This is a genomic window from Methylobacterium sp. BTF04 (assembly GCF_010692745.1).
GTDB lineage: Bacteria > Pseudomonadota > Alphaproteobacteria > Rhizobiales > Beijerinckiaceae > Methylobacterium.
In genome coordinates, this window is the sequence record NZ_JAAHTB010000019.1 from 1 (window position 1) to 55,675 (window position 55,675).

The window sequence follows — 55,675 nt, forward strand, 5'->3', positions numbered from 1 at the left end:
GTCATGGCTCCAGTCTCTCAAGAGTTGGAGCCTCCGGGAAACCCGGGGCGGTTCAGCATCGACCACGCGGACCGGGTTGTCCTCGGCGATCCAGTCTTCAAGACAAGGCGGAAACAGCGTCGTCTGATCGCGCTCAGCGCCGACAACAAACCGTCCCATGCCCGCCTCCGGTCAACCCGGAGAAGAGTACCATCTTCGGGGTTTTGACACAGCCAGGACCCTTCTCGGACGCTCGGAGGGTCCGCTTCGCGGTAGGTTGGGGGAGCATGACTTACGTCTGGGTCGGGTGGATTTTGGCTGTTCTGCTTCCGTGCCGGAGGGGCAGAATGCCAAAGTTATAGAACAGCCTAGGCTACCGCCATGATCGAAATTGGTGTCGGCACTTCTGGAGCGAGGCTTCTCACAACGCAGTCCCGGCCTTGAGCCTTGGCCTGGTAGAGGGCGGCATCCGCACGATCGAGCGTCGGCTTCAACTCGGTGGCTCCCAGTTCGAACTGAGACACGCCGATGCTCACGGTGAAGCGAATGGATCCGCCATTTGACCCGACGACGAGTGACGCCAGTTCCGCGCGGATCCGCTCGGCAACGTGAGCCGCATCGTCGAGCCCCGTTTCAGGCAGGATGACCCCAAATTCCTCTCCGCCCAAGCGGCCGAAGACATCGCTTGGTCGCAACGTCTGGCCGAGAGACGAAGTGAGAGCCTGAAGCACCGCGTCGCCGCCAGCGTGCCCGTAGGTGTCGTTGACCGACTTGAAGCGATCCGCGTCGATCATCAGCATGGAGGTAGGGCGATCATAGCGACGTCCCCGCGCCAGCTCCGCGAGTGCTCGCTCAGTAAAACTGCGACGATTGAGGGCGCCCGTCAGGGGATCCGTGGTCGCGATGGTGATCAGCTTCTTGGTGTAGTTCGAGATACGGCCGACCATCGGGCGGAAGATACCGACAGCTTCCGCGAGAAGTGTCAAAAGGACAACCACAAGCGAGGCGTTCTGCAGCCACTGCAGCATTTTAAGGCGGCTTCGGCTTGTACGTTCGTGCTCGCTGACGACCCTGTCTAAACCGCTCAAGAGGGGTTCTCGGGCTGCCGCAAACAAGGGCGCGAGAGCGGCGTGGATGTGCGGATCGTCCGAGGCCATGTCGCGAACCGCACGCGCCTTGGCGATGTAGCTTTTGACCTGCTCGTTGAGAGGATCGGCCCCGCCGAAGTACAGCGCCTTCAACTCCGGCGTCGAGGGTTCTGGAAGACCGAGCGTCTCATCACCGGTCATGAGGCGGGCATGCGCGGCGGAGAACCTGTCGATAGTCTCGCCCAAATCGCGGCGTGCATCCGCATCGCCCATCGCCCATTGAGCCGACAGGCTCGCGATGCGCTGGGACAGCATGCGCTGTCGTCCGCTGATATTCACCACCGAGGCGGCGCCTTCATGCTGTTCGAGCACCTGACGCAATGTCAGATGAGAGACGAGTGACATCAGAGCGACGAGTGCAAGGGCGAAGACATATGCAATCGTGAGAGATCGTGTCGAAAACGCACCCATTTTGCTTCCACCTCCGCACGCGCAGCGGATCATCTCAGCGGAAGCTGTGGAAGCGATTAACAGGCTTTCGCCTTACCCGAATAGGCTTGGGATGCGATCTCTGAACGAGAGCAGCTTGGTAGATCGGATGCGGAATGTCTGCTTCCGGCGGGACAGATAACTTCTGCTCCCCACCCTGAGCCGAAATTGCCCGAGGGCTGACGAATGGCCGCTCATAAGAAGCACGCATGGCGAACCAGGCGGCCGGGTTGGGTCGCAAGCCGAACGGTCGCTTTAAGCCGAACGGCCGTTTTAAGGCGGACGGTCTACGACCGAATCGATCGCTAAGCGGCGGTTTGATCGTCGCCGCGAATGTTTTTAAGGGCGGTGCCGGAAATTCTCCCCGGAAACCTCTGTGTAACCCCAAGGTAACCACGGCCATCAAATGGCAGTTCGAACCGCCCAGCGCAGTCTGTTAAGCCTCTGCTCTCGAAGGGAAAAGGCTGGCGACCCCGGTTGGGCTCGAACCAACGACCTGCCGCTTAGAAGGCGGCTGCTCTATCCAGCTGAGCTACGGAGTCGGGGGTGCCAAGCGCCGTAGAAGCCACGGTGCCGGCCCTTGGTCAAGCCGTCGAGGCGGCACACGCTGAGGCGGTCGGTCGACGGGGCCAGGGCGGATGGCCGGCCTTTCGCGTGTCACACCATTGCCCCGGCATTCATCAGGTCGTCCGGATCAAGGGCGTGCTTCAGGGTGGCGATGAGGTCGAGGCGTGCCGGCTCGGCGTAGCGGGCGAGGAGATCGCGCTTGAAGCGGCCGATGCCGTATTCGGCGCTGAAGCTCCCGCCGAGCGCGATGGCGATGGCGTAGAGGTCGTGGGCGATGCCGGCCTCGACCTCGCGGGTGAAGTCGACGCGATCGCGCCCCTTCGGGACCACCAGATTGTAGTGGATGTTGCCGTCGCCGACATGGCCGTAGAACGACAGGCAGACGTCCGGCATGTGCTGCGCCAGGAGGGCGGCCCCTTGAGCGAGGAACGTCGTGAGGCAAGAGACCGGCACGGCGATGTCGTGTTTCACCGATCCGCCGGCATGCTTCTCACCCTCCGGAATCGTCTCGCGCACCGCCCACATGGCGCGTCGCTGACCCTCCGATTGCGCCAGCACCGCATCGGTGACCCAGCCGCGCTCCATCAGGGATTCGAGGCAGCCCAGGAGCAGGTCGTCGAGGGGAATGCGGGCGCTGGACGCGGAGAGTTCGAGCAGCACCGCGCCGCCCTCCCCGGTCTTCAAGCCGATCCCAGACTCGCGCATCTCCGCCACGAGGCCGAGGGACGCGGTCGAGATCAATTCGAAGGTGGAGACCAGATCAGACGTCTCCCGGCGCACGATGGCGGCGATCTCCGGGAGCGGCGCGTCCGCCGCCAGCTCCAGCCACGCGGTGGCGCGCTGGCCCTGGGCCGGCCACAGCTTGAGGACCACGCCCGTGACGATGCCGAGGGTGCCCTCGGCGCCGATGAACACTTGCTTGAGATCGTAGCCGATGTTGTTCTTGCGCAAGGTCCCCATGTCGGAGAACAGCGTGCCGTCGGGGAGCACCACTTCGAGCCCGAGCACGAGATCGCGGGTCATGCCGTAGCGCAGGACCTGAAGCCCGCCCGCATTGGTGCCGAGGTTGCCGCCGAGCCGGCAGCTCCCCTCCGAGCCGAGGCTGAGCGGCAGCAGAAGATCGTTCGCGGCCGCCGCTTTCTGCGCGTCCGCCAGGATCACGCCGGCATCGCAGACCAGACTGAAATTCAGCGGATCGACGGCGCGGATGCGTGTCATCCGCTCCAGGCTGACCACCAGCTGGCGCCGTCCGGGCTCCGGGGTCGCCCCGCCGACATAGCCGGTATTGCCGCCCTGGGGCACGAGGCCGAAGCCGTGATCCTTCGCCAGCCCGACCAGGGCCTGCACCTCCGCCACCGAACGCGGGCGCAGCACCGCCGGTGTCTCGCCCTGCATCAATCCACGGTGGTCGAGGGTGTAGCGTCCGGTCATGTCGGTGCCGGTGAGAACGCCGCCCTCCCCCAGCAAGGCGTGGAACGGCGCGAGGGCGTCGGGAATCGACATCGATCGAAAGTCTCGCGGGGATGGATCGGGCTGAGCCGACCATGTCGCGCCTCGGCGGCGAAGGGAAGCGCTGGCGCCGGTCCGGAGCTTGGATCACCCCCCGAACGTCCGTATCGCACCGTCAAGCCCCGAATCAGCCCGACCGGGGTTCAGGTTCGTGCGTCGAACCGGGCGACCAGGACATTCCACCGCTCGGGCAATGTCTCGCGCATCAGAGGCTCGTACAAGTCCGTCAAGGCGCGGGCGATGCCGGTCAGGATCGGATTGCAGCCGAACCCCAAAAAACCGGGATGGGTCCATAAAGAATTGCGCATGACATCTCCTTTCCGAGACGATGCCACGACCATCATTTCCCGGTTGCCGACCAACATCGGTTGATCTCGAAATAACAATGAATCTGCGTGCCGTTCGTTTCATCGGGTTTCGTCGAATTCGGACGATGCCAGCCGGCGACGGCCGCAAGATCGCCGGCGCCGTGCATTTCGACACACGCATATCCGGCCAGGCTAACACTCAGCGGGTACGGTCTTGTCCGGTCCCCGGTCGGCGAGCGATCTGTCCGATACTTCGGTGAGTCCGCCCTGTCGTGGGTCTCTGGACGCTCCCGTCCCTCCCGCACGCTGTCACGATGGCCAGCGGACGTGACCGATACGGGTTCCGACCGTTGGCTCGCATCCGGCCGAACTGCTAGAGCCGTCTCCGTGGAGACGAAGACGGCTCCGTCGTTGGCGAGGGGCCGCGGCGTCAGGCGTACCGGCTCCGTTTGGCGCGAAAACGCTTCAAGTCTCTGCTGCCGTTCGAGAAGGGGATACGACGATTTCCGACACCATCTGGGCAACCGGCCTCGGCCTCCTTGCCGTTCTCGTCCTCGTGTTCGCCAACGGGTTCTTCGTGGCGGCCGAGTTCGCCCTCGTGTCGGTCCGGCGGAGTCGGGTCGCGGAACTCGTGACGGGTCGTCGTCCCAATGCCCGCGCGCTCCAGCGGGCCACCGACCAGCTCGACGCCTATCTGGCGGCGACGCAGCTCGGCATCACGATTTCGTCCCTGGCGCTGGGCTGGGTCGGCGAACCGGCTTTGGCCCATCTGATCGAGCCGGCGCTGGCCTGGCTGCCGGTCTCCATCAGCGCGGTGGCGGCGCACACCATTGCGGTGGCGATCTCCTTCGTCATCATTACCGCGTTGCACATCGTGCTGGGCGAACTCGCGCCCAAGAGCCTCGCGCTGCAGCGGAGCGAGCGCACCGCGCTTGCGGTGGTTCGCCCGCTCGGCATTTTCCTGTTCGTGTTTCGTCCGGCGATCCTCGTCCTGAACGGTCTCGGCAACGGCATCGTCCGCCTGTTCGGCCTGCAGGCGGGCCACGGCGAGGGCGCCCTGCATTCCACGGCGGAACTCAACCTGCTGGTCCAGGCGAGCCAGGAAGCCGGGCTGATCCAGGAGGTGCAGCAGGAAGCGGTCGAGCGCATCTTCGCCATCAGCGAGCGCAGGGTGCGGGACATCATGACCCCGCGCCACGAGGTCGAATGGGTCGATGCCGGAGACGCGCGTGAAAAGATGCTCGAGGCCGTGCGCGGATGCGACCACGCTCAGGTGGTGGTGAGCCGCGGTCAGGTCGACGAGATCGTCGGCGTGGTGCGCAAGCGCGATCTCCTCGACCAGTTCCTCGACGGCAAGCCGGTCGACGTGCTCGCCGCCACCCAGCCGCCCATCGTCGTGCACGAAAGCATGTCGATCCTGGCCGTGCTCGAAACCTTCCAGAGCCAGCCGGTCCGCATGGCCGTCGTCGTCGACGAGTACGGAAGCCTCGAAGGCATCGTCACCCAGACCGACCTGATGGAGGCGATCGCCGGCAACATCCCGGATGTCGGCGACGAGCCCTCGGTGGTGGAGCGCCAGGACGGGTCGCTGCTGATCGACGGCATGATGCCGGCGGGCTTGGCTTTCGAGCGGCTCGCCTTCGCCGAGCGGCCGGCCACCGACGAATTCACCACGCTCGCCGGGTTCGTGATCTATCGCCTCGGCCGCATCCCCGCCACGGGCGACGCCTTCGAAGCCCACGGCTGGCGCTTCGAGGTGATCGACATGGATGGCCGACGGATCGACAAGGTCATGGCGATCCCGGTGACCTGATACGGCTTCCTGCCAACGACCTCAGTGGGGAATGGCGGAACGGACTCCCTCTCCTTTCAGGAATGGGCACCCGCGCTTGCACTAGACCGAAGAGATCAGCCGGGGACGGCTTGAGGCGAGGCATCGCCGTTCCACCGTAGAGGCTGTTTTAGGCCGGCGTATCGCCCAGGATCGCCGGCGGCCGGACCTTCGGCCCTCTGGTCTTCTTCAGGTCCGATGCCGCATGCGCGGGTCGATGGAAGACCAGACAATCCGGAGTGCGGCGAACCCTGTGCAAATGCAGAAGGCCACCCGAGTGGGGGTGGCCTTCGATCATCGATAGCGTGACGCGATACCGGTCTCGCGCGGTCTCAGGCTTCGGCCTTCTTGCGGGGGCCGCGCTTCTTCTTCTCGGGCGCAGCGGGGGCGGCTTCCACCGGCTCCGGCGCCGGGGCGCTGACGGTCTCCTCGGGGGCCGCCTTCGCGACGCCCTTGCGGCGCTGCTGGCCGAGCCCGAGTGCCCGGGCCAGTTCGGAGCGCTGCTCGGAATAGCTTGCCGAGGTCATCGGATAGTCGGGCGCCAGGCCCCACTTGGCGCGATACTGCTCCGGGGTCAGGCCGCGCAAGGTCAGGTGCCGGCGCAGGGTCTTGTACTGCTTGCCGTCCTCGAAGCTGATCAGATAGTCGGGCGAGATCGAGCGACGAATTTCCGGTGCGGTCGCCTTGGGCGGACCGGCATCGACGGCGGGAGCCCCGATCGCCGACACGCCACGGATCGCCTCGTGCACATCGCTGAGAAGTTTGGGCAGCTCTGCGCTCTGAACGTGGTTGTTGCTCACATAGGCAGAGACGATGTCCGCTGCGAGTGTGATCAAGCGGGCTGCGTCGGTGTCGGTTTCGGTCATGAGGTTCGCGCCGTTATTTGCATGCGGTGGAGATCTGTATGAACGTAAGCTGAGATGTTTTGTCAAGCAAGATGTTGGCGCACGTATCTCGGCTTTTTTCTCGACTAGTTGTGGATTGCTCGATGGTTTTTCACGCAGCGTCAGCTGAAAACGCTCGGATTCGCGCCAGTTGATCAAACATGCGCTGCCGCTACGGCCTTGGCCTTGTCCGGGTTAGACCTGACAGGGACGATCCTTTGCGACATCGACGCGATTTAGGAGAATCACCCTGCGGTGGCCTTCGGTGATCACCGTCCACGCAGGCGAAGCTGTCGGTGTCTCGTCCCGGCTCGAGGGCTTCTCCCTCGCACCCGCAATGCCGGGCCTGCCGAACGGGGCGTCGGACCTGTCGAGATCACCGGGTGCCGGACCTCGACTGCGCTGGACATGTCTCGCAAGCAAAGGTCGATCAAACTTGCTTTAAGTGCCCGGCAATATCTTGAGGATGCAATAAAATTTTTTGTGATGATACCGGCATCGCGCGTGCGCTCTACTGCCTCACCTGTCTTGCCGATGGACAGGGACCGTCGACGGTGGCGTCTCGCGCAGATCCGTAGCACCGTCGACTTGTCTGAGCAGGGTGGCCATCGGCCAAGTGGCTATGGCCGACCACTTGATGGCGACTTGGCTTCGCCCTGGCGCGTCGCGATCAGTCGAGGCCGAGCATCAGCCCGATATTCTGCACCGCTGCGCCCGAGGCGCCCTTGCCGAGATTGTCGAGGCGGGCGACCAGGACGGCCTGACGGTAGGCGTCGCTGCCGAACACGCGCAGTTCGAGGCGGTCGGTGTCGTTGAGGTCTTCCGGTTCGATGCGCTCGAGATGGGCGCCCGTGGTCGCGCCCGGAACGACCTGCACCAGGTCCTCGCCCGCATAATAAGCCACCAGAGCCGCCTCGAGGGCGCCGGCACTCGGCTGGCCGGGAAGCGTGTCGAGATGCAACGGGATACTGACCAGCATGCCCTGGCGGAAGTTGCCGACGGAGGGGATGAAGATCGGCCGCCGGGTCAGCAGGCTGTATGTCTGGGTCTCCGGCAGATGCTTGTGCGCGAAGCCGAGGCCGTAGAGCTGGAACGCGGCGCCCTTCCCGGCCTCATAGGCCTCGATCATGCTCTTGCCGCCGCCGCTATAGCCGCTGACGGCATTGATGCTCACCGGACAATCCGGCGCGATCAGGCCGGCCTCGACCAGGGGGCGCAGCAGGGCAATGGCGCCGGTGGGATAGCAGCCCGGGTTGGCCACCCGCCGCGCGTCGCGGATCGCCTGGGCCTGACCCGGATGCAACTCGGCAAAGCCGTAGACCCAGGCCGGATCGACCCGGTGCGCGGTGCTGGCGTCGAGGATGCGCGGGCCGCCGCCATCGAGGGAATCGGCGAGCGCCACGGTCTCCCGCGCCGCATCGTCGGGCAGGCACAGGACGACGAGGTCGACTTCGGCGAGGAGGGCACGCTTGACCGCCGCATCCTTGCGGCTCTCGTGCGGGATGCTCTTCAGGGTGACGCGGCCCTCGCGGGTGAGCCGCTCGCGGATGCCGAGACCCGTGGTGCCGGCTTCGCCGTCGATGAAGACCGTGGGCTTCTGCCCCGCATCGTGCTCGCTCATGCTTCTCACCTTGATTGTCCTGCGCGGGATCAGGATCCACGACGCGGGATCAGCGCGACGTGGCGGGTGCGCTCCGTCAAGTCAACGCTGTCACCGCGGCATGATACCGCTTGATGACAGTCGTGTTTGTCCAAGGGTGCCAGCAGGTGACGCGGAACACCTGTCCTCACGGTCCTGTTGTGGTCGACACAGACGACGATTCAGCAAGACGACCATTCAGTGAGGCTGTGGGCATGTCGGGAAGCGCGGAAAAAACCGATCCCAAGTTGTGGGACCGCATCAAGACGAAGGTCACCGAATCGGACAAGGGCGGCAAGCCGGGGCAATGGTCGGCACGCAAGGCCCAGGCCGCGACCAAGGCCTACAAGGAGGCCGGCGGCGGCTATGCGGGTGCGAAGTCGAAGGACAACCACCTCAAGCAATGGACCGACGAAGACTGGGATACGAAGTCGGGTGCCAAGAGCGGCGACACCGGCGAGCGCTACCTGCCGAAGAAAGCTCGCGCGGCGGTCTCGGACGACGAGTATGCGCGCACCACCCGGAAAAAGCGCGCCGATACGGCCAAGGGCCGGCAATTCTCGAAGCAGCCTGACGATGTCGCCAAGAAGACTGCCGCGGCGCGCGAAGGAACTAAGAAGACGACGAAGGCGGCGTTGCTCGCCGAGGCCCGAAAGCGAAAGATTCCCGGCCGTTCGACCATGTCGAAGGACGACCTCGAAAAGGCCTTGAGCGCCTGATCAGGCGGCGGTCAATTCGCCCCAGGACGACTTCCAGAGGTTGTGGGAATCGACCACCACGATCTCCATGCCGCCCTCGTTGGCCACATGCACGGCGATGCCGAAGGCCTGGGCCACGGGCAAAGCCCCGGTGGTGCTGAACAGGCGCCCATCGGCGAGCTTGACCTCTCCGACGACGCCTTCTCCCGGCTGGGACAGGACGAGGGTGACGGCACCCGCGATGGGGGCCTGAACGCGCCGGAAGGGTTTTGCCATCGTTGCTGGGTCTCTCGGTATGGATTGTCCGCGCCGCCGTACATGGACGACTGCCGGACTCTGCGCAAAAGAAAAGGGCGGCTGTGACGCCGCCCTTTCCCAAATTTGGATGATCGGAGCGATCAGCGCTTCGAGAACTGGAAGCTGCGGCGAGCCTTCTTGCGGCCGTACTTCTTGCGCTCGACCACGCGGCTGTCGCGGGTGAGGAAACCTTCGCGCTTGAGCGGCGAGCGCAGCTCGGGCTCGTAGTAGGTCAGCGCCTTGGACAGGCCGTGGCGCACGGCGCCGGCCTGACCCGAGAGACCGCCGCCATGCACCGTGACGGTGATGTCGTACTGGTCGACGCGGTTGGCGATGGTGAGCGGCTGGCGCAGGATCATGCGCAGCACCGGACGGGCGAAATACGTCTCGACGGCGCGGCCGTTGACGATGACAGTGCCGTTGCCGGGCTTGATCCAGACGCGGGCGACCGCGTCCTTGCGCTTGCCGGTGGCGTAGGCGCGGCCCTGGGCATCGAGCTTCTGCACGTGGACCGGAGCGGCGTCCTCGGGCGACTCGACGTTGCCGCGGGTGAGGTCGGAGAGGGACTGGAGGGTCGCCATGATCAAGCGCTCACGTTCTTGCGGTTGAGGCTGCCGACGTCGAGCGCCTGCGGCTGCTGGGCGGTGTGGGGATGCTCGGAGCCCTTGTAGACCCGGAGGTTGCCCATGATCTGGCGGAAGAGCGGGCCGCGCGGAAGCATGCGCTCCACGGCCTTCTCGACGACGCGCTCGGGGAACCGGCCGTCGAGGATGAACTTCGCAGTCCGCTCCTTGATGCCGCCCGGATAACCGGTGTGGTGGTAGTACACCTTCTGCTCGCGCTTGCGGCCGGTGAACTTCACCTTCTCGGCGTTGATGACGATGACATTGTCGCCGCAATCGACGTGGGGCGTGTAAGCGGGCTTGTGCTTTCCACGCAGGCGCATCGCGATGATGGTGGCGAGCCGGCCGACGACCAGGCCCTCCGCATCGACGATGATCCACTTCTTGTCGACGTCGGCGGGCTTCAGCGAAAAGGTCTTCATCGCGCTGCTCATCCCGTGGCGTTCCGTGTGATCTGAAAAACGATGCGCCGCCACGTTCGAGGCGCGGCGGCGTTGTCGGGGTCATTAGGGGGTGGCCGGCCCGCCGTCAAGCCCGGATGCGGTTTTGGGCGCCGAAACGGCGAAAACCGCAACAGTTCGAACGGGTTCGATATAGTGGTATCAGGATACCGTGCTTCGTGTCCCTTCTCCCCTCTGCGGGAGAAGGTGGCCCGCGTTGCGGGTCGGATGAGGGGAGCGCCATTTCCGGAAAGGTCGCCCCCTCTCCCGGTCGCTCCGCGACCACCCTCCCCCGCGGAGGGGGAGGGTTTGCGCGCCGCACTTACCGCTCCGGCGGGATCGAATACGTCCCCGTCGCGTGGCAGACGCGGTCGTCCGAATCGGGGGCGGTGATCGCCACCTCGCCCACGGCGAGCCGGCGTCCGAGTTTCATCAGCCGCGCCTCGGCGACGAGTGCGGTCGGCCCGGGCTTGCGCAGGAAATTGAAAGTGAGGCTCGTGGTGACGGCGAGCCCCACCGGGCCGATGTTGGAGAGGATCGCCGCGTAGAGCGCGTAATCGGCGAGCGCCATCATCGCCGGGCCGGAAATCGTGCCGCCGGGGCGCAGGTGGCCCTCGTGAAACTCCATCCGCATGGTGGCGGTGAGCGGGCCGACCGCGACGAGTTCGTAGAGCCCGCCTGCCCGCATCTGCGGAAACTCCCGGTCGAGGAAGGCGATGGTGTCGGCGAGGGTCATGACGGGCATGGACGCCTTGCAGCACGGCGCCCGATGCCCGACAAGTTGCACACCATGCCAGAGCCGACACGCCACGATGCCTATCCGGATGCGCTGATCCGCGCGATCCTCACCCAGACTCGCACGATCGCGCTGGTGGGCGCGTCGGCCAGTCCGGTCCGCCCGAGCCATCTGGTGTGCAAGTACATGCTCTCGCGCGGCTACGGCGTGATCCCGGTCAATCCGGGCCTCGCCGGCCACACCCTGCTCGGCCAGCCGGTCTTCGGCCGGCTCGCCGATCTTCCCGGCCCCGTCGACATGGTCGAGATCTTCCGCAATTCCGACGCGGCCGGCGGCATCGTCGACGCGGCGCTCGCCCTCCCGGTGCTGCCGAAGGTGATCTGGATGCAGCTCGGCGTGCGGGACGATGCGGCGGCCGAACGGGCCGAAGCGGCCGGCGTGACGGTGGTGATGAACCGCTGCCCGAAGATCGAGTTCGGGCGCATCTCCGGCGAGATCGGCTGGATGGGGGTGAACTCCCGGATGCTGAGTTCGAAAAAGCCGATTTTGGCCAAGACTGGTAGCCAGCGGTTTAGCATCGACCCGCGTTGAGGCGCCGACGCGTATTCCTTCTTGTGAAGCTGAGCCGTAAATTTCCGCGGGTACATTTGGGCGGAGGCACGGATCGCCGAACCGCTCCGCTAGGTCGATATGAGCGACATCTCTTGTAATCTCGCTGTAGTTGAGTGGATGGGGTTCTTGCGCTCTCCCTCGATGCGCCGCAAATTAAATGAATGAAGTTATGGTGCAGGATGAGGCCGCCGCCCCGCGGGTTGAGGCGGCGGATTAGGTGGTTGTCATCGAACGATTTCCGAAGATCAAGTTTTCCCGTTAATTCTAGTAAACTATTAATATATTAGTACTGAAACACCTAATATTATCTGTTGGTTTCAAAAGTATATTATAAATATCGAATAAAATAATTATTTGTAAATTATAAAATTAGCGTATATTTAAAATCTTTGTAGATTTAAATCTCATAGCGATTTCTTTTAATGACCAAGCAAAGCCATTGCATTTAAGCCGAGGTTTTTCTAGTCTTTCCAATGGTAGAGCCATGCGAATATCCTTAATTATAGCTATTATCTCTTCGGATAAACTAGATAAATGTATTGGATTGAGTAATTCCATTTGAGAGATTGGGTTCGCTTGTACGTCACATTTTCCGCTAGGGCCAACAATATACAGGACAGATAGATTTACTTCTGGTTTTTCAGAAGAAACCCAAGATATATGATCGTGACACTGACTTATATCCTTCTTAAAATATGTAGCAGGATCGTTTTTATCGGTTTTTAACTCGAGCGCGACGGCGACAGAATTGGTTCTGTCGATCCACAAAACGTCGGGTCCAGTATTGAAGTCATTATCTGGTCTTGATGAGTCAAATCCGAGAAATTCACCCAACGCGCGAACCGCTTCTTCCATTTGAGAAGGGGTACCGCCTTTGAGAGCGTCGAACCGGTTCGTCAGCTTTAATAGCTCCCGGTTAAATGCTTCGCCAGATGATAACCCTACTATACCAAACACAGAGGAGGAGAATGGATCGACTTGATTAGCGCTAACCACCTGATCTTTGTCATGTTTTGGGAGGAATATATTCGTTCCTAGGCGAGCCCGCGCTCGCTGATAAGCGACGTCTGCACTGCCAAAATCACCAGCTTGCTCGTATAGGCCTCCGAGCCAAATATTGTGCCAACCCGCAAGTAAAGGGTCTAATCGACTAACTTTCTCGATGTTCTTTTCGAGGAATATTCGTGCACCATTTTTATCGTTCTCCCATAGCAATGATCCAATCACTGCTTCTGCCTCCGCGATTTATTGAAAATCGATTTTTTCGCGCTCTACTTTTTTAGAGTGGTCAGAGTCGATTTCACTTTTATCGATATTTTTTCCATAATAATCTAACCAACTCTCTTTTCTTTCAATTACTTTGCTTGCAAACTCAATAGCGCTTTCGTGTGTCGTTATATCTAGACCGTGTTGTACATGGCGCCCAAGTATAATTTGTTGCTGTAATAAATCTGGCATAAGAGCAAGATTTCGATCATTATTTAACCACGCATTGAGTGCAGCGCCGTTAATGAAAAACGTTCCGTAGTCTTTTCTGCCACGATTTATTCTGCCGAAAAGCTGAACTAGTCTATTGGTGATCCGCAAAGCGTGGGCGTTCCTCATATTCAGGAACTCCCACTGAAATTTCTCTAGCAACGTAGAGCCTGCAGGTAATCCATCGATAATCATTGCCCTACAAGTTGCATCTGGAAGGTCAATTCCGTCGACTCGCGATACTAGCAAAAACTTTCCAGTCCGCGCCTCTCGGAAATTATTTAAGGCCTCAGTAAAATCTTCAGCTTTTGGCGGCGAAGTAAATTTTTTCCAAGCATCCGCAATAAAGTAGCTCGGAACCGCAACTAAAGTTTTATTCTTTGCTGATAACTTATTGGCGAATTCTACCGAAAATCCATCGACAACTTTTCCTCCGAATAAAATAGCCCGCTCTCCGTTACCTGCATCATTTTTCGGTTCTATTGATATTGTCGGAGCTCGACCAAAAGCTCTAATAAAATCAGATTTTTGCTTTAGAGTGGCAGATAGATAAACTCGCCGAATTGACCTCTGAAATATATCTATCGACAGCGATGGAAGGAAAGGAGGAGTTATTTCGCAAGTGCCACGTGAAAACAGTACACTGCAAACATCTAGGTGATCCGAGATATTTGGGTAAGAGTATTTCAGGCTCGGATCTAGATTTATTCTATATTTATCAAATAAAGCTATTAACTGCTCTTTTCTCTCAAATGTTCCACTAGGCGCCGCCATCATTGTGATTTGACGCTCGCCAGTGATGCATGCTTTGAATTGTTGTCCCCGATTTAGTTCAGCAAAGTGGGGATGGAATAGATCAACCACTTCCTTGAGAAGATCCTTGTGCGAGTCATATGTAAATCTAATTAGATATGAGTCGCGAATCATTGACTCGGCCACGTGAGCGTCATCAAAAATGATCGCAGAAGGAGGAAATTTATTAATGAAACCCTTTAGCCCGTTTAATATTACTTGATATGTTGTGATGCAAAATGCTTTCCCGCTCTCAAACAGATCATTACTTTGTGTACCGCTCAGACGAGTGGTGTGCTGAATGCCAACTTTACGAGCCTCACGAGACGTTTGTTCTACGAGATCTTTAGTAGAGCAAACGTATATGATGTTATCGAGTCCTTCGTTCACTAAAATTTGCGCAATCAAAAGCCCTGCTAGTGTTTTCCCAGCACCAGTATTGAGCGCTATAAGTATGTCGCCGCATTTTCGAGATTTGTGCCACTCTTGTAGAGCCTCGGTTTGGCCTCGCCAGATGTCGTTTGGGGTTGTAGGAAGATTTGGAAGTCTTTCAAATATCTCAATTGGGTCTAAAGGACGTGGTTGCTTCGAAATTCCGCCTAGGGTTGAAAAATCCATTGCTTTTCTCCGATCAATCTCTGGGCGGTTATGAACTTCACCCATCTCGATTGACCACACATCATTGCGGCTTCGTGAACGATATGCAACCTGGAAGTGAATTGCTCGGTGCTACGTCGACACTTTCCTGTGCTCTCACGGGTCCAGCCAGCTCAGTTAGGTGAGCCGCGAATCTCCAGTCTCCGCCATCAACCACACAGCCACAAAACTAACCGCAGCCGCCACAGCCAAATAAAGCCCCACCCAACCAATCCCGCCCCACTCCACCAACCGCTGCGCCAGATACGGCGCGGCGGACGCTCCCAGAATCCCGGCGAGGTTGTACGTCACCGACGCGCCGGTATAGCGCACGCGGGTCGGGAACAGCTCCGGCAGCAGTGCCCCCATCGGCCCGAACAGCCAGCCCATGGCGAACAGGCCGAGGCACAGGAAGCCGAGCACAAGACCGCCCTGCCCGCTTCCCAGCATCGGGCCGAGCAGCGCGCCGAGGGTGGCGGTGAAGGCGAGGCCGGTGAGGAGGACCGGGCGGCGGCCATAGGCGTCGGCGGCCCAGCCCGAGAGCGGGATGCCGATCGCCATGAAGACCACGGCGACGCATTCGAACAGCAGGAAGGTCGGCCGCGGGAAGCCGAGGGTCGCGGTGCCGTAGCTGAGCGCGAACACCGTCGAGAGGTAGAACACCGCGTAGCACGACACCATCGCGAGGGTGCCCAGGATGGTGGCGCGCAGGTGGCGGGTGAAGATCGTGGCGAGCGGTACCCGCTCGGGCGCGGCCCGGGCCAGGGCCGCCCGGAACACCGGCGTCTCGGTGAGGCTGACCCGGACGTAGAGGCCGACGCCGACAAGGATCGCCGAGGCGAGGAACGGCAGGCGCCAGCCCCAGGCCTGGAAGTCGGCCGGGCTCAGAGCGAGGCTGAGGCCGAGAAATCCGAGATTGGCGGTGATGAAGCCCACCGGCGCGCCGAGCTGCGGGAAGATGCCGTAGAGCGCGCGCCGTCCCGGCGGGGCGTTCTCCACCGCCAGCAGGGCCGCGCCGCCCCATTCGCCGCCAAAGCCGAGGCCCTGGCCGAAGCGCAGCACGCACAGGGCGGCGGGCGCCCACCAGCCGGCGGTTGCATAGGTCGGCAGGCAGCCGATGAGCACCGTCGACAGGCCCATGATCAGGAGCGAGGCCACCAGCGTCGCCTTGCGCCCGACCCGGTCGCCGAAATGGCCGAAGAACGCCGCCCCGAGGGGGCGCGCCACGAAGGCGATGGAGAAGGTGGCGAACGCCGCCAGCGTCTGAACCGCCGGATCGCCGGGGGGAAAGAAGATCGGCCCGATCACCAGAGCCGCAGCGGTGGCGTAGACGTAGAAGTCGTAGAACTCGATCGCGGTGCCGACGAAGCTGGCGACGAGAATGCGGGCGGTGGGGATGGTGGCGGCGCTGGGGATGGTCATGGACGCGGCCCTTAGCCCAGCTTCGTCATCCGGAACAGCGCGTCGCCGCAGCGCATTCTCCGGCAAAGGCACGGGTTGACCGTCCGCTTTGTCCGCCATAAAGAACCTTCGTTCGTTTAAGCGGATGAGGCGCACGCCGCCTCTTTCGCGCAGGGCCTTCCCGGCATTAGAAGGGAAGGCTGGCCCGCCGGCCCCTGGAGGATTGCATGACCGACCGCCTGCCCGGCTTCAACACCCTGGCGATCCATGCCGGCGCCGCCCCCGATGCGACCACGGGCGCCCGCGCCACGCCGATCTACCAGACGGCCTCGTTCGTGTTCGACGACGTCGACCACGCCGCCTCGCTTTTCGGGCTCCAGGCCTTCGGCAACATCTATTCGCGCATCACCAACCCTACCAACGCGGTGCTTGAAGAGCGCATCGCCGCGCTCGAGGGCGGCACCGCGGCGGTGGCCGTCGCCTCCGGTCACGCGGCCGAATTTCTCACCATGCACGCGCTGATGCAGCCGGGGGACGAGTTCGTCGCCTCGAACAAGCTCTACGGCGGCTCGATCAACCAGTTCAACCATTCCTACAAGAACTTCGGCTGGAACGTGGTCTGGGCGGATGCCGACGACCTGTCGTCGTTCGAGCGCGCGATCACGCCGCGCACCAAGGCGATCTTCTGCGAGTCGATCGCCAATCCGGGTGGGGTGATCACCGACATCGCGGCGCTCTCGGCCATCGCCAAGCGCCACAACATCCCGCTCATCGTCGACAACACCATGGCGACGCCGTACCTGATCCGCCCGTTCGAGCACGGGGCCGACATCGTCGTGCATTCGGCGACGAAGTTCCTCGGCGGCCACGGCAATTCCATCGGCGGGCTCATCGTCGACGGCGGCACCTTCCCGTGGGCGGGGGACGACCGCTATCCGATGATGTCGCAGCCGCGGCCCGAATATGCCGGCATGGTGCTCTCGGAGACCTTCGGTAATTTCGGCTTCGCCATCGCGATCCGGGTGCTCGGCCTGCGCGACCTCGGGCCGGCGCTGTCGCCGTTCAATGCCTTCCTCATCCTCAACGGCATCGAGACCCTGCCCCTGCGGATGCAGCGCCATTGCGACAACGCGCTGGTGGTGGCGACCCATCTCCAGAACCATCCGGCGGTGGAGTGGGTGAGCTATCCGGGCCTCGAGACCGACCGGTACCACCAGCTCGCCCGGCGCTATTCGCCGCTCGGTTCGGGGGCGGTGTTCACCTTCGGCCTGAAGGGCGGCTACGAGGCCGGCGTGAAGCTGGTTTCCAACCTCACCCTGTTCTCGCATCTCGCCAATATCGGCGACACGCGGTCGCTGGTGATCCACCCGGCCTCGACCACCCACCGCCAGCTCACCGACCCGCAGAAGATCGCGGCCGGGGCCGGACCGGAGGTGGTGCGGCTGTCCATCGGCATCGAGGATCCGGGCGACCTGATCGACGATCTCGATTCGGCCCTAAGCGCCTGACGATGAAGGCGTTAACCCTTCATTTACCATGCGCCGCGCAGACTTTGCTCCAGACCAGGGGAGACGCCGATGTCGTCATTCGATTGGGTGGAGCGGTTCAGCGACGGGCTCGTGTTCTGCGCGGTGATGATGGCCTTCGTCGGGGTCGCGGTGGCCTGCGCGCCGCCTCTCTCCGGCCGGCGGGTTCCGGTGCTGGTGAAACGGAGTCGCGGCACCGCTCGTTATTGACGGTACCCGTGGCGGGGAATAGGCCCGCCCCTTACCGTTTCGCGAGAGCGCCCGGCCGCCGATGACGCAGACCATGTCAGACCTCCCCGTCGTTCTCCTCGTCGAAGACGACGGCCTGCTCCTGATGGAGGCCGCCGACACCCTGTCGGATGCCGGATTCCGGGTGGTGGAGGCGAGCCACGCCGACAAGGCGCTGAGCGTCCTCGAGGCTCGCAACGATGTCGGCTTGCTGATGACCGATGTCGACATGCCGCGCGGCTCCATGGACGGGTTCGCCCTGGCCCGCCTGGTGGCGCATCGCTGGCCGGCGATTCCGGTGCTGGTGGTGTCCGGAATGGGCATTCCGGGGCCGGACGACATGCCGGACGGCGCCCGCTTCATTCCGAAGCCCTACGAGCCCTCGACCCTGGTGCGGACCCTGCGGGCCTTCGTCCGCCGCGCCGCCTGATCCCCCGCGACCCGAGAACGGAAGGCCCCATGGCCACCGAGACCAAGCCCCTCAACTTCGCGACCCAGGCCGTCCATGCCGGTGCCGCGCCCGATCCGGCCACCGGAGCACGGATCCAGCCGATCTACTTCACGAACGGCTTCGTGTTCGATTCGACGGAGCAGGCGGCGGACATCTTCGCCATGCGCCGCACTGGATTCTCGTATTCGCGCGGCTCGAACCCCACCGTGGCCGCGCTGGAGCGCCGGGTCGCCGCACTGGAGGGGGCCAAGTCCGCCGTCGCCGTCGCGTCCGGACAATCCGCCCTGCTCCTGGTGCTCATGACGCTCATGCAGAGCGGCGACGCCTATGTCGCCTCCTCGCGGCTGTTCGGCGGTTCTCTCGGCCTGATGAACCGCCTCAGCGGGCGCTACGATCTCAAGCCGCAATTCACCAAGGGGCAGAGCCCGGCGGATTTCGAGGCGCAGATCACGCCCGAGACCAAGGCGATCGTCTGCGAATCCATCGTCAATCCGTGCGCCATGGTGATGGACCTGGAGGGCATCGCCGCAGTCGCGCGGCGTCACAACCTGCCCCTCGTGGTCGACAACACCCTGGCGTCGCCGGCGCTGATCCGGCCGATCGAGTACGGCGCCGATATCGTCATCCACTCGACCTCGAAGTTCCTGGGCGGCTCCGGCCAGACCATCGGTGGCATCATCTGCGATGCCGGCCGCTTCGACTGGAAGGCCTCGGGCGACCGCTACAACCTCATCACCGGCGAATGGCCCGATTACCCGGGCCTGAACATCGCCGAGCGTTTCCCGGATTTCAGCTTCGCGGTGGCGTGCCGCCTGTTCGGTCTGCGCGATCTCGGCCCCGGCCTGTCGCCGATGAACGCCTTCCTGACTCTCACCGGTATCGAGACGTTGCCGCTCCGGATGGCGCGCCATTGCTCCAATGCGAAGGCCGTGGCCGCCTTCCTCAAGGATCACCCCGCCGTGGCCTGGGTGAGCTACCCGGCCTTGCCCGGCCAGGAGGGTGAGGCCCTGGCCGCGCGCTACGCACCCGACGGGCCGGGCTCGATCTTCACCTTCGCGTTCAAGGGCGGCGAGCAGGCGGCGCTCAAGTTCATCACCAGCCTCGAACTCGTGTCGCATCTGGTGAATATCGGCGAGATCAAGTCGCTGGTGATCCACCCCGCCACCACCACCCATCGGCAATTGCCGGATGCGGACAAGGCGGCGGCCCTCGTCGGCCCCGAAACGGTGCGCCTCTCCATCGGCCTGGAGAACGTCGAGGACCTGATCGCCGATATCGACCAGGCGCTGGCCAAGGTCGCCTGAGACGGGGCTGCGATCAGGCCTGGCGCCTGACGGCGTCGGCCTCCGCCCGGCTGGCGAGGTCGGGGCGGTTCTGCAGGAACCACGGCACCCGGCTCTTCGGCATCGGCTTGCTGTAGAGGTATCCCTGCACGAAGGTGCAGCCCTCCCGTTCGAGGAACAGGGCCTGTGCCTCGGTCTCCACGCCTTCGGCGGTGACGTCGATGCGCAGACTGTGTCCAAGCTGGAGCACGGCGGCGACGATGGCCGCGTCGTTGGCATCGCGCTCGAGATCCCGCACGAAGCTGCGGTCGATCTTGATCTCGTCCACCGGGTATTGCTTCAGGTGGGTGAGCGAGGCGTAGCCCGTCCCGAAATCATCGAGCGCCACGCGTATACCGGCCGCATGCAAGGTGTCGAGGACGGGGCTGACGCGGTCGCCGTGTCCCCCGAGCAGAACGGTCTCGGTCACTTCGATGCCGATCCGATCCCGTGGCAGGCCGGCGCTGTCGAGGTCGGCGAGGAGGCGCTCGGCCAGGTCGCCTTGCGCGAACTGCGCCGACGAGAGGTTGAGGAAGACCCGGCCCGGATCGAGCCCGAGCGCGATCCAGCCGGCGACGTCGGCGAAGATCTTGCGCATCAGGCACTGGCCCACCGCCATACCGATCTCGGAATCGTCGAAGACCGTGGCGAAGGCCGCCGGGGCGAGGAGGCCACGGGTCGGGTGCTCCCAGCGCGCGAGCGCCTCGAACCCGACGACGGCGCCGGTCGCGAGGTTCACCTTGGGCTGGTAGAACGGGATCAGGCCGCCTTCGACCAGCGCCGAACGCATTTCGCGGGCGACGGTGACCCGATCCTCGATGCTCGCCCGCAATGCCGGAACGAACAGGGTCGCGCGGTTGCGGCCCGACGCCTTGGCGGCATAGAGCGCGAGGTCGGCGTTGGTGAAGAGGTCGGTGGGATTGGCGGCATGCTCTGGATAGAGCGCGAGGCCGAGGCTCGCCCGGGGCGCCAGGATCCGGCCGGCCACCGGCATGGTGGGGCTCAACGCGGCGAGGATGTTGGCCGCCAGATCGTGGATGCACCGGGGGCGCGCGTCCCGACCGCCGGAGGGGGCGATGATCACGAACTCATCGCCACCGAGACGGGCCACGAGATCGCCCGGCGCCACGGCACCGCTCAGGCGCTGGCCGACTTCCTTGAGCAAGGTGTCGCCGGCTTCGTGACCGAGGGTGTCGTTGACCTCCTTGAACGCATCGAGGTCCAGGATGATCAGCCCGACCTGTCCTTGCGTCGCCTCGGCCGAGGCCAGGACGGTGTCGAGGGTCGCCTGGAACAGCGCCCGGTTGGGCAGGCCGGTGAGGACGTCGTGGTTCGCCGTGACCCGGATGCGCTCCTCGACCGCCTTGCGGCTCGTGATGTCGACGAGGCTGGAGATGATGCACGGAACCCCGTAGGCGTTCACGGCCTCCACCGACAGGAGGATGTCGCGCCGGTCGCCCCCGATGGTGTTGACTCCGAGCTCCAGGTCGCGGGCCGACCCGCGCTCGTTCAGCAGCGCCTGGATGAGGCGGAGATCGTTCGGGTCGACGAGATCGCGGGTGCGGTAGCTGGTCAGGCTGGCCCCCCGTGGAACGCCGAAGAACGTGGTGCCGGCATCGTTGGTGGCGACGATCTGGCCGTCAGACTGGCGGGACACGACGATCGGAACCGGCACGGCCTTGAACATCGTCTCGAACAGCAGGCGGCTCGCGGCGAGCTCGTCGTTGGCGCGGCGCTCGGCCTGTGTCGCCGTCCATTCGAGCCGCCTGAGGCGGTTCGAGCGCATGACGAACAGCAGGACGGCGATGTTGGAGACGCCGACGGCCAGAACCAGGCCGATCGCGGTGGAGGGCAGAGGCGGCGGCAGCAGGTAGACCGCCAGCAACGTGATCGCGCAGGCATTGCCGCAGATCATCGTCCAGAGAAAGCGCGTCGGCAGGGCCAGCATGAACACGGCCGGCAGCATCAGGGCGACGAACAGCGCAAGGTCGGAATGGGTCGAGCACAGGAAAGCCACGGCGAGCCCGGTGGCGATCTCCCACGCGATCATGGCCCGTTGCAGGGTCGGGAAGTCGGTCGCTCGCGCTGCAGCCCAGAGGCACCATGCCGAGGCCACCACCACGCACAGCCGCGCCGTCACCGCCACGGCGAAGTGGGGCGTTCCGTAAAAGCGCCAGTCGCTCAGCAGGAAGAGGCCGTTGAGAACGACCGATACGACGAGGATCAGCCGGACATGCCGAATCGTTTCCGGAAGGCGCTCGGCCCGGAAGGCCGCTTCGCGTTCGGGAGAGGCGTACTCTCCACCGATGGAGGTGAGGCGATGAATGGGCATGTCGGATCAGCGTGGCAGGCAATCGTAGCACTAGCGTTAAGGTGTGCTGCTTTGTCGCCCCGACACGAGATCCCTGGGATTCTCTGATGGTACGGATCTCGGCTTTTCAAAAACACTGCGCGAGGCTTTGCGGGAAAGTCTCGCCCTACCTCAATCGATAGCTGTATCGGTCGGCGTTCGTGCGATCCGATCGCAACGGTCCCACCCACAACCTCATCCTGAGGCGGCTCCTCAGGATAAGGTAGGGGGTCGAGCACACTCCGATCGGATCACGCGAAAAGCGTCTCAGTCGGTGCGTGCACGCGGCCCGGTCAGGGCGCGCAAGGCGCCGCGGAGTGTGCGGACGTCCTGCTCGGTCATTTCCATGCGGTGGAGCATGTCGCGCATGTTGCGGGCGATGATGTCGCGCTTTTCGGGCGGGTAGAAGCCGGCCGTCGCAAGCCCGTCTTCTAGGCTGCCGATCAGCGATGCCATTGCTTCGCGGGTCGCTGGTGGCGACAGCATTTCGCCGCTGAACGGCAGGTGCGCGAGGCCCGCCGCCTTGCGCCACTCGTAGCCCATGAGCAGCACCCCTTGCGCGAGATTCAGCGAGGAGAAGGCAGGATCCACCGGGAAGGTGACGATGGCATCGGCCAGCGAGACCTCGTCGTTGCTCAAGCCGACGCGTTCGCGCCCGAACACGATCCCCACCCGCTGCCCGACGCGCGCGACGATCTGCGTCATCGCCGCATCGGGGGCGAGGACCCGCTTCATCTGGCCGCGTTCGCGCGCGGTGGTCGCCAGGAGGTAGTTCAGATCGGCGATGGCCTCCGGAACGGTGGCGTAGACGCTGGCCGCATCGAGCACGTGAGTGGCGCCAGAGGCTGCCTCACGCACACCCTTCTTCGGCCAACCATTCTTGGGGGCGACGAGGCGAAGCTCGGACAGGCCGAAATTCGCCATGGCGCGCGCCGTCATGCCGATATTCTCGGCCAGTTGCGGTTCGACCAGGATGACGACGGGCGCGGTCGGCATCGGCGCTAGATCTTACCGTCCAGGCCCATCTGGTAGTATTTGTGGATGATCTTGTCCTGGTTCTCCAGGAGCCAGTCGATGGACGGCTCGTTGGCCATCGCCTTGCGGATCGCTTCGGTCATGCCCTTGCGCTGGATCTCGAACAACGCCTTGTGATCCACCGTCTCGGCCGCGATCACGCCGGGGCTCAGCCAGACCGAGCAGATGATGCCGAGATCGTTGGCCTTCTCCTTCGGGATGTAGCCGAGGCGCACCGCATCGAGCACGCCGTTGGCGATGGCGAACTGCACCGTGCCCATCAGGATCGAGGTGTATTTCGAGGTCTCGACGCTGACCTTGGAAACGCACAGCGTCACCGGGCGCACCATGATGTCGGTGTTGAGCAGGGCGAAGACGCGGCTATGGCCGACGACCTGATCGCCGGTGAGGGTCGCCAGCGCCGTGCCCACCGGGCCGTCGAGCTCGCCGATGATGACTTCCGGCTCGGCCGCCGTGTTGGGCGGGCCGCCCGCGACGAGGGCCTCGCCGGCCCGCAGGATGATGCGTTCGCTCATGGTCGATCCTCGACTGAACCACCGTACCGGTAGCGCTGCGCAGATTCCCGGTGGATCGCCGAATGTCCAGCCCCAGCGCGACGGTATGATGCCAGACGCGATCGTGGCTCCCAGCGTGCGGGTCAGAGGACGAGGGTGACCGGCGCAAGTCTCACCGATGCGTGTAATGCGCCCTTAACCGGTGGGATTCTATGATTTCTAGAGATGAACCGTGCTGCGGTCTTTGTTTTTTCGAGTTTGTATTCAATTGGACGTTGAACCATAAACAATTGTCTGGAATCGACAAGCACAATAAAAAAACCCCAAAAATCTATGTGGCGCATGATTTGGTGATATCAGAGAACGACATGTCGCGGTTCTATAAATCAAAATCTGGCTCCACCGCAGTCGAGTTCGCGCTTGTCGTACCGTTGCTGATTTTGCTTATGATAGAAATCCTGCAAGGCGGTCTTTATATCATTTGCAGTGCAGCCATCGAGAAAGCGACGGCCGATGCCGGTCGGAGTGTCATGCTCGGTGCTTTGACCAGCGCGTCCGCCACGTCCTCGGGCTTCCGCAAGACGATGGTGTGCGGAAACCTGATCGCCGGTTTGTCGTGCGACAACGTCGTGACGAGCCTCCAGGGGACCACCCTGAGCGGGAGCGGCACCGGCTACAGCGCCTTCATCAATGCGACCGAGAGCGCTTTGATTCCCGTGACGATGGACAACAGCACGGCCAGTTATTGCACGGGCGCTCCCGGGACCTACGAATATCTGCAGGTCTTCTATGCGGTGCCGATCTTCAGCCCGATCTGGAAAGCGCTGGGCGCCTCGACTTGGAATGGCAACACGGTGGCCTTCGCACGGGCGGCGGCGGCATTCCGGAACGAGCCCTTCACGTCCGCCAGCGTCACGTCGGGATGCTGAGGCGATCATGACGCTCCCCGGCCGACTTCGCTTTCGCCAAGACCAGAGCGGACTCGCGATCATCGAGTTCGCGTTGATCCTTCCGATCCTAATTCTGCTCTCGGTCGTGGCCTTCGACTTCTCCCGCTACATCTTATACTTGCGGAAAGTGGCGCTCGCCTCCAGCACGATGGCCGAGCTGATCGCTCGCAACGATACCGGGAAGATCTCGCAGGCGGATATTCTCGCGTTTTCGCGCGCCCAGTTGGTGATCTTTCCGGAGGCGATGCAATCGGCACGCGGACAAGGGAAATCCGTGTGGGACATCACCAAGTGGTCTCTCTCCGGGGTCCAGTTCAAGACCACGGCGAATTGCACCAGCAATTGTACCTACACACCCTATGTGGCCTGGAGCTCGGGGAAGGGTCGGCCATGCGCCGTTCCGCTCTTGGCGGCTGCGGATACCGACCCGCCGGCACCCACGACCTTGCCGACCGATACGTTCGGACCGAATTTCCTGATCGTTGCCGACGTGGTCTTCACCTATACGCCGGTCGTCGCGCAATCGATCATCGGCACCGTCAATATCGCGAAATCGTTCTACGTGCCGCCCCGCTACGTTTCGGCGATCGCGTTCGATACCAGCGCCGGAAGCACCTCGGCCTGGGCGTGCACGGTGCCATGACCTTTCCACGCATGCCTATTTTGCCCGTCACATCTTGCCTACGAGGTTGTCGGCCATGAGAACCAGTCTGCGCCGGTTGGCCGGTCGCTTTCCACGGCTGCCTGGACTGCGAAACGATCGCGGCGGAAACGTCCTGGTCATCTTCGCGCTCGCCGCGGTTCCGCTGATCGGGATCGTCGGCGTCGGGATCGAATACATCCGCGGCATCAGCTACCGCGCGCGCTTCGACAAGGCCGCCGATGCGGCGACGATCACCGCCATCACCACGGCGCGCGACTACATCTCGACCAACCCGAAGAACGAGGCCGATCCGACGCAATCGGCCACCGCCCTGGCGGTCACCCGTGGTCTGGCGGCCTTCCGGGCCAATGCCGGCTCGACCCTCGCCAGCGTGCCGCTGACACCGACCTTGACGGTGACCAGGACCGGCGGCGTGGTGACGGCCAATGCGACGTACAGCGCCAGCTACCCGTCGGCGTTCGGACGCGTGCTCAGCATTGCATCGGACATGGCGATCTCCGGCAAGTCGGCGTCGAGCCTGACGCTGAGCAACTACACGGATTTCTACCTGCTCGTCGACACATCAGGCTCCATGGGCTTTCCGACCTCGCAGGCCGCGCAGGTGAGCTTCGCCAAGTTGAATCCCGATATGAAGGATAGCAACGGCAACAATTGCGCCTTCGCTTGCCATTTCTCGGGTTGGCAGGGCTACGGTCTTGCAAAGGCGAATGGCATCGAACTTCGCATCAAGACGGTGAGCAACGCCGTCCAGCAGCTGGTAGCGAAAGCAAAAACCCGACAGACCCTGATCAACCAGTATCGCATGGGCCTGTATCCGTTCGTGAGCTTCATGGAGACGGCGGTCGATGCGACCAACAATCTCGATGCGCTGACGACGATCGATCTCGAGAACTACATGGATATCGGTAATTCGAGCGTTCCGCGTGGCAGCGGCGGAACGCACTATGAGAACCTTTTTCCCGCAATCAACGCCAAGGTCACGCGGATCGGCGACGGGTCGACTGCCGCTAAGCCTGTCCCGTTCGTCTTCCTGATCACGGATGGTATCGGCAACAATCAATATTGGTACAACAGCACCGGCTGGACGGGATCGCAGGCCAAACTGCTCGACGCAACTTTGTGCAAGCCGCTCAAGGACAGGGGTATTACAATCTCGGTCCTGTATATTCCTTATGTCCCGTTGGCTTCGCCGTATAACACCAACGTCGGCTACGAGAATATCGTCGTGAATGGGCTGATCCCATCGGTCCCTCTGACACTGCAGAACTGTGCGTCTCCCGGTTTCTTCCAAACCGCGAGCACGGCGACGCAAATCGAGACCGCGCTCAACGCGATGTTCGACCAGGCCACGCGGCAGGCACGGCTGGTGGCGGCGCCCTGACACCCGACACCGTTTGTCATGCGGCCGATATGGGGGACCTTCTTTCGTCTTGGGACCACGCGGGGTAAGGACGGCGCCGGGATCGGCATCCGCCTTGCGTGGAGCCGTCCGAGATCCCAGCTCAAGAAGGTGCGCTGATCATGGTGAAGATCAAGGTGGCTAAGCCCGTCGTCGAACTCGACGGCGACGAGATGACCCGGATCATCTGGAGCGAGATCAAGAGCAAGCTGATCCACCCCTATCTCGACCTCGATCTCGACTACTACGATCTGGGCGTCGAACACCGCGACGCCACCAACGACCGGGTCACCGTCGAGGCGGCCGAGGCGATCAAGCGCCATGGCGTCGGCGTGAAATGCGCCACCATCACCCCGGACGAGGCGCGGGTGAAGGAATTCAATCTCAAGGAGATGTGGAAGTCGCCCAACGGCACCATCCGCAACATCCTCGGCGGCGTGATCTTCCGCGAGCCGATCATCTGCCGCAACGTGCCCCGCCTTGTGCCGGGTTGGACCCAGCCGATCGTGGTCGGCCGCCATGCCTACGGCGACCAGTACAAGGCCACCGACTTCAAGGTGCCCGGCAAGGGCCGGCTGACCATCAAGTTCGAGGGCGAGGACGGCACCGTCATCGAGAAGGAGGTCTTCAACTTCCCGTCTCCGGGCATCGCCCAGGCGATGTACAACCTCGACGATTCGATCCGCGATTTCGCCCGGGCCTCGCTGAATTACGGCCTGAACCGCAAGTACCCGGTCTACCTGTCGACCAAGAACACCATCCTCAAGGCCTATGACGGCCGGTTCAAGGATCTGTTCGAGGAGATCTATCAGGAGGAGTTCAAGGCCAAGTTCGTGGCCGCCGGCATCACCTACGAGCATCGTCTCATCGACGACATGGTGGCCTCGGCCTTGAAGTGGTCGGGCGGCTACGTCTGGGCCTGCAAGAACTACGACGGCGACGTGCAGTCCGATACGGTGGCGCAGGGCTTCGGCTCGCTCGGCCTGATGACCTCGGTGCTGCTCACGCCCGATGGCCGGACCGTGGAGGCCGAGGCCGCGCACGGGACCGTGACGCGCCATTACCGCGAGCACCAGAAGGGCAAGGAGACCTCGACCAACTCCATCGCGTCGATCTTCGCATGGTCACGCGGTCTCGCTCACCGGGCCAAGCTCGACGACAACGCCGATCTGGCCAAGTTCGCCACCACCCTGGAGACGGTCTGCGTCGATACGGTGGAGGCCGGCTTCATGACCAAGGACCTCGCCCTCCTGGTGGGCCCGGACCAGAAGTGGCTCTCGACCACCGGCTTCCTCGACAAGGTCGATCAGCACCTCAAGACCGCGATGGCCTAAAAGGATTAGGACCGGTCTGTCCCGACGCGCGGGACGGCCGGTTCCGATCAGGCCTTCGCGGCGTTGCGGCGGCGGGTTTCCGCCGCCTTCTTCGCTGACGCGGAACGCTGTTCCGCCGTGCGGGACGCGGCCACCGTGCCGCGCCCCGAGCCGCCGGGTTTCTTGCCGCCGCCGTCGTCCTTGTTGACTGTGGCCCAGGCACGCGCCTTCGCCTCGTCTTCGGGCACCCCGCGCTCTTCGTAGGATTCCGCGATGTGCTCCGCCTTGCGGATTTGCTTGTCGGTGTATTTCGACTTGTCGCCCTGCGGCATGAGACTCTCCGCGGATTGAAGCCTTCTGGATCGCCGATTACTCGGCGAGAATCGCGTCGCCGTCGAGGACGGCCCGCACCCGCCGGATCAGGTCCGTACGACGGTAGGGCTTGTTCAGGAGATCGAATTCGGGGCCCCCGGTATCGGTTCGCTCCAAGCTCGCTTCCGCGTAACCGGTGGTGAGCAGAACCTTCAGGTCGGGTCGCCGCTTGCGCGCCTCGCGGGCCAGAACCACGCCGTTCATGCCGCCCGGCATGATCAGGTCGCTGAACAGCAGGTCGATCGTTCCGCCGCCATCGAGGATTTGCAGGGCTTCGCGACCGTTCTGGGCCATGTAGGTGGTGTAGCCGAAATCCCGCAGGATGGTCCGGGCCAGTTCTGCCACGTCCTGGCGATCGTCGACGATGAGGACGGTCTCGGTCCCCGTTCGATCGGCGATGGGCGGAATGGCGCAAGGAGCGACGCGCTCCTCGCTCTCGCTGGCCGGGAACGAGAGCCTGACGACGGTCCCCTCCCCCACTACGGACTCGATCTGTGCGGCACCGCCCGATTGCTTGGCGAAACCGTAGACCATGGACAGGCCGAGGCCGGTGCCCTTGCCCTCTTCCTTGGTGGTGAAGAACGGGTCCATCACCCGTGCGAGCACACTGGCCGGGATGCCGGTACCGGAATCGGAAATGCTCACCGTGACGTAGCGGCCGGCGGCGAGACTCCCGGGTTCGTGCGCCTCGCTGTCATCGACCTCGTGATTCTCCGTGGCGATGACGAGATGGCCGCCATTCGGCATCGCGTCGCGGGCGTTGATCAGGATGTTGAGCAGCGCGACCTCAGCCTGGGTCGGGTCGACCCGGCAGTTCCAAAGCCCCTGTCCGAGCTCGAGCGAGATCGTGACCGCGTCGCCGAGCGTCCGGTTTGCGAGTTCGCCGAGCCCTTCGACCAGGGTGTTCAAGTTCACCGACCGCCCTTCGAGCCGCTGCTTGCGGGCAAAGGCGAGGAGCTGTTGGGTCAGGATGGTGGCGCGATCCGCGGCGGTGCGGATGTTGTCGGCCGCCCGGCGCAGGCGACCGCGGTCGGCATCCTGCTTGTCGAGCCCGGCGCTCAGGATATCGGTGTAGCCGACGATGACCTGCAGCAAATTGTTGAAATCGTGCGCGATTCCACCCGTGAGCTGACCGAGCGCCTCCATCTTCTGGGCTTGGCCGAGGGCATCTTCCGCGTCGCGGCGCCGTGACACGTCGAGCTGCGAGGCGAAGAAATACACGAGCTCGCCGGCCGCGTCGTAGATCGGCGAGACGAACAACGCGTTCCAGAACGTCGAGCCATCCTTGCGGTAGTTCAGGATCTCGACGGCGATCTCTTCGCGGGCCCGAATCGCGCGGCCGAGGTCTGCGACGCTGGCACGGTCGGTCTCGGGCCCCTGGAGGAAGCGGCAATTGCGGCCCACCACCTCGTCGCGGCCATAGCCCGTCATCGTCAGGAACGCCTCGTTCGTGAAGATGATCGGGTTGTCGGGCCTGTGCGGGTCGCTCACCACCATCGGCATCCGCGTCGATTCCACGGCCGCGAAGAACAGGTCGCCGGATTCGCCCGAGATGTCCGCCGCTGCGCCGTCTGGTAACCGCCGTTGCTGGTCCCGCAGCGGCATCTTCGGCGTCTCTGTCATGACGGGGTATTCACATCGGTCGGCTGCGGAAAGGGCGCTCTCGAAGGCCAACGCATCAGGCCGCCTTGGTTTCCAGCCGCGCCGTTCCGACGCTTCTGGGCCGGCCGTGGATTCGCCAGGACTGCACGGCCGGCCACCGGATTCAGCCGTCGCTGCCTTCGAAGCGGACGCTGTTCACGTTAGCCCGCTCGAAGGCCTGCATGACGTGCTGGTAGGAACGCTCCATATCCGAAGCGATCTCGCCCTCGCTCTCCTCCGGCTTCAGGACGAACATCAGCATCGAGCGTCCGGTGACCTCGTAGCGGGCGCCGATCGGAACGCTCACGACTTCCTGGCTATCGGGCAGGTTGGTGTCGAGGAGCCGGGTCCAGGCGACGCCGCCCACCGAACCCGGCAGCGTGAACGACACGAGGTCGTGATAGGCGTTGTAGAGGATCAGCAGCGTCGCATCGCCGCCGCGGCGGTGGATGCCCGAAGCCTGGGCCCGGCCGTCGAGGAGGACGGCGAGAGAGCGCGCATCGCCCTGGGACCAGTTCTCATCGCTCATCTCCGCCCCGTCCGGGCGCAGCCAGGTCACGTCCTTGACGCCGAGATCTTCGTCGAAGGCTCCGGTGAGGAAGCGACCACGCGTCAGGATCGGCAGGGCCTCGCGCAGCAAGGTCAGGCGCTGCGTGAACTCGGCCAGATCCTGCTCCTCGGGGCCGATCGCGCCCCAATCGAGCCAGGAGATCTCATTGTCCTGGCAATACGCGTTGTTGTTGCCGCCCTGCGAGCGGGCGAACTCATCGCCGGCCAGCAGCATCGGCGTGCCGCGCGACAGGAATAGGGTCGCCAGCATGTTGCGCATCTGACGAAGCCGCACCGCCCGGATCGCCGGATCGTCGGTCGGCCCTTCGACGCCGTAATTGTTGGAGAGGTTGTGGGAGTGGCCGTCACGGCCATCCTCGCCGTTGGCGAGGTTGTGTTTCTCGTTATACGAGACCGTGTCGTTGAGCGTGAAGCCGTCATGCGCGGTCAGGAAGTTCACCGACGCCCAGGGCTTGCGGCCCCGCTTGTTGAACTTGTCGGCCGAGCCGGTGATGCGCGAAGCAAGCGAGGGCAGCAGGCTCTCGTCGCCGCGCCAGAAACCACGCACATCATCGCGGAACCGGTCGTTCCACTCGGCCCAGCCGGGCGGGAAGCCGCCGACCTGATAGCCGCCCGGACCGCAATCCCACGGCTCGGCGATGAGTTTGACCGAGTTCAGCACCGGGTCCTGCCGACAGGTATCGAGGAAGCCGCCGCCCTCGTCGAAACCATGCGGCTCGCGCCCCAGGATGGTGGCGAGATCGAACCGGAAGCCATCGACGCGCATCTCGGTCGCCCAATAGCGCAGGCTGTCGGTGACGAGCTGCAACACACGCGGATTCGACAGGTTGAAGGTGTTCCCGGTGCCGGTGTCGTTGATGTAGTAGCGCGGCTCCTTGGGCATCAGGCGATAATACGAGGCGTTGTCGACGCCCTTGTAGGACAGGGTCGGACCCTTCTCGTTGCCCTCGGCGGTGTGGTTGTAGACCACGTCGAGAATCACCTCGAGGCCGGCCCCATGCATGCGCGCCACCATCTCCTTGAACTCGGAGAAGGCGAAGTCGGGCACCGCCGCATAGCGCCGGGCCGGGGTGAAGAACGAGATCGTGTTGTAGCCCCAGTAATTCACCAGGTCCTTTTCCTGGAGATAGTCGTCCTGCACGAAGGCATGGACCGGAAGGAGCTCCACGGAAGTGACGCCGAGGCTCTTGATATAGTCGAGCACCGCCGGCGTGCCGAGGCCCGCATAGGTGCCACGCAGCTTCTCCGGCACCGCCGGATGCATCTTGGTGAAGCCCTTCACGTGGGTCTCGTAGAAGATCGTCTTCTCCCACGGCACATGTGGCTTGCGGTCCCGACCCCAAGTGAAGGCCGGATCGATCACACGGCTGCGGCGGGTGAACGGCGCGCTGTCGCGCTCGTCGAAGGTCGTGTCGTCGCCGGTCTCCATCTGGTAGCCGAACAGGGCCGGGTTCCAGGTGATCGAGCCGACCAGCGCCTTGGCGTAGGGGTCTATGAGGAGCTTGTTCGGGTTGAAGCGGTGCCCGGCCTTCGGCTCGTAGGGACCGTGGACGCGGTAGCCGTAGATGGTTCCGGGGCGGGCGTCGGGCAGGTAGCCGTGCCAGATCTCATCGGTGTACTCGGGCAGCTCGATCCGCTCGATTTCGGTCTTGCCGTCATCGTCGAACAGGCAGAGTTCCACCTTCGTCGCGTTGGCCGAGAACAGCGCGAAGTTCACGCCGAGCCCGTCCCAATTCGCGCCGAGGGGATAGGGAAGACCTTCCGTAATACGCGACCGCGAGACCCGGCCCTGCGAGGTGGCTCGGTCCGCGGATGAAGTCTTGTCGGCCATGATCGCTCCAGGGGACGGTTTCCGTCACACGGCGGCCTTGCGCAAAAAACGCACCGGGCACGCCGAAACCGCAATGAGAACGCCCAAGCTTTCCCGGAAGGTCCGCTCCCTGGAAAACTTTTTGCGCCGCACGCACACAGCGCGTCGGTCTGGGCGGATCGCGGCGTGGGCGACGCCCAAGACGGCTGCCGACAGGATCGGAGTGAGGCTTGAACGAATCGGTGACGACTCGCAGCATGGTACGGCGCCGAGGAGAAACTCCCGGAAGACCAGGCTTGCCCTTGCGGGACCGTCGTGGCGGCATGGACATTGCCAAATGTCCGGGACAGGTCTTTTTCGACGATCATAGTGCCGCGGAGCGCAAACGAATGATTGATCAGCCCAATGGCCTCCAGACGATCGCCGATCGGTACGGCGTCAGCCTCGACGCCGTCCGACATCTGATTCACGCCCTCGAGGGCGGCAACGGCACCATGGCGCAGTTCAACCACCCCGATCTCGGCGGATTCGGGCAATGGTCGTCCGGCGGAATGACCATGATCGGCGACATGTTCAACGGTCAGCTGAAGGCGCGTGTCGACGGGCTCTGCACCGAACTCGCCCGCTCGCTGCCGGCCCTCGGATGGACCGACGCGAAATCCGGTGGCGACAGCTGGTGGCCGGCCGAACTCGGGCGGCCCTCGACATCCGGCGCCCAGAATTCCATGCGCTACGCCTATTTTCGCGAGAACAGGCGTCTCGTCATCGATGAGAGCGGTGCGGTGTCGATCTACGATACCGGAGACCACAGCATCAACGGCGTTGCGCAGGCGCAGGGCGGCGGCCAGACCCTGCGGTTCTCCGGCCGTGACGGCCCGATCGATCTCGAAACGCTGCGGCGGATCGATGGTCCGGCGCCGAAGGGCAGTCCCGAGCGCAAACCGTTCGAGCCCGAGCCTCTGACTCCGTCGAGCCCGCCACCGGTCGACATGCCCAGGCAAGATGCCGCGCCGCTCCGCGGTGACGACATCCTCGGCACCATCGAGCGGCTTTCGGACCTCCACCGTAAAGGCGTCCTCACCGAGACGGAATTCGCGGCCAAGAAAGCCGATCTGCTGGGGCGTCTCTAGGAGAGCGCGTTGAAAAGCGGACTCCCCAGTTCAGCAGAGGCGACGTCAGACGAGTTGGTTCGGGGATCGGTCCGCCGCTTTGCCGATCGCCAAATCCGCTCCGCGATCCATATTGCGAGGGCGCCCCGGCATTTGGGTCCGGGCACCCGCTTCGAGGCTCATGGCCCTTCCCCGCGACCTCGTCGACATCGCAACGATCTATCATGAGCCGGCCGTGCCGGATCACCCGCGCGGACGGGCGATCCTCGATCGGTTTCCGGATGCGACCCGGATCGAGGTGCCGTCGCACTGGAACATTCCGACCCTGCACGGCAATGCCGGCGCGGTAGAGGATTGGGTGCGGATCAAGCGCTCGACCCTGGTGCTCGGGGTGAAGAAAGGGCTGGCCATGCGGCCCAACGGGCGCAGCGCCCATTTCATCGCCCCCTCCACCTCGAATGGCTGCGCCATGGCCTGCGCCTATTGCTACGTGCCCCGACGCAAGGGCTACGCGAACCCGATCTCGCTCTTCGTCAACGTCGATCAGGTCTGCGGTGCGATCCGCCGCCATGCCGGGCGCCAGGGCCCGCTCCTGGTGCCCGACACCATCGATCCGCGGCATTGGGTCTACGACATCGGCGAGAACGGGGATCTGTCCGTCGATGCGATGCTGTCGGACACCGTGCGTGACCTCGTCGGCCTTTTTCGCGATATCCCGAACGCCAAGGGCTCCTTCGCCACCAAGGCGGTGAACCGCGATCTCCTCGCCTACGATCCGCAGGGGAAGACCCGGATCCGGTTCTCGCTGATGCCCGAGCGCATCGCGCGGGTCGTCGACGTGCGGACTTCGCCGATGCCAGAGCGGATCGCCGCCATCGACGATTTCGTCGCCGCCGGCTTCGAGGTCCACGTGAACTTCTCGCCGGTGATTCTCTACGAGGGCTGGGAGGCGGATTGGCGCCTGCTGTTCGAAGAGATCGACGCGACGATCGGCCCTGCAGCGCGGGCGCAGCTCAAGGCCGAGATCATCCTGCTGACCCACAACGCCGATCTGCACGCCGTCAATCTCGGCTGGCATCCCAAGGCCGAGGATCTGCTGTGGCGTCCCGATATCCAAGAGGCGAAGGTCTCGGAGGGCGGTGGCGCCAACCTGCGCTATCGCAGTGGCTGGAAGGGCCAGTGGCTCGCCCGGTTCAAGGCGCTGTTGGCCGAGCGGATGCCGTATTGCCAAGTCCGCTACGCGTTCTGAGTCGGTTACGCGTTCCGACCGAACCGCTGCCGCCGCTGTCGCGTTGGCGCCGCAAATCCCTGTCGCCGGAGGCCATGATGACATCCCACGAGGACCACCTGCGAGACGCCGTGGCACTCGCCCGCGACAACGCCGTTGGCGGCGGGCGGCCCTATGGCGCCGTGATCGTGCGTGACGGTGAGGTCGTCGCGCGGGCCGTCAACGGCATCGTCGCCACGAACGATCCGACGGCCCATGCCGAGATGGTCGCCATCCGCGAGGTCAGCCAGCGCCTCGGCCGCGCGACCCTCGCCGATTGCATCGTCTACGCCAGCGGCCGTCCCTGCCCGATGTGTCACGCCGCCATGCGGCTCGCCGGCATCCGTCAGGCGTTCTTCGCCTATACGGCGGAGGAGGCCGAAACATACGGTCTCCTCGGTGCCGGGATCTATGAGGAACTGTGCCAGCCGCTCGCAGACCAGCCGATGCGGGTGGAGCACCGGCCCATCGAAACCGACGGCAATCCGTACGCCGTATGGCGGCAGCGGAAAGAGGCTGAAAGCTAGCAGCGATTGGCTTCGCGGTCGCGGAGCGCTAGCGTGGCGCCATGACCAACAACGATCTGCGCGAATCCCGCGCCGCCCTGATCCTGCTCGCCGTTGCCGTGGCCTCGGTGCTGATCTTCGGCGCGATCACGATCGTGATCCAGCTCTGACCCAGCGCCCGCCGGTCAGTGCGTCCAGGGCGCGGTGCGGTTGAACTTGAAATTGTCGGAATACGACAAGCCCTTGCGCAGAATCGGCTTGTGCGGCTCCTCGACCCGGTACGAGAGCCCGGTGCGGGTCGCATAGGCGATCGCCTCGTCGCGCGTGTCGAAATCGAGCCGGACTTGCTGCAGCATGTCGGACGAACCGGTCCAGCCCATGAGCGGATCTGTCTCGCGCGGTGCGGCCTGCTCGAATTCGAGGACCCACTGCTTGGTGCGCGCGAGCCCCGATTGCGAGGCATCCTTGGACGGCTGGTAGATGCGCGCGCTCGACATCGGACGATCCATGAGCCTTGGCTGAGAAAACGACCCTGGAGAAGACGAAATGGTCGGGGCGATAGGATTCGAACCTACGACCCTCTGGTCCCAAACCAGATGCGCTACCAGGCTGCGCTACACCCCGACACGCTTGCGCGCTGACGCGGTCATAAGGTCTTCGCCGGCGCACGGCAAGGTCCGTATCGGGCTGCGGCTTTGCCAGCTGTTCTGACGGCCTATTTGACGAAGCTGACGCCGAGTTTGCGCTCCTTGCGCCACACCACGGTACAGGCGCGCGGGCGGGAATAGGCCGTCATCTCGAGCGTGAACTGGTCCGGAATGCCCTCGACGGTCTCGAGCTCGATCTGAGCGCCGGTCTCGGACTGATCCCAGACCAGGCAATCGATCGGCGTGGCTTGATTCTCGAAGGTAATCGCACCGATCCGGAAGGCATCCGTCCGCCGGGCGGCTCGTCGGTTCGCATCCACGATCGACCTCCCGGTCTGCAGTCGATGCAAAGGATACGGTCGAACGCTTAAATTTTCCAGCGGTGGTGCGTAAGGTTATACCTGAAGATCGACGACGCGCGGTTGTCGGGGCGGCTCGTCTTCGTTGGAATTGTGCGAAAGCGTGGGCGCGCCCTGCCCGACCTCGACCGAAACCGTCCGGGTGGTGTGGTCGTGGCGCTCGGCCAGAGCGTTGCGGGTGGTCTGCACGAGCTCGGTCGCCCGAATGACGCCCAGAGCGGTGATCGGAACGGTGATCGGAACGGTGATCGACATCGCACGCCTCCTGCTGAGCTTGACTGATGGGATTCCGTGGTCAGGCCAGGATGTCGAGCACCTTGCGGTCCGTCTCCAGGGACGACTTGAGGATCGCGGTGTTGAGCCCGACATCGGCCTTCGAGCCGATTAGCTGCAACGCCGTGGCCGACAGATCGATCTGTGCCGCCGCCGGCAGACTGGTGCCGATCGCCGCGACGCCTTCGGCTGCCGTCGCGTAACTTTGCAGGGCCGTCGAGATGCCGCCGCTGCTGGCCGATACCGCGCTGATCATGGGGCCACCTTCCCTCAGAGCGTCACAGATCAGCACGCCAGCTGTTAAGCGAGTCGCTGAAACATCCATTGCATTCGATGCGATCCCCAGCTTTGCGCCCGGTGCTTGAACCGCGAGCCGGCGGCGACCACCTCGATCGAGGAAGGCCGGGCAACCCGCGCAAGGAGATGTGGATGATCGATCTGTATTATTGGCCGACGCCGAATGGCCACAAGGTGACGATGTTCCTGGAGGAGGTCGGCCTCCCCTACACGATCAAGCCGGTGAATATCGGCGCCGGCGACCAGTTCAAGCCCGACTTCCTGAGCATCGCGCCCAACAACCGGATGCCGGCCATCGTCGATCATGACCCGGCCGGCGGCGGCGAGCCGGTGGCGCTGTTCGAATCGGGGGCGATCCTGCTCTACCTCGCCGAGAAGACCGGGCGCTTCGTGCCCGCCGATCTGCGCGGCCGGGCCGAGGTTCTGAAATGGCTGTTCTGGCAGATGGGCGGGCTCGGGCCGATGCTCGGCCAGAACCACCATTTCACGCAATATGCGCCGGAGAAGATCCTCTACGCCATCGAGCGCTACCTCAAAGAGACCAACCGTCTCTACGGGGTTCTCGACCACCGCCTCGCCGACCGCGCGTACGTCGCCGGCTCGGATTACTCCATCGCCGACATGGCCGCGTATCCGTGGATCGTACCGTGGGAGAAGCAGGGTCAGACCCTCGACGATTTCCCCCATCTCAAGCGCTGGTTCACCGCCATCGCCGAGCGCCCGGCGACGAAGGCGGCCTATGCCCGCGCTCCGGAGATCAATCCGGACTACGGCAAGACCATGAGCGACGACGCCAAGAAGGTGATGTTCGGACAGACCGCCAAGCGCGTATGAGCAAGCGCGGGTGACAGGCCCCTAGCGGCGCAAGCTGTCGAGGGGCACCGGGTAAGCGTGCGGGCGGGTCGCCAGCATGCCGTCGATCAGGGCCAGCACCTCGGCCCGGCCGCAATTGGCGGCCGGCTCGAAGGGCGTCCAGGTCTGGGTGAAATCGAGCGCCGAGAACACATCGCGATAGCGTCGCAGCTCGTTCGTCGTCAGCGGGACCCCGCGGACGAATGCCTTGTGCGCCGAGATGGTGCGGGCTTGACGAAAATCCGCCGGATCGAGCTCGAACTTCAGGGCGTCGCCGCAGAATAGGATTTTTCGCGCGCGATCGAACAGGATGGCGTGTCCGTCGAAATGCCCCGCGGTCCGGTGGAGTTCGAGACCCGGCAGCGGCTCCAAGACGTCGTCGTAGGGCCATGACACCTGCAGCGCCGCGCTCCAGATGAAGTCGGCGGCGGGCAGGCACAACTCCGGGTCGAACCGGTCCTGTAACTGAACCAGTGCGCCGTAGGCGTGCGGATGCGAGGAAGACAGCACCTGCATGCCGCCGAGATCGGCGATGTGCCGAAGCGCCGCTTCGCTGAACACCGGGCAGGCCTCGAAGCCCATATTGCCGGCCGGGCTCTGAATCAGGTAGGCGCTCGGCCCGATTCCCGAGACCGGCTCGTTCCAGAACCGCCAGATCCCCGGCTCCAGTTCCTGCCAATGGCACGGAAAGCGCTCCTGCGCCTCGCGCTCGCTCCAGAATTTCCAGCCATCCTGCGGCACCACGTGGCGCGCATCGAGGCACATCGGGCAGGAGGGCGGCTTTTCGAAATGACGCTGCCAGAACCCGCAATTGTCACAGGTGTAGGCTGGCAGATCGAGCGCGCCCGCGAAGGGAAGGTAGCCGGGTGACACGGGGAGAGACTCTTCCTGAACCGGGTGGCTTTGAGGGGTGCCGCAGGCATATAGGCCGCAGACGTGTATCGCCCATTGCGCCGACCCTGATGTGGCGTTCCTGAACGCGTCCGGAGGACCATGACCTTTCGCGCCGTCGCCGTCGATCTCACCCGCCTCGTCACGAGGCTGCGTCATGCCAGTCCGAGCGGGATCGACCGGGTCGACCTTGCCTATGCGCGACATTTCCTCGGCCAGAACGGCGACCGCTTCGGTATCGTCTCCACCGGTCTCGGGCCGCGGGTGCTCGACCGGGCGCAGGCGCTCGGGATCGTCGAAGCGGTGGCGGCGGGCTGGGTCGAGGATCTCGATGCGACGCGCGATCCGGTCTATCGCCGGCTTGCCGCGATCCTGGGCGACGGTCTCGACACTCCGGCGACAGCTTTGCCCCCGCGTCCCGATGCCTTCACGCGCCGCCGCATCCAGGCCGAGACCACGATCCGGATCTTACGGGCACGCAGGTCCGACGCGCTCCCTCCCGGAACGGTCTATATCCACACCTCGCATCTGCGCCTCGACAAGCCGCAGCGGTTCGATTGGCTCTACGACCGTTGCGACGTCCAGCCGGTCTTCTTCGTCCATGACCTGATCCCGATCGAGTATCCGGAATACGGGCGCCCCGGCGAGGCGGGGCGCCACCGGGTCCGCATGCAGACGGTGGCGGCCCATGCCGCGCACGTGATCGTTAATTCCGCGGATGTAGGCGCCCGTTTCACCCGCCACCTCGCCGCACGCGGCCTCGGCGCCAAGCCGGTGACGGTGGCGCTTCTCGGTGCCGAAGGCGTGTTCGGCCCGGCGCAGGAGGTCGTCCGCTTCGCACGGCCGACCTTCGTCGTGTGCGGCACCATCGAGCCGCGCAAGAACCACCTCACGCTCCTCAATCTCTGGCGCGACCTCGCCGAGCGCCACGGACCGGAGACCCCACGCCTCGTCCTGGTCGGACGGCGGGGTTGGGAGGCCGAGAACATCATCGACATGCTCGAGCGGTGTCCAGCGATCCGCGAGCATGTCACCGAGGTGTCGGGGCTCTCGACCCACGGCCTCGCGCGCCTGCTCCAGGGTGCCACCGCCTTGCTGATGCCATCCTTCGCCGAGGGCTACGGCCTGCCCGTGGTGGAGGCCGCCGCCAGTGGACTCCCCGTGGTCGCGTCCGACCTCGCCGTCCATCGCGAGATCAGCGAACGGTTCGCCCATCTCCTGGATCCCCTCGATGGTTCCGGCTGGCGCGCGGCGATCGAGGATCTGAGCCGGCCGGGTTCCCCGATGCGGGCCGATCTGAAGCGGCGGCTCGACGGATACGTGCCGCCGGGCTGGGCGACGCATTTCGCCGGGGTCGAGCAGGCGCTGGCGGATTCAATTTGCGGTCCTGACGCCTGACGAATAAGAACACGCGTCAGTGTCATCGCCGTTCCGGCGAGCCCGCGGTCTTGGGGAATGAGCGCATGAAGGTTGTCGGCCTGGATCGGGAAGACATCAAAGCGGGCATCGCCGATCGCTCGATGCTGGTGATCGACGTGCGCGAGCCGCACGAATACGCGCAGGGTCACATTCCCGGCGCTGTCACCCACCCGCTCTCGACCTTCGATACCAAGGCCGTCGCCGACCTCGTCGCGCAGGACGGGCGCCGCCCGGTCTTCTCGTGTGCTTCGGGTGTCCGCTCCGTCCACGCTCTCGCCGCAGCGCAGGGCGCCGGGATCGCGATCGAGGAGCATTACGCCGGCGGATTCAAGGATTGGTACGCCGCCGGCGAGCCGGTCGAAGCGTGAAGCCGGCACCGGGCATGTGCGACAGCGCACCACACTGCGCGATGTACATCTCTAGCTGCCGTGGTGCAGGGAATATCCATATGCGCTCGTTCTTCACGATTCTTCCGGCCTTCGGTCTCGCCATGTCGGTGCTGACCTTGCCGGTACTGGCCCAGGCCCCCGGCGGACCACCGCCGAAGGTCACCACGGCTAAGCCGGTGGTGCGCGAGATCATCGAGACCGACACCTATACGGGGCGCTTCGATCCCGTGGAGATCGTCGATGTCCGCGCCCGCGTCACCGGATATCTCGAGAAGCTCAACTTCGTGGACGGGGCCACGGTGAAGAAGGGCGATCTGCTCTTCGTCATCGACCGGCGTCCCTACAAGGCCGCCCTCGACCAGGCGCAGGCCGCCCTGGTCTCGGCCAAGGCCCGTCTCAGCTTCTCGCAGACCGACCTCGACCGCGCCCAGACCCTGAGCAAGTCGGGCAACATCTCCGAGCAGGTCACCGACCAGCGCCGTCAGGCATCACAGACCGCCCAGGCCGATGTCGACAGCGCCGACGCGCAATTGCGCCAGGCCCAGCTCAACTACGACTTCACCGAGGTGAAGGCGCCGATCTCGGGCCGGATCAGCCGGCGTCTCGTCACCGAGGGCAATATCGTCATCACCGACCAGACCCAGCTGACGACGATCGTCTCGCTGGATCCGATCTATTTCGGCTTCACCGTCGATGAGCGTTCGTTCCTCAAGTATCAGGGCTCGCTCGGCATCGGCATGGGTGAGACCCAGAAGGGCAAGGGCGTCCCGATCAAAATCGCGCTCACCGGCGAGGACAAGCCGACCCGCAAGGGGACGCTCGACTTCGTCGACAACCGTGTCGACAACGCCACCGGCACGGTCCTGCTGCGCGCCACCGTCGAGAACCCGGACGGCTTCATCAAGCCGGGCCTGTTCGGCATCGTCTATCTGCCGGCGACGAAGCCGTTCAAGGGCATTCTCCTCCCCGACGAGGCTGTGGCGGCCAACCAGGACAAGCGTGTTGTCTACGTGGTGGCCGATGACGGCGCGGTCTCGGCGCGCGAGGTCAAGCTCGGTCCGAAGGTGGATGGCTACCGCGTGATCCGCGACGGCCTGACCGGCGACGAGAACGTCGTCGTCAACGGGCTGTCGCGCGTGCGCCCCGGCGCCAAGGTCTCGGCGGAGGCTTCGACCTTACCGCCCAGCCGTAGCTGACGGCCAGGACGGGCCGATGCGCGCGCGCCGCCCCGTCCTTTTCCGATCGACCGGCCCCGCGGCCCCGTTTCGCCGCGACCGGCGTACCGATCAAATCCCGTCGCGGACGGCCCTTGGGCTGGTCGACGGATCGCGGACGACGAGACGTTCCCGCAAGGGCCATCCTGTGGCTCCTGTGCGGCGAGAGGTTTGACCGATGCGTTTTGCCCATTTCTTCGTGGACCGGCCGATCTTCGCCTCGGTCACGTCGATCATCTTCCTGATCCTCGGCTACGTCTCCTACGAGTCGCTTCCGGTCTCGCAATACCCTGAGATCGTGCCTCCGACCGTGACCGTGCGCGCCTCCTATCCGGGCGCAAACGCCGAGACGGTGGCGGCGACCATCGCGACGCCCATCGAGCAGGAAGTGAACGGCGTCGACAACATGCTCTACATGACGTCGTTGTCGACCAACGACGGCAACATGCTGCTGACGGTGACCTTCAAGGTCGGCACCAACCTCGATATCGCCAACGTGCTGGTGCAGAATCGGCTCTCGGTGGCGCAGCCGCGCCTGCCGCCCGACGTGCGCAACCTCGGCGTCACCGTGCGCAAGGCCTCGCCCGACCTGATGCTGGTCGTGCATCTGCTGTCACCGAACAAGACCTACGATCAGAACTACCTCGCCAACTACATCTACCTGAACGTCCGCGACGAGCTGCTGCGCCTCGACGGCGTTGGCGATATCTCGATCTTCGGCGGTAATGAATATGCCGAGCGCATCTGGCTCGATCCGAACAAGCTCGCGGCCTACGGCCTGACCACGACCGACGTGACGACGGCCCTGTCGGAGCAGAACGTGCAGGTGGCGGCCGGTGCGCTCAACTCGCCACCTGCGGCGACCGGCGCGGCGTTCCAGCTCGTGGTTCAGTCGCAGGGGCGGTTTCAGTCGCCCGAAGAATTCGCCGACGTGATCATCAAGGCGGCGGATGGCCGTCTGGTGCGCGTGAAGGACGTGGCCCGCGTCGAGATGGGCCAGAAGGACTACACCACCAACTCGTTCCTCAACGCGACGCCGGCCGTCGGAATCGGCGCGTTCCAGCGCCCCGGTACCAACGCCCTCGAGGCCGCGGCCTCGGTCAAGACGGTGATGGAGAACCTCAAGAAGAACTTCCCGCCCGACGTCGAGTATCGCATTGCGTACAACCCGACCGAGTTCATCGAGGAGTCGATTCAGGAGGTCTACAAGACGCTGTTCGAGGCCGTCGGCCTCGTGGTCATCGTCGTGCTGGTCTTCCTTCAGAGCTGGCGTACGGCCCTGATTCCGGTGATCGCGATCCCGGTCTCGCTGATCGGTACCTTCGCGGCGATGTCGGCCTTCGGCTTCTCGCTCAACAACCTGACCCTGTTCGGTCTGGTGCTCGCCATCGGCATCGTGGTCGACGACGCCATCGTCGTGGTGGAAAACGTCGAGCGCAACATGGCCGAGGGCATGTCGCCGGGTGACGCGGCCCACAAGACCATGGACGAGGTCGGCGGCGCCGTCGTCGCCATCGCGCTGGTTCTGGCGGCGGTGTTCATCCCGACGGCCTTCATCCCCGGCATCTCGGGCCAGTTCTACAAGCAGTTCGCCCTCACCATCGCCGCCTCGACGATCATCTCGGCTTTCAACTCGCTGACCCTGTCGCCCGCGCTCTGCAAGCTGCTGCTCAAGCCGCACCACCAGCACGCCAAGCCGAAATTCTTCCTGTTCCGGTTCGTGGCTTGGCTCGCGAGCCTGTTCAATCGCGGCTTCGACGCGCTTTCCAACGGGTATGCGCGCATCGTCGGCATTCTGACCGGCTATTCCGTCGGCATCATCGGTACGATGATCGTGTACGGCTTCCTCATCGCCGCGACGCTTCACTTGGCGCAGACCACGCCCACGGGCTTCATTCCGGACCAGGATCAGGGCTACCTCATCGGCGTGGTGCAGCTGCCCGCCGGCGCCTCCCTCGATCGCACCACCGAGGTGGTCACCCGGGCGGCCGCCGCCGCGCGCAAGGTCGACGGCGTGACCAACACCGTGATCATCGCGGGCTTCGATGGCGCCACCTTCACCAACACCACCAACGCCGCGGTGATGTTCCTCACGATGAGCAGCGCCAAGGAGCGTGCCGCCGCGGGTCGCAGCGCCGCGGTGGTCACCGCGGACGTGCTCAAGGCGACGGCGGACATCCAGGAGGCCCGCGTCATCGTGATCCCGCCGCCGCCGGTGCGCGGTCTCGGCAGCGGCGGCGGTTTCAAGATGCAGATCGAGAGCCGTCAATCGTCTGCGATCGGTCCGCTTCTGGGCGCCGTTGGTGAAGTGCTGGGCAAGGCCAACCAGAGCAACGAGGTCCAGCGGGTATTCACCACCTTCGGCAACGACACGCCGCAATACTATCTCGACATCGATCGCACGGTGGCGCGGATGCTGAACGTGCCGCTCGCCAACGTCTTCGCCTCGGTCCAGGCGGAGCTCGGCGGCACCTACGTCAACGACTTCAACACCCTGGGCCGCATCTATCAGGTCCGTATGCAGGGCGACGCCGCCTTCCGCAGTTCGATCCAGGACATCTCCCAGATCAAGGTCCGGTCCTCCACCGGGGCGCTGGTGCCCATGGGAACGCTGGCCAACGTCCGGACGGTGTCGGGTCCCCAGATCGTCCAGCGCTTCAACCTGTTCTACTCGGTCCCGGTGCAGGGCGTCGCCAAGCCCGGCATCTCCACAGGTCAGGCGCTCACCGCGATGGAGAAGATCGCGGCCGACTCCCTGCCCGAGGGCTTCGCCTACGATTGGACCGAGATCGCCTTCCAGCAGAAGGCGACCGGCAACACCGCGATCTACGTCTTCGCTCTCGGCGTGCTGCTGGTGTTCCTGGTGCTGGCCGCGCAGTACGAATCCTGGGCTTTGCCCCTCGCCATCATCCTCGTGGTGCCCACCGGCGTGCTGGCAGCCCTGGCGGCGGTGCAGATACGCGGGCAGGACAACAACATCCTGACCCAGATCGGATTGATCGTGCTCATCGGTCTGGCGGCGAAGAACGCGATCCTGATCGTGGAATTCGCCCACCAGCTCGAAGAGACCGAGAAGAAAGGCCCGATCGTCGCGGCCATCGAAGCCTGCCGCCTGCGCCTGCGCCCGATCCTGATGACCGCCTTCGCCTTCATCCTCGGCACCGTGCCGCTGGTGATCGCCACCGGCCCCGGCGCCGAAATGCGACAGGCCCTCGGCACGGCGGTGTGCTTCGGCATGATCGGCGCGACGGTGTTCGGCCTGTTCCTCACGCCGGTCTTCTACGTGATGATCCGGAACATCCTGATCTGGTTCGGCAAGAAGCGCGGCAAGGGTACCAACGGCACGGACACCGACGGCACAACGCCGGACAGGTACGATCCGCACGCGAACCCATCGCACGCCTGATCTCACGCGATCTCGGACACAGGACTCGGTGTCCGGGGTCACGTTAGGGGTTGCGCACCCGGTACCGGAAAGCTAAGACGCGCAAGCCCGTTGGGGCGTCGGAGCGTAGCGCAGCCCGGTTAGCGCACTAGTCTGGGGGACTAGGGGTCGGAGGTTCGAATCCTCTCGCTCCGACCATTAAAGACCGATCACATTTCCCCGATGTGATCAATCACTCGACGATGGTTCTTAGAGCTATACTCCAGCTCCCGTCGCTTCGAGCTTCGACAGCCCCTGAAATCTGATTCGTAGAGTTGGCGACGACGGTTTCACGTCGTCGCTTCGACCGTTGGCGAACCCCAAACATCGATAGGGCTTGGCTTGGGCGTGTCGCCGGCCGCTCAGGCGGCCTTCAACTCGGCGACCGTGTTCAGGGCATCGAGGGATCGTTCCAGGGCTGCGAAGCAATCCGGGTCGAACGACGTGCCGACCTCGCCACGCATGATGCCGAGGGCCTTGGGGATCGGCATGGCGTCCCGGTAGGGTCGGTTGGCGGTGAGCGCGTCGAACACGTCGGCCACCGAGACGATACGGGTCTCCACGGCGATCTGGGTGGCGTCCAGCCCTTTCGGATAGCCCTTGCCGTCGAGGCGCTCGTGATGGCCGCCGCCGATCCGTGCCATCTCGGCAAAGGCCTCGATGCGCGACAGGATGTTCTCCGACAGCGTCGCATGGTTGCGCATGGCGACCCATTCGGCCTCGTCGAGCTTGCCGTTCTTGTCGAGGATGGAATTCGACACGCCGAGCTTGCCGATGTCGTGCAACAGGGCGGCGCGCTTGAGCCAGCGCCGCCGCTCCACCGGAAAGCCCATCTGCTCGGCGATGAGGTCGGAATAGACCGCGACCCGCTCCGAATGACCCGACGTGAACGGGCTTTTCGAGTCGATGATCTGCGCGAAGGCGCGGGCGATGTCGTCGAGATAGTCTTCGTCGACGAGGATCTGACGGCGGGCCGGTTCGAGGGCGAACACCTCCGTCTCGACCGTCTCGGATGCGAGAACCTCCCAGAACCGCTCATCTTCGGCGACCTGCTCGAAACACGCGACCACGTGCGGATCGAACCAGGTGCCGAGGCGGGAGCGGACTTCGGTCAAAGCCGCCTCACGCCCCGCCGAACGGTGGAACACGTCCACGATCTGTGACAGCAGCGCGATCCGCGAATAGAGCGGGATCGCCGGCCCCGCGATCTGATTGGGCTTGCCGAGCCCATTCCAATGCTCGTCGAGCGAGAGAATGCCATCGCAGACCGCCTTGGGGAAATGCAGTTGACGTGCGATCTCGGCGCCGCGCTGGCACCGTGTCTCGATCAGTTCGCGGGCGATCTCGCCGCCATTCTGCATGATGTTGAGAATGGCGCGGAAGCGGTCCGCCAGACCGGCCTTGAGCCCGGTATGGGAGAAGACGAAGCCGAGCACCTGGGGCAGACGGTCGCTCACCGTCTTGTAATCGTGCTTGAACGAAAGATCGTCCGCCAGATAGAGCTGGCAGATCCGAGCGGCATTGGTGCTGCAGCCGAGATCCTTCAGTAGGATCGTGTAGTACAATTCCCAAAGCTGAAGGTCGGGAAGCCCCATCGCGCGCCCGACATGGATCCCGATCCAGCACGACCGCACACAATGTCCGGCCGGCTGGCCCTCGGTCAGGTCCAATGCGTGGCTGAGGGCGCCGAGAAGCTCCGACAGTCGGATGTTCTCGTGGTCGATCGAGGTCCACGGCGTTGCGGTCTTAAGCTGCGTCATCGGCCAGGAGCGCTCTGCGATTGGAAATCCTGAGCTACCGTTAGTCTGTAGCTCTTTTCCGGAGTCCTAATCGCGCGTCGGGCTCACCGAACGTAGTTACGGGCGTATCAACGGAGCGGTGCTGCGGTGATGCGGTGAACTACTGTCGTCAGCTGACGGTCTCGACCACCAGTTCGCTCATCGACATGGCGACCCGGTCGCGTCCGTCGCGCTTGGCGGCGTAGAGCGCGATATCGGCGCGCTTCAGCAATCCGTCGATGGTGTCGGCGCCGGTCCAGGTGCTGATGCCGATGCTGACCGTGAACGGGATCGTTTCCCGCTCGGATTTGATGCGCAGTCCGGCGCAGCGCGTGCGGATCCGGTGCGCGATGACGCCGGCACCGCCCGGACCGTGATCGGGCATGAGGAGTACGAACTCCTCTCCACCGAACCGGCACGCCACGGCGCCGGTCTCCCGCAGGACGTTGGCCACCCCGCGAATGACCTCGTCACCGATGCTGTGACCATGGCGATCGTTGATCGATTTGAAATGGTCGATATCGATCAAGAGCGCGGACATCACGCCCCCGTCCCCGAGGTTCTGGACGATTTCGGTGGTGATGCGGAGGAAGGCGCCTCGGTTGAGGAGCCGGGTCATGGAATCGGTATCGGCTTGGCGGATCAGCTCGTTCTGGAGCTTCACCATGCGCTCGGCGGCGCGCAATCGGGCCTTCAGCTCATCCCGGTCCGGAGGCTTCGTCATGAAGTCGTCGGCACCGCTATCCAACACCTCGCCGAGGCTGCGGCTCCCATGCGCCGACGACATCACGATGATCGAGAGAGGACGGCGTGCGCCGGCGAGGGACCGCAACGCCCAGCACAGTTCGAGGCCACCGATCGGATGAACCTCCAGACTTGTGATGACGCACGTCACGTCGGAGCGCTCCTTCACGTAGTCTTTCGCCTTGGCGGAATCCGTGAAGCTCTCGACCGTGTGGCCGCTCGACAGCAGAGATTCCGTGACCGATCGCAGAATGACGCGGCTGGAATCGACGATTGCGATGTGCATCGGACGTCTCACGAGTCGTCGGACGAAAATTCTCGTTATGCCGACGTTAGGTCACCAAAACCCAAAGAAACGTTGCTTGGCACGCCTGGACGACGGCGAGCGGAATCTTTCGAAGCGCGAACGATCACTTGTCCGTGTCGCAAACCGTCGCGGTGAGATCGTTGCTGTGAGTCACGCCGTATGCGTCGAAGCGGCGGCAGCGAACCGCTCCCGGCCGTGTCGCCGTCGTCACTGACCGGATCGCGTTCGGCTCCGACGCTGCTGCGCGGGAGACGCGATCCTAGAGGTTCGGCGTCCAGTGTTTGTTGAAGCCAAGCGCGCCCAGCGTCGCCAGGGCGCCCGACAGCAGATAGACGCCGACCCAGGCGAGGCCGAAATGGCTCGACAGGCTGAGGGCGACGAGGGGTGCGAAGGCCGCGCCGACGAGCCAGGCCAGATCGGACATCAGGGCGGCGCCGGTATAGCGGTACCGGGTATCGAGATTGCCGGTCACGGCGCCCGAGGTCTGGCCGTAGGACAGTCCGAGAAGGCCGAAGCCGACGATGACGTAGATCGTCTGGCCGATTTCGCTGTCGCCGAAGATCAACGGGGCGAGGATGCTGCCGAGGCTGAACAGGCCGATCAGGGCAGCCGCGACCGCCAGCATGGTGCGGCGGCCGATCTGGTCGGCGATCAGGCCGGAGGCGACGATTGCGCCTGCGGCGACGATGGCACCCGCGAACTGCACCATCAGGAATTCGCCCGCCGAACGCTGCGTGAACAGGGTGATCCAGCTGATCGGGAAGATCGTCACGAGGTGGAACAGCGCGAAGCTCGCCAGCGGCACGAACGCTCCGATGATGACGCTGCGCCAGTTGGTGCGAATCATCTCGAAGACCGGCGTCGGCACCAGCTCGCGGGTTTCCAGCAGGGTCGTGAATTCTTCCGTCGCCACGAGGCGCAAGCGGGCGAACAGCGCGACCACGTTGATCGCGAACGCCACGTAGAACGGGTAGCGCCAGCCCCAATCCAGGAAATCCTCGGGCGTGAGGTTGGCGAGGAAGAACGAAAACAGGGCGCTCGCCAGCATGAAGCCGATCGGTGCCCCGAGTTGCGGCATCATCGCGTACCAGCCCCGGTGCTTCGGGGGTGCGTTGAGCGCCAGCAGCGAGGCCAGACCGTCCCAGGCTCCGCCTAGGGCGAGACCCTGGCCGATGCGAAACGCCGCCAGCAGCCAGATCGACGCCACGCCGATGGAGCCATAGCTCGGCAGGAAGGCGATGGCCGCCGTCGAACCGCCGAGGAGGAACAGGGCGATCGTCAACTTGACGCCGCGGCCGTGGCGCCGGTCGATCTCCATGAAGATCACCGAGCCGACCGGACGCGCGAGGAACGCGAGCGCGAAGGCGGCGAATGCGTACAGCGTGCCGGTGAGCGGATCGACGAAGGGGAAGAACACCTTCGGAAACACCAGGACCGAGGCGATGCCGTAGACGAAGAAATCGAAGAACTCGGAAGCGCGACCGATCACGACGCCGATGGCGATCTCGCCCGGCGCCACGGTGTGGTCGCTAGAGACCAGCCGTGCGTCGCGCTCGAGAGGAGTAGAGGATGGCAACGCGTGGTCCTGGCTCATCGGAGGCAATTCGCTGATAGGGTGATTCGAGGGCTCGGCCCCACGCGGTGCCTACCCGGATAAACCGATTATGGGGCGCGGTCATCCTGCGTCAAAGCGATGCGTTCGGCGCGCGCCGGCACGGTTCAAACCGGAAACCTCGTGCTCATAGCGCAGGCTACAGGGTCGAAATCACTTCAGCCATGCTTAAAGCGACCGGCTGGAGGAATCTGGTCGCACTTGTCAGAGGGGCCTGCTGCGGCGCAGGAAGCGATGGTCGTTGCTCGGGCCCCACGGTGCTAGAGCGAGGACGGAAGCCGTTTCCTCTGGAATCCAGCCAGCCGATCAGATGTCGCTCAGACCCCTCGGACTTTCGCCCCTCGGATTCCTGCGCGGTTTCGCGCTCATTCCCCTGGCCGGCCTGCTGTCCGGCTGCAACCTGGTCGTGATGCAACCCGCCGGTGACATCGCCGCGCGGCAGCGCGACCTGATCCTCGTCTCCACCGGCTTGATGCTGCTGATCATCATTCCGGTGATCGCACTGACATTGCTGTTCGCGTGGCGCTATCGCCAGTCGAACACCGACGCGCCCTACGATCCCGACTGGCACCACTCGACGCAGCTCGAAGTGGTGATCTGGGCCGCGCCGCTGGTGATCATCATCGCGCTCGGCGCGCTGACCTGGATCAGCACCCACACCCTCGACCCCTACCGGCCACTCTCGCGCATCGATTCGTCCCGGCCCCTGTCCCCCGACGTGAAGCCGCTGACGGTGGAGGTGGTGGCCCTCGATTGGAAGTGGCTGTTCTTCTACCCCGAGGAGGGCATCGCGACGGTGAACGAACTTGCCGCGCCGGTGGACCGGCCGATCACGTTCAAGATCACCTCCTCGTCGATCATGAACTCGTTCTACATCCCGGCGCTCGCCGGCCAGATCTACGCCATGCCCGGCATGGAGACGAAGCTGCACGCCGTGATCAACAAGGCCGGCGTCTACGAGGGGTTCTCCGCCAATTACAGCGGATCCGGCTTCTCGCGGATGAACTTCAAGTTCCATGGCCTCGACAACGACGCCTTCGCGGCCTGGGTCGCCAAGGCGAAGGCGCAGGGCAAGCCGCTCAGCCGACAGGACTATCTGACGCTGGAGAAGCCCAGTGAGCAGGAGCCGGTGCGCTACTTCTCCGCAGTGGACGACGGGCTCTACCGCTCCATTCTCAATATGTGCGCTGTTCCGGGCAAGATGTGCATGAGCGAGATGATGCACATCGATGCCATGGGCGGCGGCGGCAAGGAGAGCCACGCGAATCGGGAGCGGCTCGAATACGACAACCGCCACGCCGTTGCCGGCGACGAGGCAGAGGCCGCCACGGCTCCGGCCTCCGGGCGGGCGGCGCGAAGCGACGAGAAGCCGGAGGGCGTGAAGAGCGGCCCGACGGGTTCGAGCGAGACGCCCGATCCGCATCACGGTCACTCCATGCCGGACATGAAGCATGACGGGCCCGCGCCCGTGCAGTTGAACCAGTAGTCAACACTAACGCGTCCGAGCAGGCTTACAGCCCGGACGCAGCGATGATTTCGTCTTCCATGCGTCTTGCGACGGCAGGCCGGTTCCGGTCTCGGCGCGAGGGGCCCGAAGCCCGGCATGCCGGGCCGCAGATGAACCACAACGAGCGGATCCCATGTTCTCCAATCTGGATCTTCAGAAGCTCGTCTTCGGGCGTCTCACGCTCGAAGCGATCCCGTATCACGAGCCCATCGTCCTGATCACCTTCCTGGGCGTCGCCGCCGGCGGACTCGCCGTGCTCGGCGCCGTCACGTATTTCCGCCTCTGGGGCTACCTGTGGCGCGAGTGGCTGACGAGCGTCGATCACAAGAAGATCGGCATCATGTACGTCATCCTGGCGCTCGTCATGCTGCTGCGCGGCTTTGCCGACGCGCTGATGATGCGGGCGCAGCAGGCGATGGCCTTCGGTGCCAACGAGGGGTTCCTCCCGCCGCACCATTATGACCAGATCTTCACCGCCCACGGCGTGATCATGATCTTCTTCGTGGCGATGCCGCTGGTCACGGGCCTGATGAACTTCGTCGTGCCGCTGCAGATCGGCGCCCGCGACGTGGCCTTTCCGTTCCTCAACAATTTCAGCTTCTGGATGACGGTGAGCGGCGCGCTCACCGTGATGGTGTCGCTGTTCGTCGGCGAGTTCGCCCGTACCGGCTGGCTGGCCTATCCGCCGCTGTCGGGCCCCGCGGGAAGCCCCGGCGTCGGCGTCGATTATTACATCTGGGCGCTTCAGATCGCCGGTATCGGGACGTTGCTATCCGGCATCAACCTGATCGCCACCATCGTGAAGATGCGCGCGCCCGGTATGTCCATGATGAAGATGCCGGTCTTCACCTGGACGGCGTTGTGCACCAACATCCTCATCGTCGCCGCCTTCCCGATCCTCACCGCCGTTCTCGCGCTGCTGTCGCTCGACCGTTACGTCGGCACGCACTTCTTCTCGAACGACCTCGGCGGCAATCCGATGATGTACGTCAACCTCATCTGGATCTGGGGACATCCGGAGGTCTACATCCTGATCCTGCCGGCCTTCGGCGTGTTCTCTGAGATCGTCTCGACCTTCTCGAGCAAGCGTCTCTTCGGCTACGCCTCGATGGTCTATGCCACGGTGGTCATCACCATCCTGTCGTACCTGGTGTGGCTGCACCACTTCTTCACGATGGGCTCCGGCGCCTCCGTGAACTCGTTCTTCGGCATCACCACCATGATCATCTCGATCCCGACGGGAGCCAAGATCTTCAACTGGCTGTTCACGATGTACAAAGGCCGCATCCGGTTCGAAGTGCCGATGCTGTGGACCCTGGGCTTCATGGTAACCTTCACCGTCGGTGGCATGACCGGCGTGCTGCTCGCCGTGCCCCCGGCCGACTTCGTGCTCCACAACAGCCTGTTCCTCATCGCCCATTTCCACAACGTGATCATCGGCGGCGTGCTGTTCGGCATGCTGGCGGGCATTACCTACTGGTTCCCCAAGGCCTTCGGCTACAAGCTCGATCCGTTCTGGGGCAAGACGTCGTTCTGGTTCTGGCTCACCGGCTTCTGGTTCGCCTTCATGCCACTCTACGTGCTCGGCCTCATGGGCGTGACGCGCCGGCTCAACCACTTCGACGATCCGTCGCTGCAGATCTGGTTCGTGATCGCGGCATTCGGCGCCGTGCTGGTGCTGCTCGGCATCCTGTCGTTCATCATGACGCTGGTGGTCAGCTTCGTGAAACGCGAGGAGTTGCGGGATGTGACCGGCGACCCGTGGGGGGGCCGCACCCTCGAATGGTCGACCTCGTCGCCACCGCCGGACTACAACTTCGCCTTCACCCCGATGGTGCATGACGGCGATGCTTGGTGGGACATGAAGCGCCGCGGCTACAGCCGTCCGCTGCACGGCTTCAAGCCGATCCACATGCCGCGCAACACCGGCACCGGCGTGATCCTCGGAATGATCAGCATCGTCTTCGCGTTCGCGATGATCTGGTACATCTGGTGGCTCGCGGCCGCGACCTTCGTGGCGATGCTCGCCGTCACCATCGTGCACACGTTCAACTACAACCGCGACTTCTACATCCCCGTCGATGCGGTGATGGGGGCCGAGAACAAGCGCACCAAGATGCTCGCGGGACACGTCTGAGGCCATGTCGACGCCAATGAAAACCGCCGCGGGCCAGCCCGACTCGACGACCTTCTACCTGGAAGAAGAGCATCACCCCGAACAGGGGACGATGCTCGGCTTCTGGATCTACCTGATGAGCGATTGTCTCATCTTCGCGGTCCTGTTCGCCACCTACGCGGTGCTCGGCCGCAACTACGCTGCTGGCCCTTCCCCCAAGGATCTGTTCGAGCTGCCGCTGGTGGCGGTGAACACCACGATGCTGCTGTTCTCCTCGATCACCTATGGCTTTGCCATGCTGGAGATGGAGAAGGGCAAGCAGAAGAACACGCTGATCTGGCTGACCATCACTGGCCTGTTCGGCCTCGCCTTTGTCGGGATCGAGCTCTACGAGTTCGCGCACCTGATCCATGAGGGCGCCACCCCGCAGCGCAGCGCCTTCCTGTCCGCGTTCTTCACGCTGGTCGGCACCCACGGGCTGCACGTCACGCTCGGCATCGTCTGGCTCGTGATCCTGATGGTGCAGGTCAACCAGCGCGGCCTGGTGCCCGAGAACAAGCGCCGGCTGATGTGCCTGAGCCTGTTCTGGCACTTCCTCGACGTCATCTGGATCGGCGTCTTCACCTTCGTCTACCTGATGGGAGTGCTGCAATGAGCGCCGCGACGGATTCGAATCAAGGCGCTCACGACCATCACGATCATGGCGATGGTGCCGCTCACGGCTCGATGAAGGGCTACGTCACCGGTTTCGTGCTGGCGGCGATCCTCACTGCGATCCCGTTCTGGCTGGTGATGACCGACGCGCTCGGCAACAAGCAGACCACCGGCCTGGTGATCATGGCCCTCGCGGTGGTCCAGATCATCGTCCACATGGTCTACTTCCTCCATATGAACACTAAGTCGGAGGGCGGCTGGAACTTCCTGGCGCTGATCTTCACCCTGACCCTGGTGGTCATCACGCTGACCGGTTCGATCTGGGTAATGTATCATCTCAACACCAACATGATGCCGATGTCGCCGATGGACATGAAGCATCAGATGCCCTGAGCATGATGCCGAACCGGGTGAGACGCTTCCGGTCGATGTGGTGAGACGGATCCCGATGGATCGTCCCGTCGAAACGCCGTCCCGCAAGCGCGGGATAGCGTTCTACCTGATCTTCGGGGCAGGCGCGCTGCTGCTGTTCACCGCCCTGGCGGGGCTCGGGACCTGGCAGATCGAGCGGATGGGCTGGAAGCGCGATCTGATCGCCCGCGTCGAGGCGCGGATTCATGCCGATGCCCTCCCCGCCCCTGCGCGAGCCGAATGGCCCGATGTCACTGCGGACCGCGATGCCTATCGCCGGGTGAGTGCCACCGGACTCCTCCGGTACGACGCGGAAACACTGGTCCAGGCCGTCACCGAATTGGGCGGCGGATACTGGGTCATGACTCCGCTCCTGCGCGACGACGGCGCCACCATCCTGATCAATCGCGGTTTCGTACCGTCCGACCGCCGCGCTTCCAGCGATCGGGCATCCGGCGACAGCAACGGGCAGACGACGATCACCGGATTGCTGCGCCTGTCGGAGCCCAAGGGCGGTTTCCTGCGCGCCAACGATCCATCCGCGGATCGATGGTATTCCCGCGACGTTGCCGCCATCGCGGCGGCGCGCGGCCTCTCCGATGTGGCGCCCTACTTCATCGACGCCGATGCGACGGCGAAGTCCGGCACTCTGCCGATCGGCGGCCTGACGGTCATCGCGTTCCACGACAATCATCTGGTCTATGCCATCACCTGGTATGCGCTGGCCCTGATGGTCGCTGGCGCAGCCATCTACGTGTTTCGCGATGCGCGCGAACGATCCCCCTGATCGTCCGTGATGGTGATGCCGGATGGGTCGGACAGGTCAACGCGATCGCTCGACACCTGCGAACATTCATCACCTACCGGACCGACTCGCCGCATCGTCCTGAAGGCGATCGCGGCTCGACATGAAGCGCCCGACCGGCGTGCGGATCGGGGCGAAGGTGCCGAGGCCGGTGCGCTCGGGCATCTCCACATAGATCGCCTCGATACCGCCGCGCGCGCTGTAGGTCTCGTGCCAGAAGCCGCAGCTGCGCGGGTCTTTCAGGAAGCTCTTCCACCACACCGCGTGTGGGGCCTGCCGGGTGAAGTGTTCGAGGCTCTCGAAGTCGCGCCAATATTGGCGGATGCCGACATGGTTCCAGCCGAACAGGAAGTTCTGGTTCGCCAGGAGGCCGTCGGGCGGATCGCGCCGGATCGCCGCCAGCCCGCGTCCGACATCCCTCATGGCCAGGAGTGCGCGCGGTCGCTTCACCTTCAGGCCGAGAAGCATCACGATCAGGTCGGGGTAAGCCGACAGGTCCACAGTCTCCCGCAGGGCAGCTGGTTGCATGGAAACACCTCCGAAGTTTACAACGTAAACATACGGGATCAAGTTTACGGTGTAAACAGGTGAAGAACGAGCGTATCGATCTCCGCGAGGCGCTGATCCGGGAGGCCATAGGCCTTCTCGGCAATGGCCCTGCGGATCTGAGCCTGCGCAGCGTTGCCAGGGCCGCCGGCGTTTCCGCGATGGCGCCCTACCGGCACTTCGAGGACAAGGCGGCACTCCTGGGCGCCGTGGCAGCGCAGGGCTTTGCGGAGCTGCGCGACGTCTTGGAAGTCGCCGATGCCCGGGCGGAGGGGGGCGCGGCGCTGGTCGAGCAGGGCTTGGCCTACATCGCCTTCGCCCAGCGCCGGCCGAGCCTGTTTCGCCTGATGTTCGCCAGTGTTGACCTGGCCTGCATCCCCAAGCCTGCGGGCATGAGCGCCTATGCGGTCCTGGCCCG

52 protein-coding genes and 3 tRNA genes (1 of these 55 cut by a window edge) are annotated in these 55,675 nt (G+C 64.0%); 26 read left to right on the top strand and 29 right to left on the bottom strand.

Annotated features, from left to right (window positions below):
* Positions 1–347: 347 nt before the first annotated feature.
* The 4 genes from G3T14_RS13070 to G3T14_RS13085 all read right to left on the bottom strand — a co-directional run bounded on the left by G3T14_RS13070 (position 348) and on the right by G3T14_RS13085 (position 3,997).
* A complete protein-coding gene (locus tag G3T14_RS13070; RefSeq protein WP_163642993.1) occupies positions 348–1,538 on the bottom strand; it encodes a diguanylate cyclase in 1,191 nt (396 codons plus the stop codon).
* A gap of 483 nt (positions 1,539–2,021) precedes the next feature.
* Positions 2,022–2,098: transfer RNA gene (locus tag G3T14_RS13075), tRNA-Arg, on the bottom strand.
* A 115-nt stretch (positions 2,099–2,213) separates the two neighbouring features.
* On the bottom strand, positions 2,214–3,626 hold the full coding sequence (locus G3T14_RS13080) for an FAD-binding oxidoreductase (RefSeq protein WP_163642994.1): 1,413 nt from the start codon (positions 3,624–3,626) through the stop codon (positions 2,214–2,216).
* A 149-nt stretch (positions 3,627–3,775) separates the two neighbouring features.
* Positions 3,776–3,997 (bottom strand): hypothetical protein, encoded by a 222-nt coding sequence (locus G3T14_RS13085; RefSeq protein WP_163642995.1) that lies wholly within the window; start codon positions 3,995–3,997, stop codon positions 3,776–3,778.
* Between the two features lie 445 nt (positions 3,998–4,442).
* On the opposite strand from G3T14_RS13085, the gene G3T14_RS13090 reads away from it, so the two are divergent.
* Positions 4,443–5,753 carry a hemolysin family protein gene (locus tag G3T14_RS13090; protein ID WP_163643069.1) on the top strand — a complete coding sequence of 437 codons (1,311 nt, stop codon included), beginning with the start codon at positions 4,443–4,445 and terminating at the stop codon, positions 5,751–5,753.
* Positions 5,754–6,103: 350 nt separating this feature from the next.
* On the opposite strand, the gene G3T14_RS13095 is transcribed toward G3T14_RS13090, so the two are convergent.
* Both G3T14_RS13095 and argC read right to left on the bottom strand, forming a co-directional pair.
* Positions 6,104–6,637 (bottom strand): MucR family transcriptional regulator, encoded by a 534-nt coding sequence (locus G3T14_RS13095; RefSeq protein ID WP_163642996.1) that lies wholly within the window; start codon positions 6,635–6,637, stop codon positions 6,104–6,106.
* 688 nt (positions 6,638–7,325) lie between these two features.
* Positions 7,326–8,276, bottom strand: coding sequence for an N-acetyl-gamma-glutamyl-phosphate reductase (gene argC, locus G3T14_RS13100; protein WP_163642997.1), 951 nt, complete (start codon positions 8,274–8,276; stop codon positions 7,326–7,328).
* 233 nt (positions 8,277–8,509) lie between these two features.
* On the opposite strand from argC, the gene G3T14_RS13105 reads away from it, so the two are divergent.
* On the top strand, positions 8,510–9,013 hold the full coding sequence (locus G3T14_RS13105; RefSeq protein ID WP_163642998.1) for a hypothetical protein: 504 nt from the start codon (positions 8,510–8,512) through the stop codon (positions 9,011–9,013).
* Here G3T14_RS13105 and G3T14_RS13110 read toward each other — a convergent pair whose 3' ends face one another.
* The 4 genes from G3T14_RS13110 to G3T14_RS13125 form a co-directional block, all read right to left on the bottom strand.
* The gene (locus G3T14_RS13110) at positions 9,014–9,268 is read right to left on the bottom strand and encodes a hypothetical protein (RefSeq protein WP_163642999.1); all 255 of its coding nucleotides are present in this window, start codon (positions 9,266–9,268) and stop codon (positions 9,014–9,016) included.
* Between the two features lie 122 nt (positions 9,269–9,390).
* The gene (rpsI, locus tag G3T14_RS13115) at positions 9,391–9,870 is read right to left on the bottom strand and encodes a 30S ribosomal protein S9 (protein ID WP_163643000.1); all 480 of its coding nucleotides are present in this window, start codon (positions 9,868–9,870) and stop codon (positions 9,391–9,393) included.
* A gap of 2 nt (positions 9,871–9,872) precedes the next feature.
* Positions 9,873–10,334: a 50S ribosomal protein L13 gene (gene rplM, locus G3T14_RS13120; protein WP_163643070.1), complete on the bottom strand. Its 462-nt coding sequence runs from the start codon at positions 10,332–10,334 to the stop codon at positions 9,873–9,875.
* Positions 10,335–10,674: 340 nt separating this feature from the next.
* Complete coding sequence (locus G3T14_RS13125; protein ID WP_246733324.1) at positions 10,675–11,097, bottom strand: PaaI family thioesterase; 423 nt, start codon at positions 11,095–11,097, stop codon at positions 10,675–10,677.
* A gap of 45 nt (positions 11,098–11,142) precedes the next feature.
* On the opposite strand from G3T14_RS13125, the gene G3T14_RS13130 reads away from it, so the two are divergent.
* Entirely contained in the window at positions 11,143–11,679 is a 537-nt protein-coding gene (locus G3T14_RS13130; RefSeq protein ID WP_163643001.1) for a CoA-binding protein, read from the top strand.
* A 390-nt stretch (positions 11,680–12,069) separates the two neighbouring features.
* Here the strand turns inward: G3T14_RS13130 and G3T14_RS13135 are convergent, their stop codons facing one another.
* From G3T14_RS13135 to G3T14_RS13145, 3 genes are all read right to left on the bottom strand, one after another.
* On the bottom strand, positions 12,070–12,927 hold the full coding sequence (locus G3T14_RS13135; RefSeq protein WP_163643002.1) for a hypothetical protein: 858 nt from the start codon (positions 12,925–12,927) through the stop codon (positions 12,070–12,072).
* Between the two features lie 18 nt (positions 12,928–12,945).
* Positions 12,946–14,631: a DEAD/DEAH box helicase family protein gene (locus G3T14_RS13140; protein WP_163643003.1), complete on the bottom strand. Its 1,686-nt coding sequence runs from the start codon at positions 14,629–14,631 to the stop codon at positions 12,946–12,948.
* A gap of 111 nt (positions 14,632–14,742) precedes the next feature.
* On the bottom strand, positions 14,743–16,026 hold the full coding sequence (locus tag G3T14_RS13145) for an MFS transporter (RefSeq protein ID WP_163643004.1): 1,284 nt from the start codon (positions 16,024–16,026) through the stop codon (positions 14,743–14,745).
* Positions 16,027–16,232: 206 nt separating this feature from the next.
* Between G3T14_RS13145 and G3T14_RS13150 the strand changes: the two genes are divergently transcribed.
* The 4 genes from G3T14_RS13150 (at position 16,233) to G3T14_RS13165 (ending at position 19,514) form a co-directional block, all read left to right on the top strand.
* On the top strand, positions 16,233–17,513 hold the full coding sequence (locus tag G3T14_RS13150; protein ID WP_163643005.1) for an O-acetylhomoserine aminocarboxypropyltransferase: 1,281 nt from the start codon (positions 16,233–16,235) through the stop codon (positions 17,511–17,513).
* Between the two features lie 69 nt (positions 17,514–17,582).
* Positions 17,583–17,741 (top strand): hypothetical protein, encoded by a 159-nt coding sequence (locus tag G3T14_RS13155; protein ID WP_163643006.1) that lies wholly within the window; start codon positions 17,583–17,585, stop codon positions 17,739–17,741.
* Positions 17,742–17,802: 61 nt separating this feature from the next.
* Positions 17,803–18,189 (top strand): response regulator, encoded by a 387-nt coding sequence (locus tag G3T14_RS13160; protein WP_163643007.1) that lies wholly within the window; start codon positions 17,803–17,805, stop codon positions 18,187–18,189.
* A 29-nt stretch (positions 18,190–18,218) separates the two neighbouring features.
* A complete protein-coding gene (locus G3T14_RS13165; RefSeq protein WP_163643008.1) occupies positions 18,219–19,514 on the top strand; it encodes an aminotransferase class I/II-fold pyridoxal phosphate-dependent enzyme in 1,296 nt (431 codons plus the stop codon).
* 13 nt (positions 19,515–19,527) lie between these two features.
* On the opposite strand, the gene G3T14_RS13170 is transcribed toward G3T14_RS13165, so the two are convergent.
* The 3 genes from G3T14_RS13170 to G3T14_RS13180 form a co-directional block, all read right to left on the bottom strand.
* A complete protein-coding gene (locus G3T14_RS13170) occupies positions 19,528–21,864 on the bottom strand; it encodes an EAL domain-containing protein (RefSeq protein WP_163643009.1) in 2,337 nt (778 codons plus the stop codon).
* Between the two features lie 285 nt (positions 21,865–22,149).
* A complete protein-coding gene (locus tag G3T14_RS13175) occupies positions 22,150–22,878 on the bottom strand; it encodes an RNA methyltransferase (protein WP_163643010.1) in 729 nt (242 codons plus the stop codon).
* Positions 22,879–22,883: 5 nt separating this feature from the next.
* Positions 22,884–23,432 (bottom strand): formaldehyde-activating enzyme, encoded by a 549-nt coding sequence (locus G3T14_RS13180; protein ID WP_163643011.1) that lies wholly within the window; start codon positions 23,430–23,432, stop codon positions 22,884–22,886.
* A 191-nt stretch (positions 23,433–23,623) separates the two neighbouring features.
* Between G3T14_RS13180 and G3T14_RS13185 the strand changes: the two genes are divergently transcribed.
* The 4 genes from G3T14_RS13185 to G3T14_RS13200 all read left to right on the top strand — a co-directional run bounded on the left by G3T14_RS13185 (position 23,624) and on the right by G3T14_RS13200 (position 27,758).
* Positions 23,624–24,340 (top strand): TadE/TadG family type IV pilus assembly protein, encoded by a 717-nt coding sequence (locus G3T14_RS13185; protein WP_163643012.1) that lies wholly within the window; start codon positions 23,624–23,626, stop codon positions 24,338–24,340.
* Positions 24,341–24,347: 7 nt separating this feature from the next.
* The gene (locus G3T14_RS13190; protein WP_281409811.1) at positions 24,348–25,004 is read left to right on the top strand and encodes a TadE/TadG family type IV pilus assembly protein; all 657 of its coding nucleotides are present in this window, start codon (positions 24,348–24,350) and stop codon (positions 25,002–25,004) included.
* Positions 25,005–25,080: 76 nt separating this feature from the next.
* A complete protein-coding gene (locus G3T14_RS13195) occupies positions 25,081–26,406 on the top strand; it encodes a pilus assembly protein TadG-related protein (protein ID WP_163643014.1) in 1,326 nt (441 codons plus the stop codon).
* Between the two features lie 140 nt (positions 26,407–26,546).
* On the top strand, positions 26,547–27,758 hold the full coding sequence (locus G3T14_RS13200; RefSeq protein ID WP_163643015.1) for an NADP-dependent isocitrate dehydrogenase: 1,212 nt from the start codon (positions 26,547–26,549) through the stop codon (positions 27,756–27,758).
* A 47-nt stretch (positions 27,759–27,805) separates the two neighbouring features.
* Here the strand turns inward: G3T14_RS13200 and G3T14_RS13205 are convergent, their stop codons facing one another.
* The 3 genes from G3T14_RS13205 to glgX form a co-directional block, all read right to left on the bottom strand.
* On the bottom strand, positions 27,806–28,069 hold the full coding sequence (locus G3T14_RS13205) for a plasmid stabilization protein (RefSeq protein WP_163643016.1): 264 nt from the start codon (positions 28,067–28,069) through the stop codon (positions 27,806–27,808).
* A gap of 37 nt (positions 28,070–28,106) precedes the next feature.
* The gene (locus tag G3T14_RS13210) at positions 28,107–29,732 is read right to left on the bottom strand and encodes a histidine kinase famiy protein (RefSeq protein ID WP_163643017.1); all 1,626 of its coding nucleotides are present in this window, start codon (positions 29,730–29,732) and stop codon (positions 28,107–28,109) included.
* 142 nt (positions 29,733–29,874) lie between these two features.
* Positions 29,875–32,151 (bottom strand): glycogen debranching protein GlgX, encoded by a 2,277-nt coding sequence (gene glgX, locus G3T14_RS13215; RefSeq protein ID WP_163643018.1) that lies wholly within the window; start codon positions 32,149–32,151, stop codon positions 29,875–29,877.
* A gap of 368 nt (positions 32,152–32,519) precedes the next feature.
* Here glgX and G3T14_RS13220 point away from each other — a divergent pair, with 368 nt between their 5' ends.
* The 3 genes from G3T14_RS13220 (at position 32,520) to G3T14_RS13230 (ending at position 35,033) form a co-directional block, all read left to right on the top strand.
* The gene (locus G3T14_RS13220; protein ID WP_163643019.1) at positions 32,520–33,260 is read left to right on the top strand and encodes an SHOCT domain-containing protein; all 741 of its coding nucleotides are present in this window, start codon (positions 32,520–32,522) and stop codon (positions 33,258–33,260) included.
* Between the two features lie 160 nt (positions 33,261–33,420).
* A complete protein-coding gene (locus G3T14_RS13225; RefSeq protein ID WP_163643020.1) occupies positions 33,421–34,488 on the top strand; it encodes a spore photoproduct lyase family protein in 1,068 nt (355 codons plus the stop codon).
* A 77-nt stretch (positions 34,489–34,565) separates the two neighbouring features.
* Complete coding sequence (locus G3T14_RS13230; RefSeq protein WP_163643072.1) at positions 34,566–35,033, top strand: nucleoside deaminase; 468 nt, start codon at positions 34,566–34,568, stop codon at positions 35,031–35,033.
* Between the two features lie 164 nt (positions 35,034–35,197).
* Here G3T14_RS13230 and G3T14_RS13235 read toward each other — a convergent pair whose 3' ends face one another.
* From G3T14_RS13235 to G3T14_RS13255, 5 genes are all read right to left on the bottom strand, one after another.
* A complete protein-coding gene (locus G3T14_RS13235) occupies positions 35,198–35,509 on the bottom strand; it encodes an ETC complex I subunit (RefSeq protein ID WP_163643021.1) in 312 nt (103 codons plus the stop codon).
* A gap of 50 nt (positions 35,510–35,559) precedes the next feature.
* A tRNA-Pro gene (locus G3T14_RS13240) sits at positions 35,560–35,636 on the bottom strand.
* A gap of 91 nt (positions 35,637–35,727) precedes the next feature.
* On the bottom strand, positions 35,728–35,979 hold the full coding sequence (locus tag G3T14_RS13245) for a PilZ domain-containing protein (protein ID WP_163643022.1): 252 nt from the start codon (positions 35,977–35,979) through the stop codon (positions 35,728–35,730).
* Between the two features lie 75 nt (positions 35,980–36,054).
* Positions 36,055–36,273: a hypothetical protein gene (locus G3T14_RS13250; protein ID WP_163643023.1), complete on the bottom strand. Its 219-nt coding sequence runs from the start codon at positions 36,271–36,273 to the stop codon at positions 36,055–36,057.
* 40 nt (positions 36,274–36,313) lie between these two features.
* Positions 36,314–36,547, bottom strand: coding sequence for a hypothetical protein (locus tag G3T14_RS13255; protein WP_163643024.1), 234 nt, complete (start codon positions 36,545–36,547; stop codon positions 36,314–36,316).
* 173 nt (positions 36,548–36,720) lie between these two features.
* On the opposite strand from G3T14_RS13255, the gene G3T14_RS13260 reads away from it, so the two are divergent.
* Positions 36,721–37,422 (top strand): glutathione binding-like protein, encoded by a 702-nt coding sequence (locus tag G3T14_RS13260; protein WP_163643025.1) that lies wholly within the window; start codon positions 36,721–36,723, stop codon positions 37,420–37,422.
* 21 nt (positions 37,423–37,443) lie between these two features.
* Here the strand turns inward: G3T14_RS13260 and G3T14_RS13265 are convergent, their stop codons facing one another.
* Positions 37,444–38,313, bottom strand: a complete 870-nt coding sequence (locus tag G3T14_RS13265) for an MBL fold metallo-hydrolase (RefSeq protein WP_163643026.1) — start codon at positions 38,311–38,313, stop codon at positions 37,444–37,446.
* Positions 38,314–38,433: 120 nt separating this feature from the next.
* Between G3T14_RS13265 and G3T14_RS13270 the strand changes: the two genes are divergently transcribed.
* The 5 genes from G3T14_RS13270 (at position 38,434) to G3T14_RS13290 (ending at position 44,936) form a co-directional block, all read left to right on the top strand.
* A complete protein-coding gene (locus tag G3T14_RS13270) occupies positions 38,434–39,729 on the top strand; it encodes a glycosyltransferase family 1 protein (protein WP_163643027.1) in 1,296 nt (431 codons plus the stop codon).
* A 65-nt stretch (positions 39,730–39,794) separates the two neighbouring features.
* Complete coding sequence (locus G3T14_RS13275) at positions 39,795–40,118, top strand: rhodanese-like domain-containing protein (protein WP_163643028.1); 324 nt, start codon at positions 39,795–39,797, stop codon at positions 40,116–40,118.
* A gap of 122 nt (positions 40,119–40,240) precedes the next feature.
* The gene (locus G3T14_RS13280) at positions 40,241–41,335 is read left to right on the top strand and encodes an efflux RND transporter periplasmic adaptor subunit (protein ID WP_163643073.1); all 1,095 of its coding nucleotides are present in this window, start codon (positions 40,241–40,243) and stop codon (positions 41,333–41,335) included.
* Positions 41,336–41,531: 196 nt separating this feature from the next.
* Positions 41,532–44,759, top strand: coding sequence for a multidrug efflux RND transporter permease subunit (locus G3T14_RS13285; RefSeq protein WP_163643029.1), 3,228 nt, complete (start codon positions 41,532–41,534; stop codon positions 44,757–44,759).
* 99 nt (positions 44,760–44,858) lie between these two features.
* Positions 44,859–44,936: transfer RNA gene (locus G3T14_RS13290), tRNA-Pro, on the top strand.
* A 203-nt stretch (positions 44,937–45,139) separates the two neighbouring features.
* Here G3T14_RS13290 and G3T14_RS13295 read toward each other — a convergent pair.
* The 3 genes from G3T14_RS13295 to G3T14_RS13305 form a co-directional block, all read right to left on the bottom strand.
* The gene (locus G3T14_RS13295; RefSeq protein ID WP_163643030.1) at positions 45,140–46,537 is read right to left on the bottom strand and encodes an HD-GYP domain-containing protein; all 1,398 of its coding nucleotides are present in this window, start codon (positions 46,535–46,537) and stop codon (positions 45,140–45,142) included.
* Positions 46,538–46,685: 148 nt separating this feature from the next.
* The gene (locus G3T14_RS13300) at positions 46,686–47,585 is read right to left on the bottom strand and encodes a diguanylate cyclase (RefSeq protein ID WP_163643031.1); all 900 of its coding nucleotides are present in this window, start codon (positions 47,583–47,585) and stop codon (positions 46,686–46,688) included.
* A gap of 280 nt (positions 47,586–47,865) precedes the next feature.
* The gene (locus G3T14_RS13305) at positions 47,866–49,200 is read right to left on the bottom strand and encodes an MFS transporter (protein WP_163643032.1); all 1,335 of its coding nucleotides are present in this window, start codon (positions 49,198–49,200) and stop codon (positions 47,866–47,868) included.
* A gap of 328 nt (positions 49,201–49,528) precedes the next feature.
* Between G3T14_RS13305 and cyoA the strand changes: the two genes are divergently transcribed.
* From cyoA to G3T14_RS13330, 5 genes are all read left to right on the top strand, one after another.
* Positions 49,529–50,704, top strand: a complete 1,176-nt coding sequence (cyoA, locus tag G3T14_RS13310; protein WP_163643033.1) for a ubiquinol oxidase subunit II — start codon at positions 49,529–49,531, stop codon at positions 50,702–50,704.
* Positions 50,705–50,858: 154 nt separating this feature from the next.
* Positions 50,859–52,862, top strand: coding sequence for a cytochrome o ubiquinol oxidase subunit I (gene cyoB, locus G3T14_RS13315; protein ID WP_163643034.1), 2,004 nt, complete (start codon positions 50,859–50,861; stop codon positions 52,860–52,862).
* A 4-nt stretch (positions 52,863–52,866) separates the two neighbouring features.
* Entirely contained in the window at positions 52,867–53,496 is a 630-nt protein-coding gene (cyoC, locus tag G3T14_RS13320) for a cytochrome o ubiquinol oxidase subunit III (protein WP_163643035.1), read from the top strand.
* Positions 53,493–53,888, top strand: coding sequence for a cytochrome o ubiquinol oxidase subunit IV (gene cyoD, locus G3T14_RS13325; protein ID WP_163643036.1), 396 nt, complete (start codon positions 53,493–53,495; stop codon positions 53,886–53,888). Before cyoC ends, cyoD begins: the two co-directional genes overlap by 4 nt.
* Positions 53,889–53,943: 55 nt before the next feature.
* Positions 53,944–54,693 carry an SURF1 family protein gene (locus tag G3T14_RS13330; protein WP_163643037.1) on the top strand — a complete coding sequence of 250 codons (750 nt, stop codon included), beginning with the start codon at positions 53,944–53,946 and terminating at the stop codon, positions 54,691–54,693.
* A gap of 69 nt (positions 54,694–54,762) precedes the next feature.
* Here G3T14_RS13330 and G3T14_RS13335 read toward each other — a convergent pair whose 3' ends face one another.
* Positions 54,763–55,239: a DUF4188 domain-containing protein gene (locus tag G3T14_RS13335; protein WP_163643038.1), complete on the bottom strand. Its 477-nt coding sequence runs from the start codon at positions 55,237–55,239 to the stop codon at positions 54,763–54,765.
* 59 nt (positions 55,240–55,298) lie between these two features.
* On the opposite strand from G3T14_RS13335, the gene G3T14_RS13340 reads away from it, so the two are divergent.
* Positions 55,299–55,675 carry the 5' portion of a TetR/AcrR family transcriptional regulator gene (locus tag G3T14_RS13340; RefSeq protein WP_163643039.1) on the top strand. It continues 166 nt past the right edge of the window, so only the first 377 of its 543 coding nucleotides appear in the window; the start codon lies at positions 55,299–55,301; its stop codon lies off the right edge, out of view.

What these genes read in the sequence shown, in the direction of transcription:
- cyoA (WP_163643033.1), top strand. Translation starts at nt 49,529, where the DNA reads ATGTCGCTCAGACCCCTCGGACTTTCGCCCCTCGGATTCCTGCGCGGT.
- G3T14_RS13295 (WP_163643030.1), bottom strand. Translation starts at nt 46,537, where the DNA reads ATGACGCAGCTTAAGACCGCAACGCCGTGGACCTCGATCGACCACGAG.
- G3T14_RS13235 (WP_163643021.1), bottom strand. Translation starts at nt 35,509, where the DNA reads ATGTCGAGCGCGCGCATCTACCAGCCGTCCAAGGATGCCTCGCAATCG.
- G3T14_RS13280 (WP_163643073.1), top strand. Translation starts at nt 40,241, where the DNA reads ATGTCGGTGCTGACCTTGCCGGTACTGGCCCAGGCCCCCGGCGGACCA.
- G3T14_RS13165 (WP_163643008.1), top strand. Translation starts at nt 18,219, where the DNA reads ATGGCCACCGAGACCAAGCCCCTCAACTTCGCGACCCAGGCCGTCCAT.
- G3T14_RS13255 (WP_163643024.1), bottom strand. Translation starts at nt 36,547, where the DNA reads ATGATCAGCGCGGTATCGGCCAGCAGCGGCGGCATCTCGACGGCCCTG.
- G3T14_RS13110 (WP_163642999.1), bottom strand. Translation starts at nt 9,268, where the DNA reads ATGGCAAAACCCTTCCGGCGCGTTCAGGCCCCCATCGCGGGTGCCGTC.
- G3T14_RS13300 (WP_163643031.1), bottom strand. Translation starts at nt 47,585, where the DNA reads ATGCACATCGCAATCGTCGATTCCAGCCGCGTCATTCTGCGATCGGTC.
- G3T14_RS13080 (WP_163642994.1), bottom strand. Translation starts at nt 3,626, where the DNA reads ATGTCGATTCCCGACGCCCTCGCGCCGTTCCACGCCTTGCTGGGGGAG.
- G3T14_RS13185 (WP_163643012.1), top strand. Translation starts at nt 23,624, where the DNA reads ATGATTTCTAGAGATGAACCGTGCTGCGGTCTTTGTTTTTTCGAGTTT.
- G3T14_RS13105 (WP_163642998.1), top strand. Translation starts at nt 8,510, where the DNA reads ATGTCGGGAAGCGCGGAAAAAACCGATCCCAAGTTGTGGGACCGCATC.
- G3T14_RS13070 (WP_163642993.1), bottom strand. Translation starts at nt 1,538, where the DNA reads ATGGGTGCGTTTTCGACACGATCTCTCACGATTGCATATGTCTTCGCC.
- G3T14_RS13170 (WP_163643009.1), bottom strand. Translation starts at nt 21,864, where the DNA reads ATGCCCATTCATCGCCTCACCTCCATCGGTGGAGAGTACGCCTCTCCC.
- G3T14_RS13230 (WP_163643072.1), top strand. Translation starts at nt 34,566, where the DNA reads ATGACATCCCACGAGGACCACCTGCGAGACGCCGTGGCACTCGCCCGC.
- G3T14_RS13155 (WP_163643006.1), top strand. Translation starts at nt 17,583, where the DNA reads ATGTCGTCATTCGATTGGGTGGAGCGGTTCAGCGACGGGCTCGTGTTC.
- G3T14_RS13125 (WP_246733324.1), bottom strand. Translation starts at nt 11,097, where the DNA reads ATGCCCGTCATGACCCTCGCCGACACCATCGCCTTCCTCGACCGGGAG.
- glgX (WP_163643018.1), bottom strand. Translation starts at nt 32,151, where the DNA reads ATGGCCGACAAGACTTCATCCGCGGACCGAGCCACCTCGCAGGGCCGG.
- cyoC (WP_163643035.1), top strand. Translation starts at nt 52,867, where the DNA reads ATGTCGACGCCAATGAAAACCGCCGCGGGCCAGCCCGACTCGACGACC.
- rpsI (WP_163643000.1), bottom strand. Translation starts at nt 9,870, where the DNA reads ATGGCGACCCTCCAGTCCCTCTCCGACCTCACCCGCGGCAACGTCGAG.
- G3T14_RS13275 (WP_163643028.1), top strand. Translation starts at nt 39,795, where the DNA reads ATGAAGGTTGTCGGCCTGGATCGGGAAGACATCAAAGCGGGCATCGCC.
- G3T14_RS13335 (WP_163643038.1), bottom strand. Translation starts at nt 55,239, where the DNA reads ATGCAACCAGCTGCCCTGCGGGAGACTGTGGACCTGTCGGCTTACCCC.
- G3T14_RS13250 (WP_163643023.1), bottom strand. Translation starts at nt 36,273, where the DNA reads ATGTCGATCACCGTTCCGATCACCGTTCCGATCACCGCTCTGGGCGTC.
- G3T14_RS13305 (WP_163643032.1), bottom strand. Translation starts at nt 49,200, where the DNA reads ATGAGCCAGGACCACGCGTTGCCATCCTCTACTCCTCTCGAGCGCGAC.
- argC (WP_163642997.1), bottom strand. Translation starts at nt 8,276, where the DNA reads ATGAGCGAGCACGATGCGGGGCAGAAGCCCACGGTCTTCATCGACGGC.
- G3T14_RS13085 (WP_163642995.1), bottom strand. Translation starts at nt 3,997, where the DNA reads ATGTTGGTCGGCAACCGGGAAATGATGGTCGTGGCATCGTCTCGGAAA.
- G3T14_RS13190 (WP_281409811.1), top strand. Translation starts at nt 24,348, where the DNA reads ATGACGCTCCCCGGCCGACTTCGCTTTCGCCAAGACCAGAGCGGACTC.
- G3T14_RS13095 (WP_163642996.1), bottom strand. Translation starts at nt 6,637, where the DNA reads ATGACCGAAACCGACACCGACGCAGCCCGCTTGATCACACTCGCAGCG.
- G3T14_RS13130 (WP_163643001.1), top strand. Translation starts at nt 11,143, where the DNA reads ATGCCAGAGCCGACACGCCACGATGCCTATCCGGATGCGCTGATCCGC.
- G3T14_RS13330 (WP_163643037.1), top strand. Translation starts at nt 53,944, where the DNA reads ATGGATCGTCCCGTCGAAACGCCGTCCCGCAAGCGCGGGATAGCGTTC.
- G3T14_RS13140 (WP_163643003.1), bottom strand. Translation starts at nt 14,631, where the DNA reads ATGGGTGAAGTTCATAACCGCCCAGAGATTGATCGGAGAAAAGCAATG.
- cyoD (WP_163643036.1), top strand. Translation starts at nt 53,493, where the DNA reads ATGAGCGCCGCGACGGATTCGAATCAAGGCGCTCACGACCATCACGAT.
- G3T14_RS13225 (WP_163643020.1), top strand. Translation starts at nt 33,421, where the DNA reads ATGGCCCTTCCCCGCGACCTCGTCGACATCGCAACGATCTATCATGAG.
- G3T14_RS13200 (WP_163643015.1), top strand. Translation starts at nt 26,547, where the DNA reads ATGGTGAAGATCAAGGTGGCTAAGCCCGTCGTCGAACTCGACGGCGAC.
- G3T14_RS13160 (WP_163643007.1), top strand. Translation starts at nt 17,803, where the DNA reads ATGACGCAGACCATGTCAGACCTCCCCGTCGTTCTCCTCGTCGAAGAC.
- G3T14_RS13180 (WP_163643011.1), bottom strand. Translation starts at nt 23,432, where the DNA reads ATGAGCGAACGCATCATCCTGCGGGCCGGCGAGGCCCTCGTCGCGGGC.
- G3T14_RS13210 (WP_163643017.1), bottom strand. Translation starts at nt 29,732, where the DNA reads ATGACAGAGACGCCGAAGATGCCGCTGCGGGACCAGCAACGGCGGTTA.
- G3T14_RS13220 (WP_163643019.1), top strand. Translation starts at nt 32,520, where the DNA reads ATGATTGATCAGCCCAATGGCCTCCAGACGATCGCCGATCGGTACGGC.
- G3T14_RS13285 (WP_163643029.1), top strand. Translation starts at nt 41,532, where the DNA reads ATGCGTTTTGCCCATTTCTTCGTGGACCGGCCGATCTTCGCCTCGGTC.
- G3T14_RS13175 (WP_163643010.1), bottom strand. Translation starts at nt 22,878, where the DNA reads ATGCCGACCGCGCCCGTCGTCATCCTGGTCGAACCGCAACTGGCCGAG.
- G3T14_RS13150 (WP_163643005.1), top strand. Translation starts at nt 16,233, where the DNA reads ATGACCGACCGCCTGCCCGGCTTCAACACCCTGGCGATCCATGCCGGC.
- G3T14_RS13205 (WP_163643016.1), bottom strand. Translation starts at nt 28,069, where the DNA reads ATGCCGCAGGGCGACAAGTCGAAATACACCGACAAGCAAATCCGCAAG.
- cyoB (WP_163643034.1), top strand. Translation starts at nt 50,859, where the DNA reads ATGTTCTCCAATCTGGATCTTCAGAAGCTCGTCTTCGGGCGTCTCACG.
- rplM (WP_163643070.1), bottom strand. Translation starts at nt 10,334, where the DNA reads ATGAAGACCTTTTCGCTGAAGCCCGCCGACGTCGACAAGAAGTGGATC.
- G3T14_RS13270 (WP_163643027.1), top strand. Translation starts at nt 38,434, where the DNA reads ATGACCTTTCGCGCCGTCGCCGTCGATCTCACCCGCCTCGTCACGAGG.
- G3T14_RS13260 (WP_163643025.1), top strand. Translation starts at nt 36,721, where the DNA reads ATGATCGATCTGTATTATTGGCCGACGCCGAATGGCCACAAGGTGACG.
- G3T14_RS13145 (WP_163643004.1), bottom strand. Translation starts at nt 16,026, where the DNA reads ATGACCATCCCCAGCGCCGCCACCATCCCCACCGCCCGCATTCTCGTC.